This window comes from Paeniglutamicibacter sp. ORCA_105 (genome assembly GCF_045798545.1).
GTDB lineage: Bacteria > Actinomycetota > Actinomycetes > Actinomycetales > Micrococcaceae > Paeniglutamicibacter > Paeniglutamicibacter sulfureus.
This window is the reverse complement of record NZ_JBIXLM010000003.1, coordinates 57672-113923: the sequence shown is the minus strand read 5'-3', so window position 1 is coordinate 113923 and position 56252 is coordinate 57672. Positions and strand designations below refer to the sequence as shown.

Sequence of the window (56252 nt, the reverse complement as noted above, 5' to 3'; positions counted from 1 at the left end):
CAGCCCGTTGGAGAAGCCGGCCTCGGCAAGCAGTGCCTTGGCCTTGCCAATGTCCTGGGTGCGTTGGGGGAGCTGCTTCGCGTAGCCCGGATCGAAAGGCGCGTAGAGGTCGTTGCCTGGGGAGCCGTTACCGCTCAGGACCTGTTCGATCATCTGTTGCCGGTCCACCGCGAGGCGGAATGCCTGGCGGACCCGGACATCGTCGAACGGGGCCTTGTCGGTGCGCATCGTGAAGGGCAGCCAGGCGCCGGTTTCGGAGTTCAGGATACTGATGCGGGGATCTGCTGAGATGACTTCCAGCAGGGCCAGCGGGATCTGGCCGATGGCATCGACCTGGGTGGACAGCAAGGCGTTGAGCATCGCGTCGTCGTCCGAGAAGTTCAGGATGGTCAGCTCATCCAGGTACGGTTCGTGCTCCCGCCAGTACGCATCGTTGCGTACGAACACCGACCGGAGTCCGGGATCGAAGCTGGAAGCCTTGAATGGCCCGGTGCCAATCGGGTGCTGCACATCGAAGTCCTCCGGGACGATGCCCAGCGCATATTGCCCCAGTGAGTCGTCGAAGGTGGCGGTGGGCGTGTTGAGCCTGAATTCGACCGTCAGGTCGTCGATGACCTTGACCTCGTCGAGGATTGTCAGGGCCGCGGCCCCGCTCTTGGGGTCATCGGGGTCGGTGACCCGGGCAAAGGTAGCGGCGACATCCTTGGCGGTGACAGGGCGTCCATCGTGGAACTTCACCCCGGGCCGCAATGCGACGGTCCACACCAGGGCCGTGGCATCGGGGACGGCGCTGAGGGCCAGCAACGGCTTGAGCTCGAAGTTCTCGTCGCGGTAAAGCAGCGACTCGTACAGGTTTACCACGCGGGCGATATCCGTGGTGCTGACCGGGGAATGGGGGTCGAGGGTGTCTGCGGCCCCGCCGCCTGCCAGGCCCACCCGCAGAGAACCCCCGCGGACCGGGTCGCCGGTGGGCGCTTTTTGCAACGCGACGCCGGAGGAACCACAGGCGGTGAGCAGCAATCCCAGCCCCAGGGCCATGCCGCTGCCCAGGACTGCGCGGCGGCTGGGAGTGGTGCCCGGCGTTCGTTTGGATGGTGATTCGTGGGAATTCAAGACGTACTCGATTCTCGTGAAGGGCGCGAAGGATTCATGCAGTGATGGATCGGCCACTCCAATCGGGGGTCCTGTGCTCGTGGGCGGCGATGTGGGCCAGGACGTCGGCCGGGAAGGGCGTCGTGGCGCCGGTGCCCTGGTCCACGTGGAGTCCCAGTATTTCCTCCGTGGCGATGAGCTCCGATCCTCGGCGCATCTCGTGGGCAAGGTGCAGCTTCTTGGGTCCGGCGGCGACAATGCAGGTGGTGATTTCCAGTTCCTCGGCGAGGGAAGCCTCCCGCAGGTAGCGCACATGCGCCTCAACCGTGTACAGGGAGCATGCGCTGGAGCGGCGGTAGCCCTCGTCCAGGCCCAAGGCGTTCATCACCGAGGTGGTCGCATCACCGAATCCCAGTACGTAGAAGGCCTCGGACATGTGGCCGTTGTAGTCGATCCACTCGGCCGGCACCGTGCAACGATACGGATCGAGACTCACTTCGCCTGCACCCCCTGCGGACTCCGGATGGTCTCCACCACCTGGCGAACGGCAATGATCGCCGCATCGCGCTGGGCTATCAGTTCGCCGAAGGAACGCCCCGCGGCCTCGTCGTCACACCCGTCAATGACATCCTGGCGCAACGTGGCGGTTAGTTCGGGCGCGTCCAGGCGTGTCCAAGGGGACTTGAGCGACGGGCCGAAATGGTCAAGCATGTGTGCCATGCCTCCCTCGCCTCCGGCCAGGTGGAAGGTGAGCATGGGTCCTTGCAGCGGCCACCGCAGTCCGGGGCCGTCGGTGATTGCCAGGTCGATCTGCTCGACGGTGGCCTCGCCGTTGTCGACCATGTGCAAAGCCTCGCGCCACAGGGCCTCCTGCAGCCGGTTGGCGATGAATCCGGGAACCTCCCGATCCATGGTGATCACCGACTTCCCGATGAATTCATACCAGCCCGAGGCCCAGTTCGTGGCCTGTGGGTCCGTTTGCAGACCTCCCACAACCTCGACCAGGGGGATCAGGTAGGGGGGATTGAACGGGTGGCCAACGACAAGACGGGACGGGTCCTCCGCCTTCTGCGCCATCTCGGTCATCCCGTATCCGGACGTGGAGGAACCAATGACCACCTCGGGGGAGACGGCCTCGGCGATCCGTGCCAGCAGGTCCTGCTTCAGCTCCAGATTCTCCGGTGCACTCTCCTGGACGAACCCGACTCCGCGAACAGCCTCGTTCAAGTCGGCGTGGACGGTGAAGTTGTCCCTGGAAGCGTTCTCGGCAAGACCGAGCGCGGTCAACGCCGGCCAGGCCGCGTCGATGAGTCTGCGCAGCTTCGCTTCGGCATCAGGGGAGGGGTCCCACGCTCGGACGCTCAGGCCGCGGGACAGGAAGTAGGCGGCCCAGCCGCCGCCGATGGTGCCCACGCCAACGCAGGCAACACTCGAGATGTCTTCGAACTTGGGGTACGTGACCATGCTTAGGCCGCCTTATCGAGCTTGAGGATGTCACGGGCTTCGTCCGGGGTGGCCACCGAGTGGCCCATCGATTCAACGATCGTGATGGCGCGTTCGGTCAACTGAGCGTTGGTGGCCTTGACCCCTCTGGACAGGTACAGGTTGTCTTCCAGGCCCACGCGCACGTGGCCGCCGAGCAGTACCGATTGCGCGACCCACGGCATTTGGTTGCGGCCAATGGCAAACGAGGTCCACTGGGCGCCATCGGGCAGCATGTTCACCATGGCCTGCAGCAGGCCGGGATCGGTCGGTGCCCCGTAAGGGATGCCCATGCAGATCTGGTAAAGCGGCGGGGGAGCGATGAGGCCCTCCTCGACCATGACGTTGGCAAACCACAGGTTGCCGGTGTCAAAGATTTCCATCTCCGGCTTTACCCCGAGGTCCCGGATCCGTGCGGCGCCTTCGCGCAACATGTCGGGGGTGCTGACATAGAGCTGGGAGCCTTCGCCGAAGTTCAGCGAACCGCAGTCGATGGTGCAGATTTCGGGGCGCAGTTCCTCGACGTGGGCCAGGCGCTCCAGCCCGGAAACCAGGTCGGTGCCCGGCATGTGCACGGTGGGGTTGGCAGGATCGATGAAGAGGTCCCCGCCCATTCCTGCGGTGAGGTTGATTACCGGGTCCACGTCCGAGGCCTTCACCTGGCGCACGACCTCCCTGTACAGGGCCACGTCGCGGGAACCTTGGCCCGTTGCGATGTCCCGGACGTGGATGTGCACCACTGAGGCCCCGGCCCGGGCGGCGGCGATGGCGTCGGCAGCGATCTGGTCCGGGGAAACCGGAACGTGCTCGCTCCGTGATGTCGTGTCTCCGGCCCCCGTGAGGGCGCAGGTGACGATGACTTTACGACTCATGATGTCGCTCCTTGCTGTTGGATGATGGTGCGGTCGATAAAACCGCAAATATTTGCGAACATTTGACTTGGAGTCAGGTTTCCTGTCAAGACCTGGATTCCCATTCCGTCGAACATGGCGGTCAGCTCGGCGGTTAGGGTGCCGGCATCGACGGTCACAAAGTGTCCTGTTTTTTGTCCGGCGGAGATGATGTCATGCACAGTCGAGGTCCAGCGCCGGTAGCCGGGGGAATGGGTGTCGAGCCCTCCCTCTCTAACGGCGAGCTTGGTCCAGGTCTGCAGCCAGATGGACCACTCGGCGCGCCCTTCGGCCCCGAGGGGAAGCTGGAGCTCGACAAGGCGCTTGAGCTGTGCCACCGGATCGGTGATCGGCTGCAACCCGGCAACCTGTCGGTCGTAGGCGAGTTTTACCGAATAGTGCAGGGTTTCGGCAAACAGGGCCTGCTTTGATGGGAAGTAATAATGCACCGTTGGCGTGCTGACACCGACATCCTTGGCGATGTCTGCGATGCGCACCGCTGCATAGCCTTGTTCGGAAAACAGCCACCAGGCACGTTCAATGATGCTTCGACGGCGCTGGGCATGCTTTTCGTCTTCCCGGTGACGCTTCGGAAGGATGTCTGCCGGTGGTGCCGCGGAAGGTGTCTGCGCCGCATCCGAACCGGTGATAAGCCAATTGGCCGTCACGCCGGTCACGGTTGCCAACAGGACGATTTCCTCGCTGGTGAATTTCCTGGTGCCGCTGAGCGACTTGGACAGCTTGGACTCTTCGAATCCCGTCCGGCGTGCAATCTTGCGCTGCGGCAGGCCGGTGTTGCGGATGGCCTCGCGGATGCGCTCGGCTATCCCCGAGGGGATGTTCTCTGGTTCGGGCATGGTGCAACCCTAGACTCATGTTTGCGATTAACGCAAGAGTTCTGACTCAAGGTCAGTAAATGTTGCGATGGGACCCCTTCGATGCCGGAGCGGGAACCTATCGCGGATCGGCCTGGATGACGGCTCTGGCCGGAGTGGGTTCGCAAATGGGGCACCAGCAACTCGGTAGCCATCGGCCAAATCCGGACGGCGCCAATCTGGACGGCAAAAAGACATGCCTGCCATGGAGCGCGAATTGTTCTGGCCGTACACCGCGGTGGGAAGACGGCCGGCTTCGAACCGACCTAGGGGAATCGGCAAGCCTGCCCGGCCTTGGGGGCTGCGCCGATGTTCCGGCCCCATACATATTTCTAGAAGAGCTGGCGCCAGTTGGTGGCCGCGAGGTCCAGCAGCTCGTCGCCCTTTCCCGACATCACGGTGCGGACGGCGTAGAGCGCAAAGCCCTTTGCCTGCTCCGCGGTGACGGCCGGCGGCATCGAGAGTTCCTGCCGATCGGTCACCACGTCGATGAGGGAGGGTCCGTCGTGGGCCAGGGCCTCGCGCAGGACATCCGGCAGGTCCTTGGATTTTTCCACCCGGAACCCGCGGATGCCCATGGCCGTGGCGACGTCGGCAAAGTTGGGGTTGGACAGGTCGGTGGCGAAGGTGACGAACCCGGCGGCCTTCATCTCCAGTTCCACGAAGTTCAGTGACGAGTTGTTGAAGACCACGATCTTCACCGGCAGCTTCGACTGGACCAGCGTGAGCAAATCGCCCATGAGCATGGCAAGCCCGCCGTCGCCCGAAAGCGTCACCACCTGCCGGCCCGGGTTCGAGGCCTGGACTCCGATGGCCTGCGGGATTGAGTTCGCCATGGTGCCGTGGCTGAAGGATCCCAGCAGCCGGCGCTGTCCGTTCATGGTGAGGTAGCGGGCCGCCCAGACCACCGGGGATCCGACGTCGGCCAGGAAGACGGCGTCGTCGTCCGCCAGTTCGTCCAGGGTGCGGGCGACGTACTGCGGATGGATCTTCGCGCCCCGGCGCGAGGGGGTGGCCAGGTCGTCAAGCTTCTCGCGGGTCTTTCGATAGTGCTTCTGCGCGTCCTGGAGGTGCGTGGTGTCGGCCTTGCGCTCCAGCAGCGGTGCCAGCACCTCCAGGGTGTCGGCCACCGTGCCGACCAGCCCCGCGTCGATCGGGGTGCGCCGCCCCAGCTGTTCCCCGCGCACGTCGACCTGGATGATCTTCGCATCCTGCGGGTAGAACTGCTGGTAGGGGAAGTCGGTGCCCAGCAGCAGGATGGTGTCGGCGGCGTCCATGGCCCGGTACCCGGAGGCGAACCCGAGCAGGCCAGTCATCCCGACGTCGTAGGGATTGTCGTACTCGATGTGCTCCTTGCCGCGCAGCGCGTGCACCACCGGGGCGCCCAGCAGACCTGCGATCTCCATGACCTGCGCGTGGGCCCCCGCCACGCCGGCGCCGGCCAGGATGGTGACCCGCTTGGCTGCGTTCAGCAGCTCGGCCGCCCGGGCCAGGTCCTCGGCGTGGGGCAGGACGGCGGAGCGGCTGGCGTTGAGCACCGAGGCGCGCGTGCCCTTGGCCTCGGCCAGGGCGACGTCCCCGGGGATGACCAGCACCGCGACCCCGCGCCGTTCGATCGCGGTGCGCATGGCGATTTCCAGCAGCCGCGGCATCTGCTCCGGGGCCGAGACCGTCTCGCAGAACACGCTGGCCTCACGGAAGAGCTCTGCCGGGTGGGTCTCCTGGAAGTAGTTGCTGCCGATCTCGCCGGTGGGGATGTGCGCCGCGATGGCCAGCACCGGGACGCGGTTGCGGTTGGCGTCGTAGAGCCCGTTGATCAAATGCAGGTTTCCCGGGCCACAGCTTCCGGCGCACACCGTGAGGTTGCCGGTCATCTCCGCCTCGGCACCGGCGGCGAATGCGGCGGTCTCCTCGTGCCGCACCGGGAGCCAGGCGATGGACCCGTCCTTGCGCATGGCATCGGTGAGCCCGTTGAGTGAGTCTCCCGCCACCCCGTAGATCCTTTTGACTCCGTTGGCCTTGAGGGTTGCGATCATGGTTTCGGCGACAGTGGGCATCGGTATCTCTTCCTGGCGGGTCGGGACGTTCCTGGCGGGTCGGGACGATTGTTCCCCACCCTACGCCGGGGCCTCGCGGCCCGCCAAGGGTCTTTACTGGTCACCGGACGGTTCCGCGGCCGAATTGTGGCCCGGGTCGCATTGCTCGCTAAGCTGGGTCCCGGATACACGGTGGCAGGGTTGCCACGGGAACAAGGGACGAGAGACCATGACGCAAACGGCGGCCGAACAGAATCTTCCGGAACTCGCGGTGGGGGATTTCTACTACCTCCCCACCGGCGAGGGCACCTACCGTTCCACGGTGCATGCCCAGGGGGCCTGGAACCCGCACGAGCAACACATGGCCCCGGCCACCGGGGTGCTGGTGCACGCCCTGGAGCTTTTCGCCCCACGGCCAGACATGCGCATGGCCCGGGTGAGCCTGGACATCCACGGGATCATCCACGGCGGGGAATTCGAAATCACCACGAGGATGATCCGCCCGGGCCGCACCATCGAACTCATCGAGGCGGAAATGGTTTCGCAGGGGCGCACCTGCATCGTCGCCCGCGGCTGGCGCCTGAGGACCCTTGACAGCTCCGCGGTGGCGGCCAGCGAGGACGCCGGCGTCATCCACCCCGAGGAATTGGTGACCTTTGACGGCATGTCGCCATGGCCCGGCGGGTACATCCGCGGACTGGAATTCCGTGGTGCCGACGGCCATCGCCCGGGCAAAGGGATCGTGTGGATGCGCAACAACTTCGAAATGGTGGCCGGTACGCACACCTCGGACCTGGTCCGGTTGCTGGGCATGGTCGACACCGCCAACGGCGTGGCGCCGCGCGTGGAGCCGGGGCCCGAGTCCTGGATGTTCCCGAACGTGGACCTGCAGATCCACATGCACCGCAAGCCCGCGGGGCAGTGGCTGGGGATCCAGGCGCAGCAGACCTACGGAACCGACGGCATCGGGCTGACCAGCGCGGTGCTGCACGACGTGCACGGACCGTTCGGGCGCAGCGAGCAGATACTCACGGTGCGTCCGGCCCCGGCGGGATCCTAGCCCCCGGAACCACTCGGCTGGAGGAACCCGCGAGGGACTGCTCGGCCCTGGTGAATGCCGATTCGAGTTCGATCACTGCCCGCCGGTAGTCAACCCCAACTCCAACGGCCGCGCCGTTGGGTTGGCGGCCGCGCAGGCGTTCGGCCTGCGCCAGGGCCTTGGCCAATGCCGCAGTCTCCGGGACGTCGACATCGTTCATCCCCGGGCTTGCAATGGCCGCGGCCGGGTCCAGTTCGTAGCGGCTCCACTGCCTGAGAACCTGGTCATGCCGCGATTCGAAAGCCGAGTGCTCGGCAAGCAGCCGGAAACCGGTCTGCACGGCCGTCCGCTGCACGGCTTCGTGCACCAGGAAGCGGTGGGTGGCAAGGCAGGCGCCGCAGGCAGCAACCAACACCGCCACACCGGCCAAGGGGTTCACCAGCGCGGCACCCAGTGCCAACGGTGCCAGCACGCAGAAACCGCAGAAGCCGTACCAAAACCGGGCATCGGGATCCTGTTCCAGTGATGGGCCGGAAACCATGAGCCAAGCTGTGGCCATGCCCAAGAGCATGGCCAGCAAGCCAAGTATCGGGGACAACACGCTCCACCTCCGGATCCGGGGCCCGATGCCGCAAAAATCCGGACCTCATGCTCCATTCCAACCCGTTCCGAAACGGAGGTCAAGGGGTGGTCGAAGAACCTGCTCAGGATGTGATTGAGGCCAGTGTTTCCTTGAGCGCCTTTTTCTTCACGGGTTCAAAACCGGCGGCCAGGTGCCGGGCACGGATGTCCCGATCGGCACGGAAAAGCGCGTAGCCGCGCTTGAGCAGGAACGGCAGCGGCTTGCGCCGCTCCCGCACATCGCGCACGAGCCGTCGGATCGCGGTGCCCAGGGCCGAGACCTCGATGTAGTACGCCCGCACTGGAACCCCCAGGCGCTGCAGCGGGGCCAGGATCTCGGAAACGAATATTCCCTCGGCGACCAGCGGGCCGCCATTGAGCTCGATCCGGCGCATCGAGTCGTAGCTTGAGGTGCTGATCGAATAGTTCGGGACCTCTGTCGCGCCGCTTTCGAGCAAGTCCACCAGGGCGTCAACAGCCAGGGCGCAGTTCCACGTTCCGGCGTGGTCCCAGTCGATTTCGCCGTAGCCGGTCTGCGGCAGCGGGGTCTCGGGGGTGTGCTCGGAGATCTCGCGGTAGAAGTTGTCGAGTTCCACATGGGGTCGGCCGAAGCGGTGGGCCAGGTAGGACTTTCCGGATCCGGAGGCCCCTCCCAGCAAGATCAGGGGGGAAAGTTGTTTCGGCACGACATCCATTATTCACTGCCGCGCATCCGGACCTAGAATCGTGCCCATGAGTCTTTGGAATCCCGATGTCGATCACCGGCTGAACGTTCGCATCGAGGAGCCCTCCGGGGACCCGGAGGCGGACCTGATGGCAGGAATCGGGCTACTCGCCGCGGTGCGCGACGGGGAAGTGCCGGCGGCGCTGCGGATCTATCGGCCCGATCCGACCCTGGCTTTCGGGCAGCGCGATGTGCGCCTGGCCGGCTATCCGCTTGCGGTGGCGCGGTCGCTGGAACATGGCTTTGCCCCGGTGGTGCGCAAGGCCGGTGGTCGGGCGGCGGCCTACCACCGCGGCACGGTGATCGTGGACCATGTAGAACCGGCCGACGAGGCCATGATGGGGCACCAGCACCGCTTCAAGGTCCTGGGTGCCCTCTACGCAGAGGCCCTGCGCCGCGGCGGCATCGACGCGCGGGTGGGGGAAATCGCCGGGGAGTACTGTGCCGGGGAGTTCAGCGTCCACGGGGTGCCGGGGGCCGCCTCCCGAACGCCGAACGCCGTGAAGCTGGTGGGCACCGCGCAGCGCGTGGTGTCCGGGGCATGGCTGTTTTCCAGCGTCTTCGTGATCGAGGATTCGGCGCCCATCCGCGCGCTGCTGGACGACGTCTACCGGGCGATGGAAATCCCGATGGACGCGGCCACCGTCGGCGCCGCCGACGACCTGCTGCCCGGCTACTCGACCGAGACGTTCATCGCCGATCTGCTGGCCGAATACGCGCAGCACGCGGAGCTGGCCGGGGCGTAGTCCCGGGATTCAGCTCTTCCGCCTTCCTATGACCAGGCCCGCACAAAATGCGGCGGCGCAGGCGGCCAGGGCGACAAGCAGCCAGCCGGTGATTTGCTGCGGGCCGAGAAATACCATGCCGGGGGCGAAGGCGCCTTCGCTCAGGGGCGCGTAGGCGAACCAGCCGAATTCGGCCACCTGCCCGCTGCCCGCGACCAGTGTCGCGACGCCCGCAACCAATGCGAGCAGGGCAATGGTTCCGGCGAGCGCCGCCGGTCTGCGCCGAGGATGCTTCCGGGGGTGACTGGGATCGTCCATGGGACGAGTATGCCACGTGGTAAACCTGAAAGTGGTGGTAGGACGCCGGTTTACGCGGTGCCGGCCGTTGCGGGCCCCGTGGGACCTTCCCGTGGCACGCACACACCGTGTGCAGGGGTGTGCATTGCGCGGCGCGCCGGAGCGGGCAATACTCGTCCCTATTACACCGCGCTTTGCCCGATCCCCGGAGGTACCTGTCATGGCCCAAGAGCCGGCACCCGCCCATTGTCCGCCGCGGCCCGCCCCGGACACCCCCGCCCTTGAGAGCGGATGGAACGCCTGATGCGCGCGGCGATCCTGCGCGAGCTGCCGGGGGACGGCTCCGGGAACTATGCCGAAAGCCGGCCGCTGGCCATCGAGGAACTTGCCACACCCGGGCCGCGGGCCGCGGAGGTCGGCGTGGACATCATCTACTCCTCGCTGTGCCACTCGGACCTCTCGGTCATCAACGGGTCCCGGCCCCGCCCGCTGCCCATGGCCCTGGGCCACGAGGCGGTCGGACGCATCGCCTCCCTGGGCCCGGGAGTGGACCACCTCGAAGTCGGCACCAAGGTCGTGCTGGTCTTCGTCCCCGGCTGCGGCACCTGCCGTGCCTGTGCCGCCGGGCGCCCCGCCTTGTGCCACCGGGCAGCGGTGAGCAACACCGCCGGGGACCTGCTGCACGGAGAGGCGCTCCTGCGCGGGCTCGGCGGCGAGCGGATCAACCACCACCTGGGCGTCTCCGCCTTTGCAGACCACGCGGTGGTGGCCGTCGAATCCGTGGTGCCAGTGCCGGAGGATGTCCCCGATGAGGTGGCTGCCATGTTCGGCTGCGCGGTGCTCACTGGCATCGGGGCCATCAGGCACACCGCGCGGCTTGAAGCGGGCCAGTCGGTGATCGTCTACGGGCTGGGCGCCGTGGGGTTGGCGGCGATCATGGGCGCGGTGCTTGTCGGTGCGGGAAGCATCATTGCCATCGATCCGAACACGGCCAAGCATGACCTGGCGCTTGCCGCCGGGGCCACCGCCGTGGGGACGCCCGAACAAGCACGGGAGCTGGTTGCTGCGGCCACCGGCGACGGGGTCGACGTCGCGATCGAGGCATCGGGATCGGCCCGGGTGATCGGCGAGGCGCTTCAGGTGCTGACCCGCGGCGGGGCGGTCATCTGTGTCGGGCTTCCGCATCCGGAAGCCGAGCTCACGGTGCCGGCGCTGACGTTCGCCGGGGCGGGCAAGCGCCTGCTGGGTTCCTACATGGGCGATGCCAAGCCAGCCGAGGACATTGCCTACTTTGTCAAAGTGTGGCGCGAAGGCAGGCTCCCGGTGGAATTGCTACATAGTGACACCCGACCGTTGGAGGAAATCAACCAGGCCCTGGACGCACTGGCCGAGGGCCGGGTTATCCGCCGGCTGCTCAAGCCCTGAACGGGTCGTGCGCCGCCTTAGGCCCGGGGTCGGAGGCGGCTGCGCTGGCCAACCGGGAATCTGCGGTACCGGCCGGCGTCTTGTTCAGCGACACGCCATGGCGGGCTGGGTGACAGGCATGGTTCCGGTTTAGTTGCTGTCGCCCAACTCTCCACCTCGGCCTGAACGGCCGTGGATGACTTTCCCGAAGGACAAGTCGCGGAGCGGACGCGGCGGATGCCCAACAGCTGGTCGACCAAGGTGGTCAGCAGTCAAGCGCGGTAAGCATTAGAGGGTTCCAGCCGGTATCCTGGACCAGGTTGCGGGCCTTTGCCGTCAATGCTCAGAAATCACCACCCGGATACACTCCTTCAGGCAAGGTGAAGCATGCAGAGCCAGATGCAATACGAATTGCATTCGGGTCATCCCTGACGATGATGTAGGACGCTGCGGTGTGTGGAGAGCGTAGCTGCACCCGATAATTTCCAGTGATGCTGAGATCTGTTTCGATGGTGAAGCGGCTGTCCTGGTACTGCGCTTCAATCGCCTTGACGAGAGGCTCTGGTTCTGTCCCCTTGCTCAGAGTGACGGTTGTCGCCCCATTCCAATTATGTTGTGTCTCGCTGCAGCTGAATAAAGTACCGGTTTTCCCCTGGTCGATCTTCACCACTTTGTCTTCGGGAATCAGCCGGGCGATCTCCAGTTCCAGGTCTTGTGTCTGGGCCTTGGCCTCCTGCCACGTCAACCCGTTCCCCACAGGTGCGCCCTCTTTCGTTGTCGTCGATTTGGACGGTTCACCAAACTGATCACTGGGTGCGCACCCAGTAATACCAACCAGCACCAGCACCGCACCGACGGTCAGTCGCAACGGATTCATTTGTTCACCAGCTTTTCCATCTCCCTGAGTACTTTCTTATTGCCTTGGCGGTTAGAAGCGATGAGCGTGTGATTGTCCAACGAGTCGCCTTCGCCGAAAGGCCTCGTGTAGCAATGGTTCGCAGAAGCCTCATGGGGTACTTGGTGCTTTAGCGTGGGCGAGGCGTCGCTACGGCACCGGTTAAAGGTATGTGGGAGCCACGCACACGCGCGACTCCCACAGGAAACAACAGATCAAACCGGACTTAGTTACCGCGCTTGATCCATTCGTCCAGGTTTGGTGCCTCGGCGCCGATGGTGGTGGCATCCCCGTGCCCGGTGTTCACCACGGTGGTGGCCGGCAGGGCGAGCAGGCGTTCGCGGATCGAGTCGATGATCGTCTCGAAGCTCGAATAGCTGCGCCCGGTGGCGCCCGGTCCGCCGTTGAACAGCGTGTCGCCGGAGAACAGGGTTCCCAACGACTCGGCGTAGAAGCAGGTCGATCCGGGGGAGTGCCCGGGGGTGTGCAGCGCCACCAGGGTGGTCCCGGCAACCTCGAAGGTGTCCCCGTCATTGATCTCGTGATCCGCCGTGGTGCCGGGGAAAATCGCTTCCCAAAGCATCGTGTCGGCGGGGTTCAGGTGGATCGGTGCCTCGACCAGATCGGCGAACGCACGGGCATAGCGGATGTGGTCGTCGTGCCCGTGGGTCAGCAACACGGCCTTGACCGCGCGGTTGCCGACGGCCTGCTTGATCTTGGACGGCTCGTGGGCGGGGTCGATGACGAAGACCTCGTTCTCGTCCCCGATGATCCACACGTTGTTGTCCACGTCCCAGGTTCCCCCGTCCAGGGAGAAGGTACCGGAGGTGACCAGGTTTTCAATCTGCGCGCTCATTAGAGTTCCACCACCGAACGCAGGACCTTGCCTTCGTGCATCTTGGTGAAGGCTGCCTCGACGTCGTCCAGCTTGATGCGTTCGGTGACAAACGCGTCCAGGTCCAGGCGGCCGAGCTTGTACTGCTCGACCAGCATCGGGAAGTCGCGGGACGGCAGGCAGTCGCCGTACCAGGAGGACTTCAGCGATCCGCCGTGGCCAAAGACATCCAGCAGCGGCAGTTCCAGCTTCATCTCAGGGTTCGGCACACCCACCAGTACCACGCGTCCGGCGAGGTCGCGGGCGTAGAACGCCTGCTTGTAGGTTTCCGGGCGGCCCACCGCATCGATGACCACGTCGGCGCCGAAGCCGCCGGTGGCGGCCTTGATGCCCTCGACGGCGTCATTGGTCTTGGAGTTCACGGTGTGCGTGGCTCCCATGTTCTTGGCCATGGCCAGCTTGTCGTCATCCAGGTCCACCGCCACGATGGTGGTGGCGCCGGCCAGCTTGGCTCCGGCGATCGCGGCAATGCCGACGCCGCCGCAACCGATGACTGCCACGGATTCCCCGCGCTTGACCTCGCCGGTGTTCATGGCCGCCCCGATGCCGGCCATCACGCCGCAGCCCAGCAGGCCCACGGCGGCGGCGTCGACGTCCTCATCGACCTTGGTGCACTGGCCCGCGGCGACCAGGGTCTTCTGGGCGAAGGACCCGATGCCCAGGGCCGGCGAGAGCTCGGTGCCGTCCTCCAAGGTCATCTTCTGGGTGGCGTTGGCGGTGTTGAAGCAGTACTGAGGGGTGCCCTTGGCACACGCGCGGCACTGGCCGCAGACGGCCCGCCAGTTCAGGATGACGCGATCGCCCACCGCGACGTTGGTGACGTTCTCACCGATCTGGCTGACCACCGCGGTGGATTCGTGGCCCAGCAGGTACGGGTAGTCGTTGCCGATCCCGCCGAGCTTGTAGTGCAAGTCGGTGTGGCAAACACCGGCGGTCAGTACGTCGACGACGACCTCTCCGGGCCCCGGGTCGGGAACGATGATGGTCACCGTCTCAACGGGAGCATCCTTGGCGCGGACGATAACGGCCTGGACTTTTTGTGACATGTCACTCCAATTCTTGCGGACGGTCGCGCGCATGCGCGACAAAAGAATGCTTAACGCGGAAGGGGTGCCTCCTGCCTTTCGGCAAGTGGCACCCCTCCATCCAAGCACAGCCCGACTAGACGCGCTCGAGCACTTCCTCTATCCGCGGATTTGTTGCGGCGGTTCCGTCGGGGAAAATCAAGGTCGGCACGGTCTGGTTGCCGCCGTTGAAGGCCTCCACCAGCTCGGCGGTCCCCTCCACTTCCTCGATGTTTACCTCGGTGTAGCCGATCCCCTTGGCATCCATGAGGCGCTTGAGGTTCCGGCAGTAGCCGCACCACGAGGTGGTAAACATCGTGACGGCACCGGCTTCGGGAATGTACGGGGCAAGTTTTATATTTTCGCTCATACCCCACGTAACCGAGGACGTGAGAGTCTTATTCCATGTGCGGACGATTTGTGATGGCCAAGGCAATTGGCGACCTGGTGGCCGAAGCGGAGGCCGAGGCGGATGCGAACCTGGAACTGCGGCAATCCTGGAACGTTGCCCCGACCACCGACGTGCCGATCGTGCTCGAGCGGCTCGTCGAGGGGGCGGTGCGCCGGCAGGTGCATGTGGCCAAGTGGGGTCTGGTGCCGGGGTGGGCGAAGGACCCCTCCGTGGGAGTGCGCGCCTTCAATGCCCGCAGCGAGACCGTGGTCGAGAAACCGACCTTCCGGTCCGCGGTGGCCTCCAGGCGTTGCGCGGTGCCGGCCGAGGGCTATTACGAATGGCTGGCCGGGGACAGCCCCAAGGCCAAGAAGCGCCCGTTCTATGTGCATCCTGCCGACGACTCGCTGATCTTCTTTGCCGGGCTCTATGAATGGTGGAAGGACCCGTCCAAGGACGACGGGGACCCCGAGCGGTGGCTGCTCTCCACCACGATCCTCACCGCACCCTCCCCGGAAGCGGACTCGGAGTTGCCGGTCCTGCAGGAATTGCATGGTCTGCACGACAGGTTGCCCATCCCGCTGGCCAAGGATTCGCTGGCCGAATGGCTGGACCCGGAAAACAACAACGCCGTCGAGCTGGTGGAGATGGTGCGCGCCGGGGCCGCGACGGTGGCCTCGAGCTGGGAGCTGCGCGAGGTCGATCCGGCGGTGGGCAACGTGCGCAACGACGGGCCCGAACTCATCGAGACGCACTCGGGACTTTTCTAGACTTCAGCTTCCTTCGCGCTGAACGGCGGGTGACGCTGAAGTTTCCGCAGACGGTGGACGGTGCGGACCGTCTTGATCTCCGACATCCACTCCGACTCCGTAAGCGGGACGCGCAGGGGCTTTGCTGCAGGCCACTTGATCCTCTCTCGCGCGATATCGAGCCTCCAAGTGATGATCCAAGCCACCACGATTGCCGTACACCGGGTTATCAGGACAGCTGGAAACGTCGGTTCCACTCCAAAAAAGTCCAGAAGTCCGCTTGCCCCAAAGAAAACGGCAACAGCCAAGCCCACAGTGAGACCAGTGGCAAGCCGCGAATATCCCCGTACCCGTCGCCGCGCCATCTCCAGAAGATCATGTTTGTAACGGCCATCAAGCGTTGCGGCTTCGCTACGCAAGGTAAGGCACTTGTTGTTGGTTGAATCCAGTTCCGTTCGTGCGTCGGCAAGCTGCTTCGTGATTTCTTGAAGGTGGGCCAGGGAACTTGCTGCCTTTTGCTCAGCCTTGGCTTTCAATCTATTACTGAATTGCATATCGTGCGACTTGGATATTGCTGAAGCTGCCGCACTCGGTGCCACGAATGATGCCCGCGCCACCCGATCTGCCAGGAAGACATCGTCCTTGTGGCCAATGGCCGTAATAACGGGAACTTCGGAGGCGGCAATCAGTCCAGCGACAATTTCATCGTCAAACACCTGCAGCTCGGACCAATGTCCTCCTCCGCGCAGCAGAACGATCATTCCATAACGGTGTTCATGAGCTGAATGGATCAGCGAGCGCAAACGGTCCGGTGCCTTGTCCGTGCTCCACGTTATCGCTTGGTATGTGATTTTTGAGCGCTGGGAGTGGTGGCGCACCAGTTGGCGTTTGAAATCATTTGTCCCACGGGCGTTCTCGGGAGCAATGACCATTACCCGTTCAAGATTGGCATGCGGGACGGGAACTCCGGAGGTCGAATCGATATGGACCAGATCGTGCTCGAGGTGAAGACGAGGACGGCCGGGATAGCGGTCCCTGAATCGTGTAAGCAGTTCCATCTGGTCGCGATGGAACTGGCCGTTGCGTATGGAGGGTGAACTGATTTCGAGAGTTCGCAGTTGGAGTCGGTTGTTCCACATCCGGGTTTCGCCTCGTACTGTCAAGCTCATTCCGTCGGTCAACACCTTCTCGAGGGATGAACCGCCTTCGGTGAAGCCTTTGTCAATGCGTTTTTGTCCGTCAGGCCATATTCGACATGGAAGGAAGTGGACGCTCCCGGTGACTGCATCCTTGGTGACCAGATCGAAATTCCAGGAGGAGTCCGGCCACTGTCGTGCATCCTTGCATTCTCCGGTGATCGAGTAAACCCTCCCCTTAATCGAATCTTGAATGAACTTGCTGAGGTCTCCCGCGGATATTGTTTCGGGCGGAAAATCAAGTGGATTGTTCATGTCCGGGTCCTCTCGCCGGTGGCTGCTGACGGATGCTGCGAGTGTATGGCAGAGGCTACCGAAGAGGGTGGACAGATAGCAGATTCGGCACTGCCCGGGGCTTGGCGATATCACCTGTTGGACGGAGGTCAGCGACCGGCGGCCATGGTCACCAGGGCACCGCGGCTTTGCACCCCGCCGACCGGGGGTAACGCCCCGGCCGCCGGCGTGACGACGTCCGGGCCCTGCTACGCACCACTGCGTATGGCACACACCGGAACCGTGGTGAACACTGGGACGTGTCGGCGCGAAGGGAACGCGCCACCAAACTCGGAGGAATCGGGCATGGAAATCAAGACTTGGGGGATCCGTGCCGCTTCGGTCGTCGGAGCCGTTGCACTTCTGTCGGTGCTGGCGGCCCCGGCGGCGCCGGCCCACGAATGTTTCAAGAAGCAGTAGTCGGATTCGGCCAATGCGAAGCGGCTGCAACGGGGGGGGGCGGTGGATCGCGTTGGATGATCCGGCGAACCGGTTCATCATCCAGGGGGTCGCCCCGGACTGCGTGGGCAAGGTTGATCTCGTCCCCTCCCTAAAACCGTGGATGGAAGAGGAAGGCATTTGATCTACAACAACTCCAACATTTTCCCGGCGTGGTAGCCGGGAAAATCGTAGGAACCGTCGGGCCGCTGGGGGAGCAACCCGCATTCCTGGGCGCGGAGGACCGCCGACAGACGGTCCACCGCGCCCAGCTTTCTATATAGGTTCTCTTGGTGCTTGTGGATCGTGCGCGGTGATACACAGAGACGGGCAGCGATGCCATTTGCCGTGCACCCCTGGGCAACCAGGGCCAGAACCAGCTGTTCGCGCGCGGTCAGCGGGTGCTTTGGTGCGGACACCGGTGCGGTCAACAACGACTCGAGCATGCGGATGTGTGCATCCAGGCCGCGAACAATCGGCTGGATGGATCGGGCAGACTCTTGGTCGCGCTCAAGGTAGGCGCCGTCGCTGACAAATCCGTAGGTTGCGGATTCCGGCCCGATGGTGGCCAGCGGCAGTGAGAGTTGGTGGGTGCTGAGACCTAGCCGGTCGATCATGGATGCTGCGAACTCGGAGACCGGCCAGCCTCGCTCCGCTGCCTGGCGAAGCGTCACCGGCGTGGGGTCGCCGGTGGTGTTGTGGTAGGCGAACACCGGGTGGTCACTACCGGCCCGTTCCACCGCCAGCGGCCAGTCCGAGGTGTCAAGCGCCGCGTACTGGCCGAAGATGGATGGCCCGCCGATTCCGCCGTTCATGGCCAACGGCGCACGGACCGCCGCGAAGGCGCGGAACGAATCCAGCAGAGCCTCGTGCAATTGTTGACGGGCAATCCCCGGGTCGCTTTCCTGTAGGATCCCGGCGGCAGTATCGAGCCATCGGTCCCGCAACCGGTCGGAGCTCTCCATGCAGGCTTTCCTTTCCCCCAGTAAGCCGCGACGGAAGTACACGTTGGTGCTAGGTTACGCCCCCGTGCGCCCGGACGGGAGGGGGCCAGCGGGGATCAGACGAGATGGACCGGGGAAACGATGGGGCCATGAGAAGTGGACAGGGCTGGGACTTGAAGACACGCACTGCGCCGCAAGGCTCCGCCAGCGCGCTTCGCGGTTATGGTTCAAGAGTGCCTATGTATTGGTAAGCCAGCAGTTGAATTGGTGGGTGCAGATTTTGCCGGCACCCGAATGAAGGGACATCATGGAACTCAATGACCTCCTGAAGGAATTGGATGCGGGCCGCACCATCACGGGGGACTCGCCGTTGCATGTACTGATGCACCGGGTCAGCCAGGAAGCATTGCACATAACCGGTGAGCTCAACAGCGGCTACCGGGAGCCGGAGCGCGTTCGGGAGCTGCTTGCGCAGCTGACCGGAAGGCCGGTTGACGAATCCGTGACGCTCTTTCCGCCCTTCAACGCCGACTTCGGGAAAAACATCACCCTCGGAAAGCGGATCTTCATCAATGCCGGGTGCAAGTTCCAGGACCAGGGCGGGGTGAGGATCGGGGATGACACCCTCATCGGGCACAACGTGGTCATCGCGACGCTGAACCACGACCTTGCACCGAGCCGACGCGCGGACATGATCCCGGCACCTGTCGTGATCGGCAGGAATGTGTGGATCGGATCCAACGCGACCATCCTTCCGGGGGTGCACATCGGGGATGATGCCGTCGTGGCCGCAGCCTCGGTCGTCACCAAGGACGTGCCAGCAGGAGCCGTTGTGGTGGGATCGCCCGCAAGGGTGGTGCGCTCGGTGGCCGACTGAGGCCACCGTTCGAGCGCTACATGGCTCCGTCGACCGCAGCCGGCTCTTCCGCAGCCGGCTCGGGTTCTCGTCGGCTCCTCAGCATGGACCAGGCGCAGCCGGCTATCACCAGCCCGGCAATGAGCATCAGCCAGCGATAATCCACGACCGACACCAGCAACGCGCCCGCCGCGATGGAAGCCAGTTGCGGGACGTTGAGCACCAGGTTGGTTGCCGCGGCCGCCCTGCCCTGCAATCGGGCAGGGGTCAGCCGTTGGCGGGTGGTCACGAGTGCAACAAAGATCCACGGGATGCCCACCCCGGCCAGGAAGAGTGCGGGGATCACGACCGCCGTCAGCAGCTCGTGGCGGGCGACAAACGGCACCAGGTCCGCCGTGGCGCCAAAGGCGGCAAGCCCGATCAACGCCAACCCGAGGCCGACCGCCCGTCCGGGGCCCACCCTGCGCAGAAGGATTGCCGCCGTGAGGCCGCCCAGGATGCTTCCGGCTCCCTGCAGGCTCATGAGCACCCCGAAGAATCCCGGTTCCCGGCCCAGCCCCTTGTCGATGAGTTCGAAGAGCGCCGAGTCGAAGAGGCCGATGACGCCCAGGGCCACGGCCGTGACGAGAACCATGCGCCACAGGAGCGGCACGCCGTTCAGGTGGCGGAAGCCGGCGGAGTGCTCGTGCCAGAAGCCGCCGCGTTCGGAGGCCGGTTCCGGGGCTGATTCCTGCACCGACACCGTGAGTAGCAGCACCGCGGTAAGCGCCAGGGCGCCGGCGACACTCAGGGCCAGCGCGCTGCCGCCCCACAGCGTGTAGAGCGCGGCGCCCAGCAGTGGCGTGAAGATTCGCAACCCCTGGTCGATGGTGGACAGCAGCCCGTTGGCGCTGTCCAGGTGTTCGTCGCTGAGCATGTCGCGCACCAACCCTGATTGCGCGGCTCCATTGAGGATCCCCAACAACCCGTAGATGAAGGCCACCGCATAGATCAGCCAGAGATCGCCGGGGCCAGTGACCAGCAGGAGCAGCAACGCGCCGGCGCCGGAAACAGCGTTTCCAAGAATCAGCAGCCTGCGGCGGGGGAGCCTGTCGGCGAGCGCGCCGATCAGCGGGGAAAACACGATGGGTAGTCCCAACGCCAGGAAGACCAGGCCTGCGGCGCTGGATGAGCCGGAGATGTCCTTGACCCAGATGGACAGCGTCAGGAACAAGGCACTGTCGGCAAGGTTTCCGATGGTCCACGCGCCGGTGAACCTGCGGAACATCGGGATGGAGAGCAGGGCTTTCAAGAATCCGCTTCCTTGGCCATGAGGTCGTGGGCCAGGGTCGTGGCCATGAAGACTCGGACGGGGGCGGCGTCCGCCGGCCGCTGTGCCGGGTCGGTGATGCGCCCGAGGTAGGGGGCAATAAGTTGTCGGTAGCTTTCCGAGATGGCGTCGGCTTCTTCCGGGGTGAGGAACAGGGTTGAACCGGCCTCGAACAGGTGTCCCTTCCAGCCATCGGGCAGCGGGAGGCGCCTGCCGGCGCGTATGCGTTCGAATTCCCAGGTCTGCAGCATCTCACCCAGCGCGACGGCGGCCGTTTGCGCCTCTTGCCCGGTCTGGTCCCTTCCCAGATTTTGCGTGATGTCAGTGATCTGCCACGGCTTGTCGCGTCCGGTGGCCTCGGATGCCCGTTCGATGTAGCCGTGTTGGGCCAGGGTGCGCAGGTGGAATGAGCAGTTGGACGGGCTCTCATCGACGTACCCGCTGGCGCGGGCGGCGGTGATCGGGCCGTGGGCGGCAACCACCTCAAGAAGCCGGATGCGCAGGGGATGCGCCAGAGCCCGCATGGCCTTGGGATCGGTGATGTCCATGGGCCACACGCTACTGTCGAAAGAACTCTTTCGCAATAGTTCTTTCGATTCAAATCCCGTACGGATTCATTGACGGCCTCCGGCCAAACGGCTTGCCGCCGGTCCGTGGCGGGAAGGTCCCTGCTGCCGCATGGGAATGGCGCTGATAGCCTCGAACCCATGAAGCCGTACGAGCTCGAGGTGCTCACCGCGCTGCGCCGCGCCAAGGACATGATCGACCGCGACTACGCGAAGCCCCTTGACGTCCCCACCATGGCGGCCAAGGCCATGATGTCCCCGGCGCACTTCTCCCGGCAGTTCAAGGCCACCTACGGGCAGAGCCCCTACGCCTACCTGATGACCCGGCGCATCGAGCGTTCCATGGCGTTGCTCAGGTCCGGGATGAGCGTCACCGATGCCTGCATGGAGGTGGGGTGTACCTCTCTGGGATCCTTCAGCACCAGCTTCACCCAGATCACGGGCGAAAGTCCCAGCGGATACCGGAACCGGGAACATACCGCGGTGGAAGCCATGCCTGCCTGCATTGCCAAGTCCGTGACCCGCCCCAAGAGCACCAGGGTCCAGCGGTACGAGCAGCTTTCATCCCTTCCGGCGCCGGACGCTCGCGGATGGCCGAATGGACCGGCGCTCGCCGAGGGGCACCTTGACCGGCCGCGCCCGGTCGACAGTGCGGAGTCCTTGGCCGTTCTTCGATATCGAGCAGGATCCAAGAAGCGCACCCGGGGGCTTGGTGCCTATCGTGGAGCCATGGATATTTCACTGCAATACTCACACATCACCGTCAACGACGTCGACGAAGCGATCCCGTTCTACCGCGACGGGCTGGGCCTGAGGGTGGAGAACGACGTGGCCTCGGGCGAGCACCGCTGGGTCACCCTGGCCTCGGACACCCAGCCGGGGCTCGGAATCGTGCTCTCGGACCCGCACGCGGGGCGCTCGGAAGCCGACGGCAACGCCATGCAGGAGCTGCTCACCAAGGGTGTGCTGCCGATGACGGTCTTCAGCACCAGCGACCTTGACGGACTCTTCGAGCAGGTTCGCGCCACCGGGGCCGAGGTCCTCCAGGAACCCATTGACCAGCCGTGGGGCCCGAAGGACTGCGCGTTCAGGGATCCCTCCGGCAACATGATCCGCCTTTCCCAGCGCTAGGCACGCTCCGTCTGGGAACCGCAACGGGCAGGGGCATCGTCGTGCTGACGATGCCACTGCCCGTTGCCGTGGCCTGTGTGCCTACCGGATCGGCGGGTACGGCCCGATGGGTTCAGGTTCGGTCGGCGGGTAGGGGCGTTCAGGCGCTGGCGGATGTGGAACGGGGCCCGGGTCCGGCGGCGGCTCGTTCGGCGGAACCGGTGGAACGCCGTCGGGTTCGGGCGGTTTGACCGGGGGCTCGGGAGGCTGTGGGATTGTCATGGTCACTCACTTTCTTCCGATAGTGGAGTCAAGGCCAGTGTATGGCGAGCGCCGGTGCCGGCGTAACCCCCGGAACGGCATGGAGCATCACCGCGTCGCGGCCAATGCGCTGCGGCGATCGTGCAGCACCAGCACGAAGACCAGCCCCATCGGCACACCAAACTCGATGGCCGCTTCGCCGGCCAGCACGCGCCCGGCAGGTGCTCGGGAGGGTCGTGCGCCGGTGGGGGTGTCGGACAGGGCACCGAAGAGGTTTTGGGCGAAAAGTTCCCGGAGGCGAGTCACGTCGCCGCCATGGGCGGAAGGAACCTCAAGCGCGCCCTGACCCGTAGAAGGCTATGGGACGGCCCGGGCGGCCTCCATTGGCCGGGGCAGGTTGCCGCCGTGCGGAGTCGGGCCCGGCGCCGCGGCATGCGCAAGGTAGGTGCGTTCCCGGTACCGGGTGGGGCTCACCCCGAACCGTCGCTTGAAGGCCGTGCTCAGGGCGAAGGGGCTGCCGTAGCCGACCTTGGCGGCGATCTGCGCCGCGGTCAGCCGCGGGTCGGCGAGCAGCTCGCTGGCGAGCAGCATCCGCCAGTTCGTCAGGTAGGTCATCGGTGGTTCGCCGACGCCGGCGCGAAACCGGGCGGCAAGGGTCGCGCGGGACACGTTAAGGCGCTGAGCGAGGGACTCAAGGTTCCAGGCCTCGGCGGGGAATTCGTGGAAAAATTCCAGGGTCCGGGCGATCAGCGGATCCGTGCCGCCGGCGAGCCAGCCACGTGCGGTGTCGGGATGGAGCGCCGCCCACGCGCGGATCGAATGCACCAGAAGCACATCGAGCAGTCGGTCGATGGCGCTGCCTTGCCCCGGCGCGTCGCTGGTGATTTCACCTTCCAGGAACCCCAGCAGGGACGGACTGACGTGGCCGGCCGGAACGACGGCGATGCGGGGCAGTGCGGTGGTGACCGCCGCGCCGATTTCCGCTTCGGTTTCATAGGTGCCGATCAGCATCGTGGTCTGCCCGGCAGAGGCGTTGCCCCAGGTGCGTATCCCGTGGTTCATGCTCGTTTGGAGATCCCTTCCGGACGGGGAAGTGCACCGCTGGCCGGGATGGATGAGGACATCCGGGGTGCGGGACGGATCATCCGACACCGTGTAGGGGTCCGGGCCACGAACGATTGCCACATCACCCTGCCGCAATTCGAATCGTTCATTCCCGGCTTCCAACCACGCATTGCCCGACATCATGGCGATGACAGTCAAGGGCGCCCTGTCCTGCACGTTGATGGACCAGTTCGGGGCCATGACCACGCGGAGGGCAAAGGCGCGGCGCGCCCGGGGGCCGTCGAGCAGGTGGGTGAGTGGATCCATGCGCCCACTCTAGACGATCGCGTATGGATCTCCACCGTAGAACTATTCAAAGTGTGAACCGGGTGCCGTTGACTGGTGCCATGACCAATACAAATGTGCTTGTCCTCGGCGGTACCGGTCGCACTGGAAGCCGCATCGTTGGCCGCCTTCGCGACCGCGGCATCCCGACCCGTGTGGCCTCGCGGCGGGGTGGCAGTCCGTTCCTGTGGGACGACCGCTCAACCTGGGATGCCGCGCTGCGGGGGGCCTCGGCCGCCTATGTGTGCTATTCGCCGGACCTGGCCTTTCCCGGCGTGGCCGAAATGATCGGGGAATTCGCCGACCGGGCACGGGGCCTGGGGGTGAATCGCCTGGTGCTGCTCTCGGGCCGCGGGGAGGAGGGGGCCCGCGCCAGCGAGAAGGCGGTCCAGGAAACGGCGGCGGAGTGGACGATCATCCGCTCTTCGTGGTTCGCCCAGAACTTCAGTGAACACTTCCTCCTCGGCCCCACCCTGCGCGGACGGCTGGTGCTCCCCGCGGGGGATGTCCGCGAACCCTTCATCGACATCGATGACCTCGCCGAGATCGCGACCGCCGCGCTCATCGGGGACGGTCATGCCGGCGCCGTCCATGAGGTGACCGGTCCGCGCCTGTTGTCCATGCACGATGTTGCGGCCGAGATCTCCGCTGCCGCGGGACGAAACATCGAATATATGCCAAGCACGGCGGAAGAGTTCGTTGCCGACGTCGCCCGCGACGGAGTGCCGCACGATGATGCCCGGCCGCTGGCCGAACTCTTCGAGTCGATCCTCGACGGGCGCAATGCCTCCGTCACCGCAGATGCGGAATCTGCCCTGGGCCGGCCCGCGACGGACTTCGCCGACTATGCCCGCCGAACTGCTGCCAGCGGAATCTGGAACCCACGCATCGAGTCCCACGCGTGAGCGGCACACTCATCACCGCGGCTACCGCCACGTCGGCCGTCTGCGCCGGTGTGGCGGGCGGGGTGTATTTCGCCTTCTCCGCAATCGTCATGCCCGCACTGCGTGCCCTTCCCGCCGACCACGGCGTTGCAGCGATGCGGCGCATCAACACCAGCGCGGTCCGGCTGCCCTTCATGGTCGTCTTCTTTGGGGGCGCCGCCGCCTCGGCCGCGGTGGTAGTCGCGGAACTCGTCTCGGACGCGTCCGCCCCGGGAGCGGCACATCGAATGGCCGGTGCCGGACTGGCACTTGCCGCCTTCGGCATCACCATCGTGCGCAACGTCCCGCTCAACAATGAACTTGCCCGAAACGTGCCCGAGGGCGTGGACGCCGCGGCACGATGGAGCGCATTCGACCGGGGGTGGAGCCCGGCCAACCATGTACGGGCAGCGGCCTCGCTATCGGCAGTTGTCGTTTTCCTTGATTCCTTGGCAAGAACTGGATGACCAACACCCGTGTCGTTATCCGCCGAAGGCTCTTGGGTCATTCCGCACGGCCAATGCGGTGAAGCGCGGCGGCTGGCCCAGTCCCGGTTGGCGTTCCCTCAGGCCAAACCGGTGGACACCGGTAGCCCCGCACCCGCCAGGTAGTGGCCGATGACGCCGGTGAATATTTCGTCGGGGCTTTCGGGCTCGTGCTGCCCGCCAATAGCGCCGGCCAGCTGCGGGTATTTACCGGACTGGATTGCCTCGGTGAGATACCGCAGGCGTTCCTTCGCTCCGTCGTCGACCGCGCCGGAGCCGGCGGGCCGGGCCAGCTCATTTTGGACGAAGGCGGAGGTGATGGCTGTCATCATGGCCACTGTTTGCAGCTTGGCCGGGCCGGGCATGTTGGACGATTCCAGTGCGGACAAGGCGCGCTCCAGATATCCGAGGGCATTGGGGCCCACTGGCTGTCGCGTCAGAAGCAGAGGGGCCAGCCACGGGTGGCGGTGCATGATGGCCCGGCCCTGCCGCGCCAGGTTCAGCAACTGGGCTCGCGGCGGTTCATCGGAGGGTGCGAGGTCGTATTCGCCGCTAACGGTGTCAACCATGATGTCAACGAGCTCGTCGTGGGATCTTAGGTACCGGTACAGGGAGGCGGCGCCTGCCCCGATGTCGCCGGCCACGCGCCGAATGGAGACCGCCGACATGCCGTCTCGGTCGGCGATGGCGATTGCCGCCGTGACGATCTCTGCGCGTGAGTGCCTTGGTTTGGGCCCGACGCCGGAACGCTCCGGCCGCCGCCAGGCATCATGGGGGTCATGCGAGGTCATGGCTGCTCCGGCTTTCCTTCGGTCGCTTGCGTTAGGTCCTGTACCCATTTCACTATATTCTTGATTGCGAACAGTGATCGCAATCAATCGGAATGAGGAGCCCCATGCGAGTACTCATGATCACGCCCGGTACCCGGGGCGATGTAGCTCCCATGGCTGGACTTGGCAGCAGGCTTCAATCCTTGGGGTACGACGTGGCCATCGCGGCCAATGTCGCCTATGCTCCGTTGATCACCGCGGCGGGGTGCGAGCACCGCGAGCTGCCCGGGGACATGAGCCATCTGGTGAGTCCCGCAGCCCCGGGGAAGAGGCCCACCGGCGCGGATCTGCGCAGGTACATGGACGAACTCGGCGACTACATGGACCTGGCTGCGACCGGCACGCTGGCGGCGGCCGAAAGCGGTGCCGAGGTGATCCTGGCCAATGCGATTGCACCCTATGCCTACGATGTGGCCGAAGCCCTCGAGATCCCCGCCATCGGCGCCCATCTGCAACCGACCGAACCCAGCGCCGCCTACCCGCCCGTGGTCCTGGGGACAGCCCGCAGCCTCGGCCCGGTTGGCAACAAGCTACTCGGTTCGCTGGTATCCGCCGGAAAGGCGCCCTATGATGCCCCGAGCGCCCGCATCCGCAAAGCCCTCGGGTTGGGCAAGACGTCCAGGGCCGCCACCGATCGGCTGCGAAGAAAAGACAACAGCCCTGTTCTCCACGGCATCAGCCCGACCATATTTCCGCGCCCGGCGGACTGGCGATCCGGACTCTCCCTGGCCGGCTACTGGTGGCCGGAAGCGGAGCCGGGTTGGCAACCGCCCGCGGAGCTGCTCGAATTCCTTGCGGAAGGACCGCCCCCGGTCTTTATCGGCTTCGGCAGCAGCGCCGCACTGGACGCCGACTTCATGCTCGACACGGTTCGCCGCTCCGGCGTCCGCGCGGTGTTGCAAGGTGTCGAAGGTGTCTCCGGATCCGGTGTCATCGGCGTGGGCGCCGTCCCGCACCAATGGTTGTTCCCGCGCATGGCTGCGGTGGTCCACCACGCAGGTGCGGGTACCGCCGCGGCGGGTCTGCGCGCCGGTGCACCGACGGTCAGCGTGCCGATATACACGGACCAACCGTTCTGGGCCGCCAGGATCACGTCCCTCGGCGCGGGCCCGCAACCGGTTCCCTACAAGGAGCTCACCACCGAACGTCTGGCCGCTGCCATCACGCAGGCCACCGCGACGCCGGCGTATGCCGCACGCGCGCGCCACCTGGCGGCAGTGCTCGCATCGGAAGACGGAACCGCGCCAGTCGTGGCAGCACTACGGGCTGCCGGCAAACAGGGGTAGCTCCACAGGGCTCTTTTCCGTATGTGTGGACGTAAAATGGGAGGGCCAGAAGCCCACCAAGGATGGTTCCCATGTCACTTTCAAACAGCCCGTTGACCACCATGATTCCCGTCACCGATGCGGGGCGGGCACGGAAATTCTACGAAGACTCGCTGGGTCTGCCTTTCCGGGAACAGGGTCCGGACGGCAACTTTGTTTTCGCGCTTGACGGCTCCGGAGCGCTGGCCCTGTTCAGCGACCCCGAGGCGAAACCTTCCCCGCACACCGCGGCAAGTTTCGAGGTCAAGGACATCCCCAAGGTCATTGACGAACTCGAGGGCCGCGGCGTGGTCTTCGAGGACTACGACTTGCCGGACCTGAAGACCACGGGCCACATCTGCGACCTGGGCTCGGAGAAGGCGGCCTGGTTCAAGGACCCCGACGGAAACATCCTCTGCCTGCACGAGAACACCGCGTAGTCCTCACCTTGTCCTGGCTCTCCTGCCGCCGAGGATGGGTGGCAGGGGAGCCACGAGTTGCTACGTCGCGCACTGGAAGCGAAGTTCGTGCCCGTCGGGATCCTTCACGTGGGACAGCACCCAGCCGATGGTCCCGGGGTGGACGCCGGGATGCAGTTCTCCCAGGGAAGTCAGCCGGGCGGCGAGTTCTTCCAGTGCCTTGCGGTTTGGCGCGCCGAAGGCAAAGTAGTCGAAACCCGCCACCGTGGACGCCCGCTCCGGGTCGAGCCACAGCCCAAGCGCCGGACCTCCCCGTGGATGACTCATCAGCAGCCCGGTGACGTTGTCACCGTCGCGGAATTCCATGACTTGTTCGTACCCCAGACGGCTCTCGTACCAAGCGCGGCTGCGTTCCAGATCCGTCACCGGAAGCTTCACGTGGTGCACTCCGTCAAGTTCGGGAACCTCGGGATTCATGGGCTTGACCTTTCGTCGGCGGACAGTTCCACGATATGTCCGCAGGCGGCAAAAGCACAGGGTGCAGATGCGTATGCGGTTGCCCGCAAGGGTGGCAGGATGTGGTTATCACCGGAAAGCTTCTTGGGCGGCTTCGCATGAAAGAGGAAAGTCATCAAAAAAAACATTCAGGGTGCCGTCGACGCGACCGAACAGGCCTCGAATTCCCGGGCCTTTGTAGCGGTCGCGAGAGCCGGTTTCGTGGTCAGTGGCATCTTGCACCTGCTGATCGGTGTCATCGCCGTCCAGTTGGCCTTCGGGGAATCCGGGGAAGCCGACCAGGATGGGGCGCTTGCGCAGCTTGCCGCCCAGCCTGCAGGGTACGCCTTGCTCTGGATCGGCGCGTCCGCGTGCCTTGCATTGGGTTTGTGGGAAGCCAGCGGTGTGGTCTTTGGCTACCGGAACGCGCCGGCAAAAAAACGGCTGGGCAAGAAGCTGGCTGCCGGCGGCCGGGGAATCGTGTTCTTCGCCTTGGCCGCGAGCTTTGCCTCCTTTGCCTTGGGCAACCGCAAGGACAGTGGCGAATCCACCAGTGACGCCTCGGCCCAAGTCATGCAGATGCCCGGCGGTCCGCTGCTCTTGATGGCCGTGGGCGCCGGCATTGCCATCACCGGAATCGTGTTTGTCGTCCGGGGCCTCATGAAGTCCTTCACCAAGCAGGTGGATCTGCCCGCCTCAAGAACCTTGCGCAGGGTCACCAAGGTCGTGGGCGTTGCAGGCTACGTGGCGAAGGGCATTGCGCTTTTCCTGCTCGGGCTTCTGTTCATCGTGGCGACGTTGCAGGCGAATCCGGAGGAGTCCACGGGGTTGGATGGCGCGCTCAAGTCGGTGCGGGCCCAGCCCTTCGGGGTCTACGTGCTCGCCTTCATCGGGGTCGGGCTGGGATGCTATGGGATCTTCCTGATCTTCAAGTCGCGATTGGCGAAGATGGACTGAGGACTTGCCCCCGTTTGTCCGCAGGGACATGCCCTATCTGAAACCGATGCTGTGGAAACCCGGCGAAAGGCGATAGCGTGGGCCACATGAGTGCAGACACACCGAACGCTGAAAATGAAGAGTTTGAGAACAACCTGACACCCAACACCGACGAACGGATGGTGAGCGAGAAGCAGCTCTCCAAGTGGAAGAGTGAAGGCGGGGCGTTGCCGGCCGACTTCGACCCGGACCGGACCGAGGGCGATTCCGAGCAGTAGCCGCCGATTGCTTTTCCGGGGTGCAGGGCCAAGTGCCCTGCACCCCTTTTCTATAAGTGCCGCAGGTAGCGTCCCGGCATGTTCATGAAGGATCGCCAGTTGGCGACCAGATCGAGGCTTTCCCATTCGCCGGCACGCAATCCCCATGGGCCGACTTCATAAATGTCTGCTCCTGGCAGGGCCGCGAGCAGCGGCGAATGCGTGGATACGACGACCTGGGAATTTCCCTCGGCGATCAGGTCCTTCAGGATGCCCACCAAGGCCAGGGATCCGGAGAACGAGAGTGCCGACTCGGGCTCATCCATTACCCACAGGCCGCCCTCGCGAAACCTGTCCACCATGAGCTCGAGGAACGACTCGCCGTGGCTCATGGTGTGGAATTCCGGGTCCTTGCGCCGCATGGAGGGATTGTCTTCCAAATAGGTGTAAAGCCCGTGCATGGTTTCGGCGCGAAGGAAGTAGCCGCGCCGGCTCGCGCCGACGTTCCTGACCAGTTGCAGGTGCCGCTCCAGGCCCGATTCCGTGACCCGGGTACTGTGCTGTGCGCCGGTGGAGCCGCCCTCGGGCGAGAGTCCGTAGCCGAGGGCGATGGCCTCCACCAGGGTTGACTTTCCCGAGCCGTTTTCGCCCACGAATATGGTGGCCGGTCCGAAGTCCAGACCCTGGTCTAGAAGCTGGCGCACCGGCGGGAGGGTGTGGGGCCATTGGTCGCGGGGCGCGGGGGAAAGTCCGTCTTCGGCGATGCGGCGGATCGGCAGGTTGGAGAGTCTCACGGGCGGCCGGGATTTTCAGCGGTGAGGGGGGTGCATCGGTGCCGGCTAGACACCGGTGACGGTCCCGTCGTCGTCGATGGCGAAGGACGGGTTGTGCACAAAGTCCCAGCGGAACCCGTCGGGGTCGGCCACGCAGGCGCTGGTGCCGCCCCACTCCCGGAGGGTCGGTGCGCCGATCGAGGTCGCGCCGGCGGCAAGTGCCCTGGCGTAGAGCTCGTTGACCTCCTCGACGCTTGCGCTGTTGTGCCCCACGGATAGCGGCGGAGCCAGCGGGCCGTGGCCGACTTCCCCGTATTCGCCGGGCATGGATTCGACGTTCCACAGTGCGAGCATCAGCCCGTACCCCGCTTGGACGAACAGGATCTCGCCGGGGATGTAGTTGATTTCGCGGAAGCCCAGGCCTGTGACGTAGAAGTCGCGTGAGCGCTGGACGTCGCGCACGCCAAGGGTGAGCGCAGTGATGGCCGGAGGCGTGTTTGAGGTCATGCTCACCAGCATAGGCCCACGTGAGACCCGGGCAATAGGGCCCCGAAACAACAAATCGTCGTACATGCGTTCTAGTCTCCCCTTGTATAGAACAAAGTTTCTAATAAAATGGTTCAGTGCATGGGTGCGGCCCGCTGCCGCCGCCCACCTCTTCGGGGTGTGGCGGCAACGGGCACGTTTGTGCGAGGGGAAGGTGGCGAGCGAATGGGAATCTTTACCCAGTCGATCGAAGTTGACTGCACGCCGGCGGGGGTGCCGATTCGCCTGCGCTGGCAGGGTCGGGAATACAAGCTGGCGGCCGAGCCGGTGCGCTGGTTCGAGCGGCGCAAATGGTGGACCGAGGAATTGCGCGCCGAACGCGGACGCGGGCCGGGGCTCGTGGACTATGAGGTCTGGCAATTGCAGGTCAAGCTCGCCGGCGTGGGGCCGCTGCGCACCTTTGAGGTTTCCCGGCAGGTTGAGACCGGTCGTTGGCGCATCATTCGCATGCCCGAGGCCTACCGGGAGAGCGCCTAGTGCGAAGGATCGGACCACAAGACCCCGCGCCGGTCACCGGGTTCGCGGCCGTGGACTCTGGTTGTTGGAGGGGTGAGGTGCAAGGCTAGGGAGCAGGCGCCTGGATGGCGGCCGCGAGGAACCCAACCACGGGAGTGCTCAGATGGAAGAAGTATTCGATGCGGCAATCATCGGCATGGGCCCCGGAGGCGAGGTCGTTGCCGATCGCCTGCTGACCGCCGGCAAGAAGATCGTGGTCTTCGAATCCGAACTCATTGGCGGGGAATGCGCCTACTGGGCCTGCATTCCCTCCAAGACGATCCTGCGTGGACCTGAGGTGAACATCGAGGCCGACGGCGCCGCGGGTGCCTCGTCGAGCACCCTGGACTGGGAGAAGGCCAGGGACTACCGCGACTACATGGCTCGACACCTCGATGACAGCGCCCAGGCCGAGGGGTACGCCCGGCGCGGGGCAACGGTGGTGCGCGGGAAGGCCTCCATCTCGGGTCCCGGGCACGTGGTGGCCAACGGGGAACAATACCTGGCGCACCACATCATCATCGCCACCGGGACCTCGCCCTCGGTTCCCGACTTCCCCGGGATCGGTGACATCACCGCCTGGACCAACCGCGAGGTCTATACGCTCGACACGCTGCCCCAGTCGGTGGCCATCGTGGGCGGAAGCGCAGTGGCCCTGGAAACGGCGTTCTTCCTGTCCGGATTCGGGGTAGAGGTCACCGTGCTGAATCGCAGCGCACGGCTGCTGGGCCGCGAGGAGCCCGAGGTCTCCGCGCTCGCCGAAGGGTACCTGCGCGAGCGCGGGGTCAAGGTCATGGCCAACAGCTCCGTGGCCGTCGGGCGGCGCGGAGATGGCGGAAGCAGCATCCTGGCGTTGCGCGAAGGCGGAGAGGTCGTGGCCGACGCCGTCATCTTCGCCACCGGGCGCACCCCGCGCACCGAGGGCCTGGATGTGGCCAGGGCGGGGGCGACCCTCGATGGCCGCGGCAACGTTCGGGTGGACGAGCATTGCTGGGCGGCAGAGGGGCTCTGGGCCATCGGGGACGTCACCGGGATCATGCCCTTCACCCACGTGGCCAAGTACCAGGGGCGCATTGTCGCCGACTGCATCCTTGGCAGGGACCGAAACGCGAGCTATGACGGGATCCCGCGCGTGGTGTTCGCCGCCCCGGAAATCGCCGCCGTGGGCCTCACCCGCGAACAGGCCGAGGGGCGCGGGATTGACGCGGTGTCCATCCAGGTCAACCTGCCCGAGGCGATCGCCCGGCCGTGGACCTACGAACAAGACCCGCACGGGGACCTTGGCATCCTGGTGGATCGGCATCGGAGGGTCCTGGTCGGAGCCTGGGCCATTGCCCCGCAGGCCAGCGAATGGATCCACCAGGCGTCCATGGCCATCAGGGGCGAGACCCCGCTGCAGGTCCTGCGCGACGCGGTGCCGCAGTTCCCCAGCTATTCCGAAGCCTATCTGGTGGCCCTAGACAGGCTCGGGGCCGCCGAAGGGATCTAGCCCCCGGGACCGGGGTGGGCATTCTCACCGGAAGAATCCCGCCACAGGTCAGTGGCGGGATCCGGTTGCCTATCCACAATGATTGCGCAGTGGGGTCGTTCCGGGGCTTGAATCGAACACATGTTCTAATATGATGGTGTCATCCCTCCAACGGGCGCGGTGCCCACCCGGACCCCAAGCCCAAACACACCCAGGCCCCTATCGGGGCGCATGGAACAAAGGTGGAGGAGCGGGAATAGGCAAGGAGGGCGCACTGGCATGGGCTTCACCCACCTGCACGTCGCCTCGGCCTTCAGCGCACACTACGGGGTTTCCTGGCCCGAGAACCTTGTCGCCGCGGCGCTCGCCGACGGGGCGGATGCCCTGGCCATCACCGACCGCGACGGACTCTACGGAAGCGTCAAGCACCTCAAGGCCTGCATCGAGCACGGAATCGACCCCATCCTCGGGGTGGACCTTGCCATCCTTGAACCCGCACCGCCACGTGCCGCCCACGGCAAGCCCCTGCCCATGCGCACGGCCGGGCGCATCGTCGCCCTGGCCAGGGGGCATGACAGCGGCGCCGGGTACGCGGCACTCTGCCGCCTGGTCACCGCAGCACACCAAAAAGCCCCGGCCACGGCTGCGCCCAAGGGACACATCGGCATCACCCGCGAAGAACTGGCCACCCATGCACTGGGCCCGCAGGGGGAGGCGCTGCTGACCATCCTGCTGGGGCCGGGCTCCGACATCGGTCTGGCCACCGGACACCGCCACTACTCCCAGGCACGCACCGCCCTGCACACCTGGCGCACCCTGCTGGGACCCGAGGCACTGCGGGTGGAGATCACCACCCACCTGAACAACCCAGGGGACAGGCTCAGCACCGCACACGCCATCCGCATGCTGCGCTGCGCCGCCTCCGCTGACATCGCCCCCATCCTCACCAACGCCGTGCGTTACACGGACCCCGACGGGGCGGCCACCGCCGACGTCCTGGACTCCGCGCGGGCGCTGAGCTCCCTGGAAACCCTCAACGACATCCAACCCAACGGGCAGGGCTGGCTCAAGCCCGCCGGGCACATGCACCACCTCGCCACCGAGATCGCCCGCTACGCCTCCGACTCCACCCTGGCTGCCACCCTGCTGCGCAACACCGCCGCGCTCGCCGACTGGGCACGGATCGACCCGGTCCCGGACACCGGATGGGGAATCCCCGTGGTCCCCGAGGCACACATCATCGGCATCACCGCCGAGCCGGACGCCGAACTCGCCGCCCGCGCGGAAGCCGGAATCACCCGGCTGCTCCCCGCCGATGCCAACGACCCCGCGCTGCGCCACCGACTCCAGGCCGAACTGTCCACCATCTCCGACCTCGGCTTCGCCCCCTACTTCCTCACCGTCGCGGAAGTCAGCTCCATGATCACGCGGATGGGGATACGCTCCGCCGCCCGCGGGTCCGGCGCCTCCTCACTGGTCAACTACCTCATCGGCATCAGCCAGGTGAACCCCCTGGCCCACGACCTGCTCTTCGAACGCTTCCTCTCCCGCGACCGCGCCACCCTGCCCGACATCGACATCGACGTCGAATCCGCCCAACGCCACAACATCTACCAAAAGATCTTCGACCGCTTCGGGCATCGACGCGTCAGCCTCATGAGCATGCAAAACGGCTACCGCGCCAGGGGGGCTGTACGCGACGCCGGCCAGGCCCTTGGCATGGAGGAGGAAGACATCGACGTGATCGCCAAGCAGCTCTGGCGCTTCTCCGCCTCGTCCTTCCGCGACGCCCTGGAGGAAAAACCCGAACTCGCCCCCTTCGCCGACCGCCTCGGCACCGAAAAACAGCTCGACCTGCTCGTGGACCTCACCGAACGCCTGGACAGGCTGCCCCGCCACATCTCCATGCACCCCTGCGGCGTCATCCTCTCCGACGCGCACCTGCTCGAACGCACCCCCGTGGAACCCAGCGGGATCGGGCTGCCCATGAGCCAATTCGACAAGCACGACATGGACCCCATGGGCATGCTCAAGCTCGACGTGCTGGGGGTGCGCATGCAATCGGCCATCACCTACGCCCTGGAGGAAATCCAGCGCCTCCACCCCGACGCACAGGCAGTCGCCAAGGCGGGGGGACACCAGGGAGCCAAGCCCGGGGAAATCCCCGACTACATCCTGCCCAACGGCGCCATCGACCTCGCCCTGGTCCCACTGGACGATGAACCCACCTTCGAACTCATCCGTTCCACCCACACCCTGGGCTGCTTCCAGATCGAATCACCCGGACAGCGCGAACTCATCGGCAAGCTCGCGCCCAGGGAATTCAACGACCTCATCATCGACATCTCCCTCTTCCGCCCCGGACCCATGAAATCCAACATGGTCAAGCCCTACCTGGAAAACCGCCACGGATTCGCACCCGAAAAATACCCCCACCCGGATTTGGCACCCGCGCTCGCCGAGACCCACGGGGTCACCGTCTTCCACGAGCAGGTGCTGCGGATCTTCCATGTGATGACGGGCTGCGGGCTGGCCAAGGCCGATGTCTACCGCAGGCTGCTGGGCAACCCGAAGGCGGAGCCGGCGGTGGAGTCACTCTTCCGCTCCCGGGCCCTGGGGCGCGGCTATTCCCTGGAGGTCATCGACGAGGTCTGGCACACGCTGGCGGCCTTCGGGTCCTTCGGGTTCTGCAAGGCCCACGGGGCGGCCTTCGCCGTGCCCACCTACCACTCGGCCTGGCTCAAGGCCCACCACCCCGAGGCCTTCCTGGCCGGCATCTGGGAACACGACCCCGGCATGTACCCCAAGCGCCTGCTGGTGGCCGAGGCCCGGCGCATGGGCATCGAAATCCTGCCGCTGGACATCAACCGTTCCGCGCCCGGCTACAAGGTGGAAAGGCTCGACGGGCTGCTGCCTCCCGCGCAGCTGCCGGTGGTGCCGCGGGCCGTGGGGGCGGCGCCCCCGGGGCGGTACGGCATCAGGCTCTCGCTGCGCGGGATCCGCGGGGTCTCCGAACGCGAGGTTTCCCGGGTGGCGGCAGGGCAGCCGTACGACTCGATCGCCGATGTGCGGGCCCGCTCCGGGCTCACCCGCACCTCGCTGAACCACTTTGCCGCGCTGGGCGCCTTCGATTCGCTGCAGGCCGATGTTGGGCGCGGGAACCGTGCCGACCTGGTCGAGCACCTGCGTGCGCGCTCCGGCAAGGTCCTGGCCCAGCGCTACCGGCCGATTCCCGGGCAGCTGTCCCTGCCGCTGGGGGACGTGGAGCTTTCCAACATGGCGATAGGGGCGGCGCACACGCCCTTGGACGAGGTGGTGCGCACCGAGCTGGACCTGATGTCCATCGATGTCAGTGCGCACCTGATGGAATCCCACGCCCCGCTGCTGGACTCCCTGGGCGTCTCGCGCGCGCAGGACCTGCTGGGCATGCGCAACGGCACCGAGGTCCTGGTGGCCGGGGTGCGGGTGGCCACGCAGACCCCGCCGATGCGCGGCGGGCGACGGGTCGTGTTCATCTCGGTGGACGACGGCACCGGCTGCGTCGATGCAACGTTCTTCCACGAGGCCCAGCGGCGTTGCGGCCCGCTGCTCTTCTCCACCCGGCTGCTGCTGATCCACGGGCTCACCCGCCGCACCGGGCCCCGCGGCATCAGCCTGCAGGCGCTCGATGCCTGGGACCTGTCGGAAAAGGGCACGCTGCCGGCTCCGGGCTACCTGGCCGACCCCGCCAGGGCGCGCAACGAGGACTTTGGGTCCTCCGCCGCCGGGTTTGCCGTGAAGCAAACCGGGATGTCGTTGGCCCAACGCATGGCCGCCGAGGACCTGGACACCCGCGGCTATCTGGGTGCCTGATTGCGCCGGGGTTATTGGCTAGCCGAGACGTTCCCCGTTGCGCAGGTGTTCGCGCAATCCAGGAATCGAGTACCTGACTTCGCCGCGTCCGGCCGGTTCGATCAGCCCGGCCTCAATGAGGCGGGCGCGGTAGTTGGCGGCCAATTGCAGCGAGGCCTTCATGCGCTGGGCCACCGCGGCGGTGCTGGACGGGCCGTTGTCGCGGGACATCGCCCGGAGATAGTCCATGTCCCGGTCGGAGGCCTTGGAGATGGCCGGGCCGACAACCATGCGGATGTTTCGCTTCAGGGCCGCGGCAACTGCCTTGTCCGCTGATTCCCGGTCAACCGCGCCCCCACCCCGTTCGGCTTCCTTCCACAGGAAGTAGCCGATCAGCTGGATGAGGAACGGGTAGCCGAAGCTCGCCTCTGCCGCCTCTTCCAGGAACCCGTCGGGAAACCTGATCCCGGCCGCCGAGAATTGCCGCGCGTAGGAATCCCTGACATCCCGAACCTCGACGGAGTGCAGGTCGATCTTGTCGGCCCTGCGAAGGAAGGTCGCCACGCCTTCGTTGAGGATGTCGGAGATCGCAGCCGGCAGGCCGGCGCAAACGAAGCTGATGGGCAGCCCGTCCCGCACCCAGTGCTGGATGACGGCGGCCAACTGCAGCAATTCACTGCGGTCGGCGTCCTGGATTTCATCCAGCGTGATCAACAGGCCGGTGCCATTTTCGTCCAGGCGATGCAAGAGCTTCGCCCCGAGATTGCGGAACTCGACCTGGCGCTCCCTGGGAAGCTGCGTGGTGACCCCGAAGCCGGCGGCCGAGAACGCAAGAATCTTCCTGGGTGGCGGGCCGGCACCCAATTCCTCATCGATGAGGAGTGCGGAGTCTGCGATCCTTGCCAGGAAGCCTGCGGTGGAAGTCTCGGAGATGACGGCCCAGCCCTGCTCCTGCGCCAGCCCCTGCGCCTCGTTGAGCATGACGGTCTTCCCCACGCCGCGGGCCCCGGTGATGATGCTCAGCAAACCCAGGACGCCGGATCGGATGCGCAGACCGTATTCGAACTCTTCCAAGGTGTCGTTTCGGTCAATCAGCTCCGGGGGAGTCCTGCCGAAGGTCGGCCGGAACGGGTTTTGCAAGCCTGACATCGGATCTCCTGCCGGTGAAATGGTGTGAATACTATTTATTCACACTTTACACATCTATTCACAACGCAGCCAGACGTGCCTGGCTATACACGCGGGTAGCCTCCTATTCATGGGTACAGCCCGCGAGGATCTGAACCGACGGGCCCGGTTGCGCGACGCCGCCATCGAGCGCTTCGTCGAGCACGGGTTCGGTGAGTCCCACAACCCCTTTACACGGGTTTCGTGGCCGCGTTAGCGTGTGCAGCATGGATTGGAAACTGGAACTTGTGTTTGTCCCCGTGTCCGATGTGGACCGCGCCAAGGATTTTTACGTGAACAAGGTCGGGTTCAACGCCGACTACGACGAGCGGCCCACCGAGTCGATCCGCTTCGTCCAGCTGACCCCGCCGGGGTCGGCCTGCTCGATCACCATTGGCGAGGGACTGAACGATGCGGCGCCCGGGACCGCACCCAGCCTGCAGATGGTGGTCAGCGACATCCAGGTCGCCCACGACCAGCTCAAGGCCAACGGCGTGGATGTCAGCGACATCGACATCCAGCCGTGGGGGCATTTCGTTCACTTTGCCGATCCGGACGGGAACAAGTGGGCGGTGCAATACCTGCCGCAGCGGCCGAACGGATAGCCACTCAACCGGCAGCAAATTGCCGGTCAGGCGCCTTGTTGCGGGTTCCCCGCTTCGAGGGACGGAGCGGGAACTGAAGTTTCGCAGGAACGAGCCGCAGCAATAGGAAGGCCCCGATTCCTCACCAGGACGGTGAAGGCCGGGGCGATCCGTCAATTTCGCGTCCAACTTAGCGTCGGCCGGTAACCCGCTTGCTGGGCGGCAGGTCCCATTCGCCGTTGCCCATGCGCAGGACGGCCAGGCTCACCATGAAACTCGCCACGGTCGTCAAGCCCCAGCCTAGCGTCACGTCAAGCAGCCTGCTGGGAATCACCACTGCCGCAATGAAATGGAACGGTTGGGAGACCATCAGGGCAATGGCCGCCCACCATTTGATGATTCCGGCCCGCCCCAGCGCAATGCCAATCAGCACCATGCCCCCGATGTGTCCAATGAGCCAGATGATTCCTCCCACGGCCGCGAAAGTGCTGTCTTGGAGTGCGACACCGATCGCGGTAATGCTCGGTTGGCCGAAACCGCTGGCACCCAATTGCGAGACCAAGTAGTCCATGTTGACCGTGGTCGCACCCATGCTCCATCCAACGAACGTGAGCGCACCGCCAATGGTGGCCAAGGCAGGCGATCCCCGCCTGGCCACATATGCGATCGCCACAACGCCAAACAGCAATGCCGGGGCGAAGAAGAGTCCGGACCACACCATGAAGTCCAACGTCGACCCATGGGCCAGGGACTGGGCCACCACCGACGCCGGGGCATCGGTGGTCCAGTACGGCATGATGGCTCGGATCACGAGGATTCCCAGCGGGCCGAGCGTAATGACCAGCGCGGCGGCGATCCGCCAAAAGGTGCGCATGTCCCGCGCCGCAGCCAGCGACGAAGACTCGGCGCGCACCTCGTTCATCCGTGTCATGGTCTTGCCTTCCTTGTAGGGGGCGGCGATGGGTTCGTCAGCCACCACCCCAGCATGGGCGGATGCGGCGCAGCACGAATCGTGGAGGGCACCTGAAAAACCTCGGTGCTGGCACGGAGGGCCCAACCATGGATCCGGGCTTATGCTGTGCCCATGGCATGGGCCCGCGCGGTTTCGATTGCAGTGCTTCCGCTGGCGGCGGTGTCGTTGTCGTTGGCGGCATGGGCGCTGACTTCCGGCGTGGATGCGCCCGCCGCACGTTGGCTGGGGCTCTGCATCTTCATGTCCCTGCCCGCGCTCGTCTTGGGGCATCTCATCACCCGTCGCCTGCCGCGCCAGGGCGTGGGCGCGCTCCTGGGTTGCGCAGGGCTGGTGATCCTCGCCGTGGGCTGCACCGACACCTACCTCGCGGCCGCGAAAGCATCCAGTGTCCTCCCGGTGAACGGCCTGTGGATCTCCTTGGCCCAGGGTGCCTGGATGCTGCTCTACCTGCCCTGGGCGCTGATGCTCCTGGTGTTTCCCTCTGGAATCCTGGGTGATCGGTCCGCCCGGCGACTGGCTGCCGGGCTTGCGGCAGTCGCCGCGGCCTTCGGGGTCTTGGCGGCCTTGAGCCCCGCACCCTATGGAGATCCATTTCAGCAGCAGCACCGGGGGCTGGGTTCGGTGCCCGGTGCAGACATTGCCGCCGTCGCCCTGTTGCCGGGCTTTCTGGCTCTCCTGGTGCTCAGCGTCGTAGACCTAGGCAGGCGATTCAGACGGGCCGATCCCGCCGAAAGAAACCAGATCCGCTGGCTGGCGCTGGCCGGGACCGGCATTCCCGCAACCCTGCTGCTGTGCTGGGCCGGCTACCTGGTGAACCGCAACGAATCCATCGTGATGGTCGGGCTGGCGGCCATGTACCTGTTCATCCCCGCTGCCATCGGCCTGGCGATTCTGCACGAGGACCTCTTTGACGCCGGGCGCGTGCTGGTTTCGGCGATGGGCGTGGGTGCGGTGCTCGGTGCCGTCGTGGCCTTGGCCGTGCTGCTGATGTGGTGGCCCGGGACCGGGTCCCGGCCGGCCATGGCACTGGTCGTGGCCGGCACCGCCGCGGGGACAGTGGTCCTGATGGCGCTGCGGCCAAGCATCCAACGCCTGATCGGCCGCCTGGTCTACGCCGAACACGAGCGCCTCGTCGAGACCCTGAAGGCGTTTGAAAACCGGGTCTTCACCAATGCGGCACGGCCTGCGGACCTCGAGGGGATCCTGCGCGCCGCCACCGCCGACCCCCTGCTGCGGATCGGCTATGCCCTCTCGTCCGGCGACGGTTTTTGCGATGCGAGCGGTTCCCGGCTTGGGGCGGACTCCGGGATACCCGTGGCCCTGTCCGGCAAGGTCTCCGGGATCCTCATTCCGGGCCCCGGGCGGGGCCGGGTGTTCAACGCCGAGGCCACCAGGGCGCTGGCGCTGATGCTGGAGATGGGGCGGCAGCAGGTTGAACTTTCCTGGGCGCTGGCCGAAGTTGATGCCAGCCGCACGCGCCTGCTCTTGGCCTCGCTCGGCGAACGCAAGCGCCTCGAGCGAGACCTGCACGACGGTGCGCAGCAACGGCTGGTTGCCCTGGGCATGGGACTTCGGCTGATGCAGCGGCGGCTGCCGGCCAACGGCCAGGAACTTGCCGCCCAGCTTGACGCCGCGGTCGCCGAACTGGCCACCGCGGTGGCCGAATTGCGGCAAATTGCCCACGGCATCAGGCCCAGCGCCCTGGACGAGGGGCTCGAGGCCGCACTTCGCCAACTCAGCGGCAGGTCCCCGACCCCCGTGTCGCTGCACATTGACGGGCACCTGGCCGACGTGCCGGAGGTTGTTGGCGCGACGGCCTACTTCGTGGCCGCGGAGGCGGTGCACAATGCGAACAAGCATGCCGCGGCGCAGCGCATCACCGTGCGACTGGGGTCGGAGGGGCAGGCCATCAGGCTGTACGTCAGTGATGATGGCCGCGGCGGAGCCCGGAGCACCCCGGGTGGAGGACTTGCCGGGCTGGACGACAGGGTAAACGCGTTGGGCGGAAAATTGGTTGTCAGCAGCGAGAGCGGTTGCGGCACCACCATCGAGGCGGTGCTGCCATGCGGCTGGTGATTGCCGAGGACTCCGCGCTCTTTCGCCAGGGGCTTGCGAACCTGCTGGTGGATGCCGGGCACGAGGTGCTCGCGGCCGTCGGCGATGCCGAGGCGGCAGTGTTGCAAACAAGGGCCCTGGGACCCGATATCTTGATCTGCGATGTGCGCATGCCGCCGGATCTCAGCGACGACGGCGCGCGCGCCGCCGTGGTGCTGCGCGGCGAGTTTCCCCGGCTTGGCATTGTGCTGCTGTCCCAGCGCATCGAAACCAAACACACTGCACGGTTGGTCCCCGGTGGATATTTTGCCTACCTGCTCAAGGACCGGGTGCTGGACGTGAATGAATTCCTGGACACCCTGCGCCGGGTGCGGGAGGGTGGAAGCGCCCTGGATCCGGAACTGGTTCTCGAACTCATCGGCGCGGCACGCACGAACCGCACCGTGGAATCCCTGACCCTGCGCGAGCGCGAAGTGCTGGCGCTGATGGCCGAGGGGCGCACCAACCTGGGCATTGCCCAGCGCCTGTGGCTGACCGAACGCACCGTGGAGACACATGTGGGCAACATCCTGGCCAAGCTCGAGCTGCCCGTGGCCGCGCAGGACCACCGCAGGGTCCTGGCGGTCATCGCCTACCTGCAGGCGCAGGGACGGGACTAGGGCTTGACCGGGTAGCGGGAAGTGATCGCAACCCGGTTGAACATGTTGATCGCCGCGCTCAGCCAGGCGACCGCAGAGATCTGTTCGTCGGAAAGCACCGCCCGGGCCATGGTGTACACCCCATGCGGGACGTGGTCCACCGAGACCAAGGTGATGGACTCGCACAATGCCAAGGCCGCGCGTTCCACCGCCGTGAAGTATTCGGAGTCGGCCCACGCTGAGACCAAGGCCAGGCGGTCGGTGCTCTCGCCGAGTTTCAGGGCGTCGCGGGTATGCATGCGCAGGCAATAGGTGCAGCCATTGATTTGCGAGGCCCGCACCTTGAGCAGCTCGCGAAGCTTGGGATCGATTCCCGCGGCATCGGCGGAATCGCTGGCGGCCTTGTTCATGGCGAGCAGCGCCGCATACGCAGCAGGATCGGACTTGCTGAGATTAACCCTGGGTTCCATGACTAGATGCTAGCCCGGCTTGTCGACAAGTAGTAGAGGGGCTGAATGCCGGCCTCAGGAACCCGGCAGCCCGCGTTTGGACAGATGGGCCCGTACATTGGGCATCAACAGGTCCTCGCGATGTTCGCCGATGCGCTGCACGAGGCCCTCTGCCTCCGCGGTGACGCCGGCGGGGCTCCACGCTTGATCGCGTTTCCCGCGCCCACCGAATTTGAGGGCTCCCGCATCATCGAGCTTCTGGATCGCAGAGTTGGCGGCGGTTTCGCTGAGATTCAGGCGCCGCGCGGTCGTTTCGACCGCGAGCAAGTGCTGGCCAGGGTTCAGGCCCTAACCTTGGCTGACTCCATTCCTATCCACGGTTAGGTCCTTTACCTTGGATAGCGGCTGTGTTGACCCAGGTTGGCTCCCCAACCTTGTCCCGCCCGTGCATCGGGAGCGGGCCCGTGACTCGCACTGCCCTGCCAGGACACGATGACATGCACGGTTTTCGATTGGTTGGCACGCACGGGAGTCGGTTAAGCTGGGTGGTGGCTGGCTGTGGCCACCGTACGCCACAAGCCATGAAGCCGAACCACGAAACGAGGAGCCGTAGTGCTTGAGCAAATCACACTGACCGTCGATGGGGAACAACGCGAGGTGAATGCCGGCACTACCGGGGCCGAGCTGTACTTTGACGACCGCGAGGTCGTTGTCATGCATGTCGATGGCGTGCTGCGCGATTTGGCCCGCCCGCTGGAGGCCGGAACCGCCGTCGAACGCGTCACCATCGATTCCCCCGCCGGGCTCGAGGTCCTGCGCCACTCCACCGCGCACGTCATGGCCCAGGCCGTGCAGCAGTTGCGCCCGGACGCCAAGCTGGGCATCGGCCCGTACATCACCGACGGCTTCTACTTCGACTTCGACGTCGCAGAGCCGTTCACTCCCGAGGACCTGAAGACCCTCGAGAAGATGATGCTCAAGATCGTGAACCAGAACCAGAAGTTCGCCCGCCGCGTCGTCACCGAGGACGAGGCCCGCAAGGCCATGGCCAACGAGCCGTACAAGCTCGAGCTGCTGAACAAGGCCAACGAGGCCGACTCGGCCGGCGAGGGCGTCAACGTCGAGGTCGGTGCCGGCGAAATCACCATCTACGACAACGTCGACCGCAAGTCCGGCGACACCGTGTGGTGCGATTTGTGCCGCGGCCCGCACCTGCCCAACACCAAGCTGATCTCCAACGCCTTCGCGCTGACCCGCACCTCGGCCGCTTACTGGCTGGGCAACCAGGACAACCAGCAGCTGCAGCGCATCTACGGCACGGCCTGGCCGACCAAGGATGCCCTGAAGGCCTACCAGGAGCGCATCGCCGAGGCCGAGCGCCGCGACCACCGCAAGCTCGGCGTCGAGCTGGACCTCTTCTCCTTCCCGGACGAGCTGGGTTCGGGCCTGCCGGTGTTCCACCCGCGCGGCGGTATCATCCGCAAGGAAATGGAAGACTACTCGCGTGCACGCCACGTCGAGGCCGGTTACGAGTTCGTCTACACCCCGCACATCACCAAGGGCCACCTCTACGAGGTCTCCGGGCACCTGGACTGGTACCGCGACGGCATGTTCCCCCCGATGCACGTGGACGCCGAGCTCAATGAGGACGGCACGGTGCGCAAGCCCGGCCAGGACTACTACCTCAAGCCGATGAACTGCCCCATGCACAACCTGATCTTCCGCTCCCGCGGACGCTCCTACCGCGAACTGCCGCTGCGCCTGTTCGAATTCGGCTCGGTCTACCGCTACGAGAAGTCCGGCGTGGTCCACGGCCTGACGCGCGTGCGCGGCATGACCCAGGACGACGCCCACATCTACTGCACCAAGGAGCAGATGAAGGACGAGCTGACCGAAACGCTGAACTTCGTGCTGGGGCTGCTCAAGGACTACGGGCTGGATGACTTCTACCTGGAGCTCTCCACCAAGAACCCGGAGAAGTTCGTCGGCGACGACGCCATCTGGGAGGAAGCCACCCGCACCCTCGCCGAGGTCGCCGAGGCCTCCGGCTTGGAATTGGTCCCGGATCCGGGGGGAGCTGCGTTCTACGGGCCGAAGATCTCCGTGCAGGCCAAGGACGCGCTGGGCCGCACCTGGCAGATGTCCACCATCCAGCTGGACTTCAACCTGCCCGAGCGCTTCGAGCTCGAGTACCAGGCCGCCGATGGAACCCGCCAGCGCCCGGTGATGATCCACCGCGCCCTCTTCGGCTCCGTGGAGCGCTTCATGGGCGTGCTCACCGAGCACTACGCCGGCGCGTTCCCGGCGTGGCTCTCCCCGGTCCAGGTCGTGGGCATCCCCGTGGCCGAGGCCTTCAACGAGTACATGTTCGATGTGATCGACAAGCTCAAGGCCGCGGGCATCCGGGCCGAGGCCGACATCTCCTCGGACAGGTTCCCGAAGAAGATCCGCACCGCGTCCAAGGACAAGATCCCGTTCGTGCTCATCGCCGGCGGCGAGGACGCGGAGGCAGGTGCGGTGTCCTTCCGCTTCCGCGACGGCAGCACCGACAACGGCGTGCCCGTGGACGAAGCGGTGGCACGCATTGTCGCCGCGGTGAAGAACCGGGAAGCCTAGAGTCCATGGGGGAGTCCACACGCGAACACGCCATCGAAGCACCGCGCGGTATTTCGCAGGAGGAACAGGACGCGGCCATCACCGACGATTTCGAGATCGCCGGGGTGCCCGATTCCTTCCAGCGCCTGTGGACTCCCTACCGGATGGCCTACATCAAGGCCGGCCAAAACCGGGACAAAGGCGAGGAAGCCTGCCCGTTCTGTGTCGGGCCGACCCGCAGCGACGAGGATGCGCTGATCCTGCACCGCGGCAAGACCGCGTATGTGATCCTGAACCTCTTCCCCTACAACCCGGGGCACCTGCTCATCTGTCCGTACCGGCACGTTCCGGACTACACGGACATCACCGAGGAGGAAACCGCGGAGATGGCGGCCTTGGCGCAGAAGTCCATGCGGGTGCTGCGCCACGTCTCCCGTCCCACCGGATTCAACCTGGGCATGAACCAGGGAGTCACCGGGGGAGCCGGCATCGCCGCGCACCTGCACCAGCATGTCGTGCCGCGCTGGGCGGGGGACGGGAACTTCTTCCCGATCATCGCCCAGACCAAGGCGATCCCCGCCACCTTGAGCGACATCCGTGAGGATCTGGCGGTCGGCTGGCTTGAGATCGACTAAAGACGAATAGAAATCCATGAATGGACCGCCGTGCGTGTGCGCGGCGGTCCATTCAGTTAAGTCCCGCGGCGGAAAATGCCGCTCTGCCCGGACTGGGCTATTTACGGGTGCCGACGGAAATCTGTCCCGATTTCCCCCGGGGAACGTCCCGCGGGAAATCGGGGCCGCGCGCCCCGAAGTCGACTTGGTCTTGCGCTCGGCGGGATTCCTGTGCGCCGCCGACAAAACCCTATGATCCAGCGGAAAACGATGTTTTGCTGGTAGGCGGGTAGTCCGAAAAATATAGGGGACTTATCTACTGATATTCATTTGTGACGACATGACCGAGGTCTTTGTTACGTCCCCGTCCTACGATGATTCGCATACTGCTCACCTGATTGAAAGGAAACCAAGGTGTCTGAAAACGAAGGCGTCTCGACCCCCGCAACTACCGTAGGTAGCGACCGCGTCAAGCGCGGCATGGCGGAAATGCTCAAGGGCGGCGTCATCATGGATGTTGTCACCGCCGAACAGGCCCGCATCGCCGAAGACGCAGGCGCCGTCGCCGTCATGGCCCTCGAGCGCGTCCCGGCCGACATCCGCGCCCAGGGCGGCGTCTCGCGCATGAGCGACCCGGACATGATCGACAGCATCATCGATGCCGTGTCGATCCCCGTCATGGCCAAGGCTCGCATCGGCCACTTCGTCGAGGCACAGATCCTTCAGTCCCTGGGTGTCGACTACATCGACGAGTCCGAGGTCCTGTCCCCTGCCGACTACGAGCACCACATCGACAAGTGGCCGTTCAAGGTCCCCTTCGTCTGCGGCGCCACCAACCTCGGTGAGGCACTGCGCCGCATCAACGAGGGTGCTGCCATGATCCGCTCCAAGGGCGAGGCCGGCACCGGCGACGTCTCCAACGCCACCGGGCACATGCGCAAGATCCGCGCCGAGATCGCCAAGCTGGCGGCCCTGCCCAAGGACGAGCTCTACGTGGCCGCCAAGGAACTGCAGGCACCGTACGAGCTGGTCAAGGAAATCGCGGCCACCGGCAAGCTGCCGGTCGTGCTCTTCACCGCCGGCGGCATCGCCACCCCGGCCGACGCGGCCATGATGATGCAGCTGGGCGCCGACGGCGTCTTCGTGGGCTCGGGCATCTTCAAGTCCGGCAACCCTGCACAGCGTGCAGCCGCCGTGGTCAAGGCCACCACCTTCTACAACGACCCGGACGAGTTGGCGAAGATCTCCCGCGGCCTGGGCGAGGCCATGGTCGGCATCAACGTCGCCGACATCCCGGCACCGCACCGCCTGGCCGAGCGCGGCTGGTAACATCTGACACTCACCCGCTTCTTCCTCGTTCAGAAGCTCCAAAGGTGAGGCGCGACCGCCCTTCCGCCCACGCGGTGGGAGGTCGATTCATCCCGCCACGGCACCGGGGCCCAATGGACTATTCCATCGGGCCCCGGTGCCGTTCTCCTTGTTAATGCCTCGGATATCGCACCTGCACTGAGCGGAGCGCCGTTGATGCATGGTGCGCCCGCCCATTGCCCACGGAGCTGATGGTATCTCCTCACACACATCTCCTACACTGTGTAACTTGCCAAGCTCTCCGCACTCTACTTTTCCCATCTCCACTTGGCCGTGAACCCGTCCTCAATGATCTCCCCCGCCAGGACCCACTGCATCCAGACGAACAGCAGGATCATCGAGGTTCCCAAGATGTATAGCCCAATCCGTGAGCCCTTCCTCATGTGATGATCGGTGGGTTTCCTTCTTCGGCCATACCTCGGACCCATGAAGAGTATGCAAAGCAAGGGAATGGACAGCACGATCTGCATCGGGTAGTAACCTCCGTACTTACCGGGATCAGAGTGGAAGGTGTTCCAAGGAACACTGACGAACACGAAGACCGCGATGCTCGAACAAGCTACGAGTGCCGACGTGGAGAGAATGTCGATGTACTTGCAGGCCTTCTTTCCGAGCAGCAGGTCCTCCTCAGTGAAGCCGTCGGGCACGACGTGCTCATTCTGTTCGGTCATGCCACCGCTCCTTGCTGAGTGTGAGGACGTGCCCAAATAAAGCACTGGCTGTGTGGGTGGGGACGGGGGACCTGGCACCGTTCATGACGTTGTCCCTTTGATCATGAACCAGACTAGGAGAATGGCGCTGAGCAGCAGCTTCACCCCTACGTACCCAATCCTAACGACGTTCCAATGTCGTTAACAAACAGGTTTGATTCATCAAATTCAGTGTCGCGGACTTCTCTTCGAGGATGACTTTCAACCGGGCAGCGAGGATTTGTCGACGCAGTGTATCGAACACCTCGCGCCTATTCTCCGGTTCGTAAGTTCTGCGGTGGATCATCTCATGGGCCTGACGATCGGCGGCAGCTTCATCCCGGACCTACGCTTCACCGTCGGGGATAACTCGCGATTCAGCGGTCGTCTAGGGTGACCATCAGCCGGTCAGCGAGAACTTCGGGCGCGGCGGTTCGAGCGGTTTGGCAAAATAGTGGATAATCTAATATTTCTGGTTAGTTGTCTTGTTGGAGTTACACATTCTCGAACCGTGGAGCTTGTCATGAGTGGCGCACATGTGCTGTTTGCGGAGCGGGCGAGGAACTCGATCGCCCAGGTGCAGCGCAGCGTCCATGGTGGTCTGCCTGCCCTGTACTCGGCTGTAGACGGTCAGGGGGAGGGTTCTCTCGGCGTGGCCTGATCTTCTGGTTCTTCGAGTGATGACCGGACGCCGGTGCCTCCTTTTCGGAGCGGCGGTCACCCGGTCGTTGCATGAGGTGGGCGCTGTCGGTAAGCCATGTCCCGGCCGGTTTGGCAGTTGATTTTTGTTGATGATTCTTTTCGTCCCGTTGTGCGGGCATCGTTGTGGAGGTTGATCGGGTAGTGACCGAGTTCGTTGAGATGAAGTTGTTGCCGGACTCGGATGTTTCCGGCGGCGGCCGTTATACCTATCTGACCGCTTTGTCGACGTCTTTCGGATTCGACTACGCGGCGACCAGGATCGAAGGGCAGGCCGGATCGCGGGCGTCGTACGCGTCGTCGGCGGGGCAGGACTTCAGGGGGCGTTTTTCCCAAATCTTCGAGGCCAACGCGGCCACGGCTGCCGGCGATGCGCGGGTGTTGGCGCAGGGGTTGCGGCAGGTCGCCGGCTTTGTACGTCAGATGACCGATGCTGCGCATGAAGAAGATGCCCGGCGCAGGACGAACAACGAGTGGGTGCGCCAGCACAACAACAAGAACGACCTGACGAAGCTCTGGGAATCGTTCGTCGGTGAGAAGCCGCGCCCGGCGATGGCTGCGGGGGCGTCCCCGACATTCCCTCCGGCGGTGGCAGGCACGGGCCAGCGGCAGAATCCGGCGCCCGGATCCGGCGGCTCTTCCGGTGGGGTGTCGTCGGCCAGGCCTTCCGATTTGCGTTCCTTCGTCACGGGTTCGCGCGGCTTGAACGATTCGCTGGAGGGTGAACCGGGGAGGCTAGAGGGCGCGCTGGCCGACTTTGCGTCGCTATGTGATTGGGGAAGCATCGATGCGTCGGGCCTGATTCGCGGGTACCGCGAGTATCTGAGGGCCAACGAGGAGGACGCGAAGTGGGCTTCGGTTCTCGCTGACGCGTTCGAGGCCGCCGGCGGTGACGCCGCCGTATCAGGCGTCTCCGATGCCGCCTTGGCGCAGGCCCTTGCCGCAGCCGGGGTCGATGCCTCACGTGCCGTTCTCCAGGTTGATCCGCCGACGGCCGCCGGAGCGCTGCCCACGACCGGGTTCGCCAACGACCCGGTGAACACGGCGACGGGAAATTTCATCGAGCCGGAAACCGACCTGTCCTTCATGGGCATGGCCTCGCTGCTGGACTTCTCCCGGATGTACAACTCGCTGCCTTCGGCCTTGGAGGACCCTGGGGTGTTCGGCCCGGGCTGGGCCTCGGTGCTGGACCAGCAGCTGACGTTCAGCGATGAGGGTTGCCGTTGGGTGATGGCCGATGGCCGTGCCGTGGATTTCCCGCGCGAAGGGGCCGGGTATGGCCGCTGCGTGGGCGAGAACTACTGGCTGGCCCGCGAGTCCGCCGCGGCGGGCGGCCTGGTGGAGTTGGATTCCCTGCGCGAGGGCACCTCCGAGCTGTTGGTCATCCGGGACAACCAGGGTGCATGGTGGGCCTACACCCTGGCCGGCGTCTGGGTCGGGACCGGAGCCGGGCCGGGGCGCACCGTGTCCGTCCACCGGGACCGGCCCGCCGAGGGCGCCGGTGCCGGGCAGGTGACGCGGCTGACGCAGGTGCGGGGCAGGTTCCTCGAGGTCGACTATGCCAACGGGCTTGTCGCCGTGGTGAGGGCTTCGGACGGGCGGCGCGTCGAGTACGGGTACGACTCCGCCGGCCGGTTGACGTCCGTGGCCACGGAGCTGGGCGCACGTACGTATCGATGGAACGAGCAGGGCCTGATCGACGCGGTGGCTTCGGCCGCGGGCGTCCTCGAGGCAGAGAACACCTATGACGAGCACGGCAGGGTTGCCCTGCAGGTGACCCAGCACGGGCGCAGGACACGCTTCGCGTACCTGCCGGGCCGCGTCACGGCCGTCTCCGACGAGGACGGGTCGCGTTCGAACGCGTGGATCGCCGACGCCAGGGGCCGGTTGGTCGGCGTCCTGGACAGCGATGACCGGCGCCAGTCCATGGCGTATGACTCCCACGGGAACCTCGTCTCCTTCACCGAGCGCGACGGGTCTGTCACCGTCCACGCCTACGACGAGAGGGGCCGGCGGATCCGGACCGTGACTCCGGAGGGCGCCGACCTCACCTACGGGTGGGACGGACAGGACCGGATCACCACCCTCGTGACGGCATCCGGCGCCGTGGTGGCCTACGAATATGCCGACGACATCTGCCGCGATCCGTCGGCGATGATCGACGCGTTGGGCGGGCGCACCGAGCTGGACTGGCGCAACGGGCTGCTGACCCGGGTCATCGACCCGGTCGGGGTCGAGATCGGCTTCGAGTACGACGGGTTCGGCGACCTCGTCGCGACCCGCAACGCGGTCGGCGATCTCGCGCGGATCGTTCGCGACGGCGCGGGCCGTCCCGTCGCGGCGATCAGCCCCTCCGGCGCGCAAACCCGTTTCACCTACGACGCAACCGGTGCCCCGGTGCGGCGCGAGAACCCGGACGGCGGCGTCTGGGCCTTTGAACACGACCAATCGGGGCGGATCACCGTCTCAGTCGCCCCCGATGGCGGGCGGACCGAGCTTCAATATGCCGCCAACGGCGAGCTGGCCCGGACGGTGGACCCCCTGGGACGCAGTGTCGAGCGGATCTTTGATGAGCTGGGCAACGTGACCGGCACGGTGTTGCCGGACGGTGCCCGGTGGGGCTTTGTCCACGACGACCTTTCCCGGCTGGTCGGCATCAAGGATCCGGCCGGCCATGACTGGGCGCGGGAATACGACTCTCTCGGCAATTTGAGCGCCGTCGTTGACCCGACGGGCGTCCGCACGGATTCCAGCACGGACCGCAAGACCGGCACGGCGACGCTGTCGGAGGCGTTTGCCTCCTCGACCATTCGCTTTGACGAGTATGGCCGCCCCCTGCGCGTGGAGGCCGAGGACGGCTCAGCGGAGCTCATCGCCTATGACGCGGCGGGGAACCCGGTCGAGCTTGTCGACGGCGAGGGCGGGCTGACGGTGTTGGGCCGCGACGTGGCCGGGAAGATCACCTCGGTCACCTCCCCGACGGGCGCGGTGACCCGGTACGAGTATGACGCGTGTGGTCGGCCGTGGCGGACCACGGATCCGTTGGGTGCCCTCACCGAGTTGGCCTACGACGCCGACCAGCGCGTCGCCGCCCGCACGCTGCCCACCGGTGAGGTGGAGAGGTTCGAGTACGATCCGTGCGGACGACTCTTGCTGCACCGCAATCCCGGGCGGGGCGTGTCCGGGTACGCATACGACAAGGCCGGGCGGCTGACGTTTTCGCAGGATGCCTGGAACGGCACGCGCCGTTTCAAGTACAACGTGGCGGGGGAGCTGACCGAGACAGTCAATGGCGTGGGCGGGCGGACCCGCTTCGAATACGACGTTCGCGGGCGTTTGGTGCGGGTCACCGATCCGGTGGGCGGGGTGGTGACGCGCACCTATACGGACACGGACCAGGTGGAGTCGGTGACCGATCCGCTGGGGAGGGTCACCACCGCGACATATGATCCCGCGGGGCGGCAGCTGTCCCGGACGGACCCGGACGGGCAAACCACGTCCTGGGCCTACGATGCCGCCGGACGCGAGGTTTCCGTCTCGGTGGACGGGCAGCTGGTATCCGCACTCGAGCGGGACCTGGTCCGCCGCCGCTTGGTGGTCACCGACTATTCGGGCCCGGACGAGCTGGCGGTCGAGCATGAGTTGTCGTTCGACCGGCGTGGCCTGCTGACGGGCCGCACCCGTGGTGGGGCGGGCCTGTCGTGGGAGTATGACGCGGATGGAAACCGCGTCCGGTTCACCGACGCCCAGGGGACGGTGACGGCGTACACGCGTGATGCCGCCGGCCAGGTGGTTGCCGTGGAGAACTCCCTGTTGGGCCCGGCGGTGTTCGCCCACGATGCATCGGGGCGCATCACGTGCGCGACGGTGGGGGACCTGGTGCAGGAATGGGTCTATCGGCACGGATACCTGGCCGAGAACACGCGGTCCGACTGCAGCGGTGCTGGCGCAAAGGACGTGACGATGATCGGCCGGGATGCCGAGGGCCGGATCACGGGACTGACGCGTGCCGGGGCGGTGACCCGGTACGGGTACGACGGCGCCGGGCAGATGGTCACCGCTGCCACCACGCGGGCTGGTGGCGCCGGCACGCACTCGGGGTGGGAATACGACTCCGGCGGGCGTCTGGTGCGCGAGAGCACGCCGGATGGCGTGCGGGTGTATGAGTATGACGTTGCGGGGCAGTTGCTGGCGGTGACTGATCCCGACGGGACCCGGATCGAGTACGTGTATGACGGGTTGGGCCGGCGGAGTCGGTTGATCGCCCCGGATGGGTTGTGGACCGAGTATGCCTGGGGTGCCAACGGCTCCCTGGCGGGCACCACCGTGCGCACCCCCGATGGCGGTGAGGTTTCCCGGCACAGCTTGTGGGTCGATGCCCTGGGTGAGCTGGCAGGAGTCGACGGCGCCGAGCTTTGGTGGGATACGGCGAACCCGGTTCCGACGCTGGCCGGGATCGGCGGCGGGCAGGTTCTGTCCCTGCCCGGCGGTGTGACCGGTTTCGGTGATGGGTGGGCGAGCGCCGGCTGGCGTGCGGTGCGTCCCACGGATCAGCTTGATCCGTGGGCCGTCATCGGTGCTCCTTCCCTTTCGGGTGCGACGCCTGGTGGCACGGGGCCAGTCGGTGTGTTGCCGGTGGGTGTCGGCCTGACCGGTGGTGGCGGGCTGGAGGTTGCGGGCCTGGAGTGGCTGGGGGCGCGTGCGTATGACCCGTCAGTTCGCGGGTTCCTGTCGACCGATCCCTTGGCGCCGGTCCTGGGTGCGGGGTGGGATGGCAACCCGTATGCCTATGCGGGTAACAATCCGCTGAATGCGACCGATCCGACGGGGCTGCGTCCGCTGACCGACGCTGAGTTGAAGGCCTACGACGGATCGGTCGGCGGCAGTGTGGTTTCCGCGGTGGGGGATTGGTGGAAGGGCAACTGGGAGTATGTCGCCGGGGGCGCGATGGTGGTTGCCGGCGGCGCGCTCATGGCCACCGGTGTCGGGGGGCCGGTGGGGATGATGTTGATCGGTGCCGGTGCGGACACGATCATTCAGAAGGCCACGACCGGCGGCGTGAACTGGGGGCAGGTGGCCCTGACGGGAGCTGTCGGGCTGGTTGCCGGCCCTTTGGCCGGCCGGGTGGGTGGCCTTGTCGTTTCCGGAGTCGGACGTGCCGGAACCGCGGTGACCTCGCGGTTGCTGCCGGCTGCGGGCCGCATCGGCTCCGCAGCAGTTTCGGGGGCAAGCCGGGCGGGTGCGGCCGTCTCGGCGGTTTCCTCGCGGGCTGGTTCTGCGGTGGCTTCGGGGGTCTCGCGTGTCAGCACGAGTGTTGGGGGCTACGTCGCGAGGTTGCCGGGACGGCAGATGGTCAGGTCTGCGGTCTCCAACGGCATCGGCGGAGGCGCGGTCAACACGGGAATGTATTACGGGACCACGCCTCGAAAGGATTGGTCGACGAGGGGCGGTTTGGGAGCCGCTGCCGGCGGGTTCCTCGGCGGTGCGGTCGGTGGCCAAGGCGGGTATCTCTTCCCTCGCGCATCCGGTCGAATCCTGCAGGCTGCCCAATACGGTACGGGCGGAGGGGGAAGCTGGGCCGGCGGGCACCTCGAGCATGCCATTACGGGAGAAGACTACAGCAAGTTGGAACAGGGATATGACAGCATTGGAGGAGCGCTTCTTTCACGGTTCCCGGGCGCTTCCGATTTGGGCCCGAATTTGGGCTCGAACCCGAATTGGATGACGCACTCCTTTGCTGCGTACGGTGGAGCCCACGCGGGCGCTATTGTTGAAGGCGCGAAATTTGTCGGTGGAGAAGTTATTGAGAGATGGACAGGAGTAGAGCCGTGGTAGCAAAAAATGATGGTGCGGGTGCGGATAAGCGGGATCCGGATACTGAGTTCACTGAGCAGGATCTACTACTTGGAAGGAAGGCCTCGAAATTTGTAGACATTATTTGTATCATTTCTTTTGTCGTAAGCATATTAGTTGCAATTTTCGTTTTTATGAACGTTCCCTTGGACACCAGAATGCCTTACGATGGAAAATATGATCGCAGTGGAAGTGGAATTCCCATGCCGATTGCGTTAGTTATGTCTCCGATATTCATTGTTATTTTTTGGCGAACAGGCAAGAAACCTGACGCTCATCATATGCGTAAAGGATCAAGAATTGGCTTGTATATCCTTGGGCCGGCCTTGATGGCAGTAAGCGTCTATTTTCAATTCGTTTTTGCGGAGGGGATTCTCGTTGAAGGGGGATACCTTGCGGGGTGAAGTGATTCTGGGGTCCGGGCATCGGTGGTTTGAACCGAAGTAACTCGGCTCACCCCAAGACCCTTCCTTGATGGCGTGTCGCAGGATCAGGTCGATGCCCGGGTATCGGGTGTGGGTCACGGTGAGGCTCAGGCATGGTTCCTCGAAAGCAGGAGATTCACGCTTCGTCGTCATCGGATCCAGGGTGATCGTCAGTCGGCCCAGGGTCTGGACTTGGGTGGCGGGGTCGAAGTGATTCGTGTCGACGCACGGCCGTTCCCGGACGGTGTGGCGCAGGACCCGGCCGGTGCCGGCGTAGCGGGTCTGGGTCTCGGTCAGGTTTCGGCATGGCTCGGCGACCGCGCCATCTCGTGGCCCATGGGCGCCGCGGCCAGGGGGTCGTCAGGAAGCCCGGGGCAGTGGGATCGATGTCGCCGGTTGCTGTGAGGATCCGCCGAACCGACGAGAATCCCGCCCGCTAGCGCTCCCAAGGCGTCCCGCGTCGACCAGTCCTTGCGAGGGGTGGTGCCGTAGTGCATTCCCGTGTTGACAGTGTCTCCGCCGATTCCGTTGGAGACCGCAGACCTGCCCATCTGTCGTCCCGGCAACCTCGCGATGTAGCGCCCAGCACTCGTGCTGACACGCGATTCCTGACCGAGCAAGGGGCAGACCGAGTTGGAGGCATTGCTGTTGGTCGGGTGAATACCGAGTTGCATCCTGGTGTCCCGGGACGCGAGGATCTCTGGAACGGTGGAGTCCAGGGATTTGTCATGGGAGGCAGCGGGCCAGCGACTGGCCGTCATTCTAGCGGTTGGTGAAACGAGTAGTAGAGGGATATTGATGACTAGCGAGAGGCCGGCTCAAAAGGCGGGCGGGCAAAGATCCAAGTGGTTCTGGAAAATCGCTGCAATTTTCACGATTTTTGGCGCTGCCGGCGTTCTGTTAATCCCTCTGTGGAACTCAATTGGGGTCGAGGCAATTCAGTGCGAGGTGGTGTCTGCGGAGCCGCGGACGAGCTCGGGGGGCTCGAGGGGTTCGGTGTCGACGGCAGGGGTGTTGGTCAACACGTCGAATTGCGGGGATATCTACGTCGACCGCGGCGTCAGCTTCGATAACCAGGAGGAGGTTGCGGCTTCCTTCACGGCCGGTGATGAGTATGAGTTCGACATTGGATGGTTCTCCCGGGTCATCATGGAAGGAATCTTGGACCGAACTCCGTCGGTACAGGATTACCGGCTGCTGCCCTGAGCGCTGAGAGGCACCATGGTCGGCTAAGGAGTGGGCCCTTAATCGGCGGACGATTCCGCCGGTGGCCATCTGACTGAGACGGATCTGCCGTTTTGGCAGTCACTCCGCCGATCCGCATAGGCAAGAGCGGGGATGATGCCCTATCGACCCCCCGGCACGGTCCCGTTACTGATCCGCCGGGCGCACTTTGGAAGGAAAAAACCAAGCGGCCCGAAGCCATCCTGCACGGTGGATTCCCGATGTGTTAGCCGACGGTCGACGTTGCCGTATCAACGAGCTTCACGATCTGGGGAGTGGTAAGCCCGCCGCGGTACATCAGCACTCACTCTGCGTTCGGAGCCGCTTCCCGCCTCTTAGAAAGTGTTGGGGAAAGTTCGCGGTATTTCCCTGGGCGCTTATTCGTTCTTCCCCGCCTACTTTCGAGGCTTCATCTCACCGCAGCACCAGGTGCCGTCCGCGGCCCAACAGGCGCATGCCGTTGGCCTCGAAGAACGGTGCTGAACGCGGCGACGCGGCGGCAATGAGCTCGATGCTTGATTCCTCGTCCAGCCCCAGTGGGTTGACCATGCCGCGGGCCAGCCCGTTGAGCAGGGCCGACCCGATGCCAAGCCGGCGGTGCGCAGGCGACACCGCCAGCCCGTGGATGGCCAATTG

54 protein-coding genes and 1 pseudogene (2 of these 55 cut by a window edge) are annotated in these 56252 nt (G+C 65.3%); 26 read left to right on the top strand and 29 right to left on the bottom strand.

The annotated features are described in order from the left end of the window. From ACIPUB_RS02510 to poxB, 6 genes are all read right to left on the bottom strand, one after another. Nucleotides 1–1038, bottom strand: partial view of an ABC transporter substrate-binding protein gene (locus ACIPUB_RS02510; RefSeq protein WP_407605957.1) — the 5' portion only. It extends 483 nt beyond the left edge of the window; 1038 of the gene's 1521 nt are visible here — the first part of the coding sequence; its start codon is at nt 1036–1038; the stop codon falls past the left edge of the window. A gap of 109 nt (nt 1039–1147) precedes the next feature. Beyond that, the gene (locus tag ACIPUB_RS02505; RefSeq protein ID WP_407605924.1) at nt 1148–1588 is read right to left on the bottom strand and encodes a thioesterase family protein; all 441 of its coding nucleotides are present in this window, start codon (nt 1586–1588) and stop codon (nt 1148–1150) included. Next, entirely contained in the window at nt 1585–2556 is a 972-nt protein-coding gene (locus tag ACIPUB_RS02500) for a 3-hydroxyacyl-CoA dehydrogenase NAD-binding domain-containing protein (RefSeq protein WP_407605923.1), read from the bottom strand. The genes ACIPUB_RS02505 and ACIPUB_RS02500 overlap by 4 nt, the downstream gene beginning before the upstream one ends. A 2-nt stretch (nt 2557–2558) precedes the next feature. Further along, a complete protein-coding gene (locus tag ACIPUB_RS02495) occupies nt 2559–3446 on the bottom strand; it encodes a 3-keto-5-aminohexanoate cleavage protein (RefSeq protein ID WP_310287720.1) in 888 nt (295 codons plus the stop codon). Then, the gene (locus ACIPUB_RS02490) at nt 3443–4321 is read right to left on the bottom strand and encodes a TetR family transcriptional regulator C-terminal domain-containing protein (protein WP_310287716.1); all 879 of its coding nucleotides are present in this window, start codon (nt 4319–4321) and stop codon (nt 3443–3445) included. The genes ACIPUB_RS02495 and ACIPUB_RS02490 overlap by 4 nt, the downstream gene beginning before the upstream one ends. 350 nt (nt 4322–4671) lie before the next feature. After that, complete coding sequence (gene poxB, locus ACIPUB_RS02485; protein ID WP_407605922.1) at nt 4672–6396, bottom strand: ubiquinone-dependent pyruvate dehydrogenase; 1725 nt, start codon at nt 6394–6396, stop codon at nt 4672–4674. 208 nt (nt 6397–6604) lie between these two features. Here poxB and ACIPUB_RS02480 point away from each other — a divergent pair, with 208 nt between their 5' ends. After that, nucleotides 6605–7435: a thioesterase family protein gene (locus ACIPUB_RS02480; RefSeq protein ID WP_407605921.1), complete on the top strand. Its 831-nt coding sequence runs from the start codon at nt 6605–6607 to the stop codon at nt 7433–7435. On the opposite strand, the gene ACIPUB_RS02475 is transcribed toward ACIPUB_RS02480, so the two are convergent. Beyond that, nucleotides 7404–8015 (bottom strand): hypothetical protein, encoded by a 612-nt coding sequence (locus ACIPUB_RS02475; RefSeq protein ID WP_407605920.1) that lies wholly within the window; start codon nt 8013–8015, stop codon nt 7404–7406. The genes ACIPUB_RS02480 and ACIPUB_RS02475 overlap by 32 nt on opposite strands. Nucleotides 8016–8118: 103 nt before the next feature. Further along, nucleotides 8119–8730 carry a uridine kinase gene (locus ACIPUB_RS02470; protein WP_310287704.1) on the bottom strand — a complete coding sequence of 204 codons (612 nt, stop codon included), beginning with the start codon at nt 8728–8730 and terminating at the stop codon, nt 8119–8121. A gap of 37 nt (nt 8731–8767) precedes the next feature. On the opposite strand from ACIPUB_RS02470, the gene ACIPUB_RS02465 reads away from it, so the two are divergent. Then, nucleotides 8768–9505 carry a lipoyl protein ligase domain-containing protein gene (locus ACIPUB_RS02465; protein ID WP_310287701.1) on the top strand — a complete coding sequence of 246 codons (738 nt, stop codon included), beginning with the start codon at nt 8768–8770 and terminating at the stop codon, nt 9503–9505. 9 nt (nt 9506–9514) lie between these two features. Here the strand turns inward: ACIPUB_RS02465 and ACIPUB_RS02460 are convergent, their stop codons facing one another. Then, nucleotides 9515–9802: a hypothetical protein gene (locus tag ACIPUB_RS02460; protein ID WP_310287698.1), complete on the bottom strand. Its 288-nt coding sequence runs from the start codon at nt 9800–9802 to the stop codon at nt 9515–9517. A 282-nt stretch (nt 9803–10084) separates the two neighbouring features. On the opposite strand from ACIPUB_RS02460, the gene ACIPUB_RS02455 reads away from it, so the two are divergent. After that, nucleotides 10085–11206 carry a zinc-binding dehydrogenase gene (locus ACIPUB_RS02455; protein ID WP_310287695.1) on the top strand — a complete coding sequence of 374 codons (1122 nt, stop codon included), beginning with the start codon at nt 10085–10087 and terminating at the stop codon, nt 11204–11206. A 322-nt stretch (nt 11207–11528) separates the two neighbouring features. Here the strand turns inward: ACIPUB_RS02455 and ACIPUB_RS02450 are convergent, their stop codons facing one another. The 4 genes from ACIPUB_RS02450 to ACIPUB_RS02435 form a co-directional block, all read right to left on the bottom strand. Further along, nucleotides 11529–12062 carry a hypothetical protein gene (locus ACIPUB_RS02450; protein ID WP_264269026.1) on the bottom strand — a complete coding sequence of 178 codons (534 nt, stop codon included), beginning with the start codon at nt 12060–12062 and terminating at the stop codon, nt 11529–11531. 244 nt (nt 12063–12306) lie between these two features. Beyond that, nucleotides 12307–12936, bottom strand: coding sequence for an MBL fold metallo-hydrolase (locus tag ACIPUB_RS02445; RefSeq protein WP_302266361.1), 630 nt, complete (start codon nt 12934–12936; stop codon nt 12307–12309). Next, complete coding sequence (locus ACIPUB_RS02440) at nt 12936–14021, bottom strand: S-(hydroxymethyl)mycothiol dehydrogenase (protein WP_310287689.1); 1086 nt, start codon at nt 14019–14021, stop codon at nt 12936–12938. The genes ACIPUB_RS02445 and ACIPUB_RS02440 overlap by 1 nt, the downstream gene beginning before the upstream one ends. A 115-nt stretch (nt 14022–14136) precedes the next feature. Further along, nucleotides 14137–14409 (bottom strand): glutaredoxin domain-containing protein, encoded by a 273-nt coding sequence (locus ACIPUB_RS02435; protein ID WP_310287686.1) that lies wholly within the window; start codon nt 14407–14409, stop codon nt 14137–14139. Between the two features lie 35 nt (nt 14410–14444). Between ACIPUB_RS02435 and ACIPUB_RS02430 the strand changes: the two genes are divergently transcribed. Next, a complete protein-coding gene (locus ACIPUB_RS02430) occupies nt 14445–15200 on the top strand; it encodes an SOS response-associated peptidase (protein ID WP_310287683.1) in 756 nt (251 codons plus the stop codon). Here the strand turns inward: ACIPUB_RS02430 and ACIPUB_RS02425 are convergent. Both ACIPUB_RS02425 and ACIPUB_RS02420 read right to left on the bottom strand, forming a co-directional pair. Then, nucleotides 15197–16630: an exodeoxyribonuclease VII large subunit gene (locus tag ACIPUB_RS02425; protein WP_310287681.1), complete on the bottom strand. Its 1434-nt coding sequence runs from the start codon at nt 16628–16630 to the stop codon at nt 15197–15199. The two genes, ACIPUB_RS02430 and ACIPUB_RS02425, sit on opposite strands and share 4 nt — an antisense overlap. Nucleotides 16631–17232: 602 nt before the next feature. Then, a complete protein-coding gene (locus tag ACIPUB_RS02420; protein WP_310287678.1) occupies nt 17233–18051 on the bottom strand; it encodes a helix-turn-helix transcriptional regulator in 819 nt (272 codons plus the stop codon). Between the two features lie 286 nt (nt 18052–18337). On the opposite strand from ACIPUB_RS02420, the gene ACIPUB_RS02415 reads away from it, so the two are divergent. Beyond that, on the top strand, nt 18338–18907 hold the full coding sequence (locus ACIPUB_RS02415) for a DapH/DapD/GlmU-related protein (RefSeq protein WP_310287675.1): 570 nt from the start codon (nt 18338–18340) through the stop codon (nt 18905–18907). Nucleotides 18908–18923: 16 nt separating this feature from the next. Here ACIPUB_RS02415 and ACIPUB_RS02410 read toward each other — a convergent pair whose 3' ends face one another. Continuing rightward, the gene (locus tag ACIPUB_RS02410) at nt 18924–20177 is read right to left on the bottom strand and encodes an MFS transporter (protein ID WP_310287672.1); all 1254 of its coding nucleotides are present in this window, start codon (nt 20175–20177) and stop codon (nt 18924–18926) included. Then, nucleotides 20174–20743: a winged helix-turn-helix domain-containing protein gene (locus ACIPUB_RS02405; RefSeq protein ID WP_310287668.1), complete on the bottom strand. Its 570-nt coding sequence runs from the start codon at nt 20741–20743 to the stop codon at nt 20174–20176. Before ACIPUB_RS02405 ends, ACIPUB_RS02410 begins: the two co-directional genes overlap by 4 nt. Nucleotides 20744–20902: 159 nt before the next feature. Between ACIPUB_RS02405 and ACIPUB_RS02400 the strand changes: the two are divergent. Together ACIPUB_RS02400 and ACIPUB_RS02395 are read left to right on the top strand one after the other, a co-directional pair. After that, nucleotides 20903–21292, top strand: a pseudogene (locus ACIPUB_RS02400) (helix-turn-helix domain-containing protein); the annotation flags it as partial. A 198-nt stretch (nt 21293–21490) separates the two neighbouring features. Next, nucleotides 21491–21892 (top strand): VOC family protein, encoded by a 402-nt coding sequence (locus ACIPUB_RS02395; RefSeq protein ID WP_310287664.1) that lies wholly within the window; start codon nt 21491–21493, stop codon nt 21890–21892. A gap of 348 nt (nt 21893–22240) precedes the next feature. Here ACIPUB_RS02395 and ACIPUB_RS02390 read toward each other — a convergent pair whose 3' ends face one another. Next, a complete protein-coding gene (locus ACIPUB_RS02390; RefSeq protein ID WP_310287661.1) occupies nt 22241–22438 on the bottom strand; it encodes a hypothetical protein in 198 nt (65 codons plus the stop codon). A gap of 51 nt (nt 22439–22489) precedes the next feature. Next, nucleotides 22490–23503 (bottom strand): AraC family transcriptional regulator, encoded by a 1014-nt coding sequence (locus tag ACIPUB_RS02385; RefSeq protein WP_407605919.1) that lies wholly within the window; start codon nt 23501–23503, stop codon nt 22490–22492. An 80-nt stretch (nt 23504–23583) separates the two neighbouring features. On the opposite strand from ACIPUB_RS02385, the gene ACIPUB_RS02380 reads away from it, so the two are divergent. Continuing rightward, nucleotides 23584–24426 (top strand): NmrA family transcriptional regulator, encoded by an 843-nt coding sequence (locus ACIPUB_RS02380; RefSeq protein ID WP_407605918.1) that lies wholly within the window; start codon nt 23584–23586, stop codon nt 24424–24426. Next, nucleotides 24423–24911 (top strand): DUF1772 domain-containing protein, encoded by a 489-nt coding sequence (locus ACIPUB_RS02375; protein WP_407605917.1) that lies wholly within the window; start codon nt 24423–24425, stop codon nt 24909–24911. The genes ACIPUB_RS02380 and ACIPUB_RS02375 overlap by 4 nt, the downstream gene beginning before the upstream one ends. Before the next feature lie 98 nt (nt 24912–25009). Here ACIPUB_RS02375 and ACIPUB_RS02370 read toward each other — a convergent pair whose 3' ends face one another. Continuing rightward, the gene (locus tag ACIPUB_RS02370) at nt 25010–25720 is read right to left on the bottom strand and encodes a TetR/AcrR family transcriptional regulator (RefSeq protein ID WP_407605916.1); all 711 of its coding nucleotides are present in this window, start codon (nt 25718–25720) and stop codon (nt 25010–25012) included. A gap of 104 nt (nt 25721–25824) precedes the next feature. Here ACIPUB_RS02370 and ACIPUB_RS02365 point away from each other — a divergent pair, with 104 nt between their 5' ends. Both ACIPUB_RS02365 and ACIPUB_RS02360 read left to right on the top strand, forming a co-directional pair. After that, the gene (locus ACIPUB_RS02365; protein ID WP_407605915.1) at nt 25825–27045 is read left to right on the top strand and encodes a glycosyltransferase; all 1221 of its coding nucleotides are present in this window, start codon (nt 25825–25827) and stop codon (nt 27043–27045) included. Between the two features lie 71 nt (nt 27046–27116). Next, a complete protein-coding gene (locus ACIPUB_RS02360) occupies nt 27117–27503 on the top strand; it encodes a VOC family protein (RefSeq protein ID WP_407605914.1) in 387 nt (128 codons plus the stop codon). Nucleotides 27504–27563: 60 nt separating this feature from the next. Here the strand turns inward: ACIPUB_RS02360 and ACIPUB_RS02355 are convergent, their stop codons facing one another. Beyond that, complete coding sequence (locus tag ACIPUB_RS02355; protein WP_310287640.1) at nt 27564–27959, bottom strand: VOC family protein; 396 nt, start codon at nt 27957–27959, stop codon at nt 27564–27566. A 240-nt stretch (nt 27960–28199) separates the two neighbouring features. Between ACIPUB_RS02355 and ACIPUB_RS02350 the strand changes: the two genes are divergently transcribed. Continuing rightward, nucleotides 28200–28934 carry a DUF1206 domain-containing protein gene (locus tag ACIPUB_RS02350; protein ID WP_407605913.1) on the top strand — a complete coding sequence of 245 codons (735 nt, stop codon included), beginning with the start codon at nt 28200–28202 and terminating at the stop codon, nt 28932–28934. A gap of 86 nt (nt 28935–29020) precedes the next feature. After that, the gene (locus ACIPUB_RS02345; RefSeq protein WP_310287637.1) at nt 29021–29191 is read left to right on the top strand and encodes a hypothetical protein; all 171 of its coding nucleotides are present in this window, start codon (nt 29021–29023) and stop codon (nt 29189–29191) included. Between the two features lie 50 nt (nt 29192–29241). Here ACIPUB_RS02345 and ACIPUB_RS02340 read toward each other — a convergent pair whose 3' ends face one another. After that, nucleotides 29242–29964, bottom strand: coding sequence for an AAA family ATPase (locus ACIPUB_RS02340; protein ID WP_407605912.1), 723 nt, complete (start codon nt 29962–29964; stop codon nt 29242–29244). Between the two features lie 45 nt (nt 29965–30009). Further along, nucleotides 30010–30450 carry a VOC family protein gene (locus tag ACIPUB_RS02335; RefSeq protein ID WP_264269008.1) on the bottom strand — a complete coding sequence of 147 codons (441 nt, stop codon included), beginning with the start codon at nt 30448–30450 and terminating at the stop codon, nt 30010–30012. 204 nt (nt 30451–30654) lie between these two features. On the opposite strand from ACIPUB_RS02335, the gene ACIPUB_RS02330 reads away from it, so the two are divergent. From ACIPUB_RS02330 to ACIPUB_RS02320, 3 genes are all read left to right on the top strand, one after another. Beyond that, the gene (locus ACIPUB_RS02330; protein WP_217387869.1) at nt 30655–30966 is read left to right on the top strand and encodes a hypothetical protein; all 312 of its coding nucleotides are present in this window, start codon (nt 30655–30657) and stop codon (nt 30964–30966) included. A 142-nt stretch (nt 30967–31108) separates the two neighbouring features. Beyond that, complete coding sequence (locus ACIPUB_RS02325; RefSeq protein ID WP_407605911.1) at nt 31109–32473, top strand: dihydrolipoyl dehydrogenase family protein; 1365 nt, start codon at nt 31109–31111, stop codon at nt 32471–32473. Nucleotides 32474–32731: 258 nt separating this feature from the next. Beyond that, nucleotides 32732–36304: a DNA polymerase III subunit alpha gene (locus ACIPUB_RS02320; protein WP_407605910.1), complete on the top strand. Its 3573-nt coding sequence runs from the start codon at nt 32732–32734 to the stop codon at nt 36302–36304. A gap of 18 nt (nt 36305–36322) precedes the next feature. Here the strand turns inward: ACIPUB_RS02320 and ACIPUB_RS02315 are convergent, their stop codons facing one another. Then, nucleotides 36323–37432, bottom strand: a complete 1110-nt coding sequence (locus ACIPUB_RS02315; RefSeq protein WP_407605909.1) for an ATP-binding protein — start codon at nt 37430–37432, stop codon at nt 36323–36325. 109 nt (nt 37433–37541) lie between these two features. Between ACIPUB_RS02315 and ACIPUB_RS02310 the strand changes: the two genes are divergently transcribed. Both ACIPUB_RS02310 and ACIPUB_RS02305 read left to right on the top strand, forming a co-directional pair. Further along, nucleotides 37542–37667 (top strand): hypothetical protein, encoded by a 126-nt coding sequence (locus tag ACIPUB_RS02310; RefSeq protein ID WP_407605908.1) that lies wholly within the window; start codon nt 37542–37544, stop codon nt 37665–37667. 10 nt (nt 37668–37677) lie between these two features. After that, nucleotides 37678–38055, top strand: coding sequence for a glyoxalase superfamily protein (locus ACIPUB_RS02305; RefSeq protein ID WP_264269004.1), 378 nt, complete (start codon nt 37678–37680; stop codon nt 38053–38055). Nucleotides 38056–38224: 169 nt separating this feature from the next. On the opposite strand, the gene ACIPUB_RS02300 is transcribed toward ACIPUB_RS02305, so the two are convergent. Then, nucleotides 38225–39010, bottom strand: coding sequence for a hypothetical protein (locus ACIPUB_RS02300; RefSeq protein ID WP_407605907.1), 786 nt, complete (start codon nt 39008–39010; stop codon nt 38225–38227). Nucleotides 39011–39118: 108 nt separating this feature from the next. Between ACIPUB_RS02300 and ACIPUB_RS02295 the strand changes: the two genes are divergently transcribed. Beyond that, on the top strand, nt 39119–41083 hold the full coding sequence (locus ACIPUB_RS02295) for a sensor histidine kinase (protein ID WP_407605906.1): 1965 nt from the start codon (nt 39119–39121) through the stop codon (nt 41081–41083). After that, on the top strand, nt 41071–41721 hold the full coding sequence (locus ACIPUB_RS02290; protein WP_407605905.1) for a LuxR C-terminal-related transcriptional regulator: 651 nt from the start codon (nt 41071–41073) through the stop codon (nt 41719–41721). Before ACIPUB_RS02295 ends, ACIPUB_RS02290 begins: the two co-directional genes overlap by 13 nt. Here the strand turns inward: ACIPUB_RS02290 and ACIPUB_RS02285 are convergent. Together ACIPUB_RS02285 and ACIPUB_RS02280 are read right to left on the bottom strand one after the other, a co-directional pair. Beyond that, nucleotides 41718–42170, bottom strand: a complete 453-nt coding sequence (locus tag ACIPUB_RS02285) for a carboxymuconolactone decarboxylase family protein (RefSeq protein WP_264269000.1) — start codon at nt 42168–42170, stop codon at nt 41718–41720. The genes ACIPUB_RS02290 and ACIPUB_RS02285 overlap by 4 nt on opposite strands. 54 nt (nt 42171–42224) lie before the next feature. Beyond that, nucleotides 42225–42476 carry a hypothetical protein gene (locus ACIPUB_RS02280; RefSeq protein ID WP_407605904.1) on the bottom strand — a complete coding sequence of 84 codons (252 nt, stop codon included), beginning with the start codon at nt 42474–42476 and terminating at the stop codon, nt 42225–42227. A 285-nt stretch (nt 42477–42761) separates the two neighbouring features. Here ACIPUB_RS02280 and thrS point away from each other — a divergent pair, with 285 nt between their 5' ends. From thrS to pdxS, 3 genes are all read left to right on the top strand, one after another. After that, a complete protein-coding gene (thrS, locus tag ACIPUB_RS02275; protein WP_407605903.1) occupies nt 42762–44765 on the top strand; it encodes a threonine--tRNA ligase in 2004 nt (667 codons plus the stop codon). A 5-nt stretch (nt 44766–44770) separates the two neighbouring features. After that, on the top strand, nt 44771–45379 hold the full coding sequence (locus ACIPUB_RS02270; RefSeq protein WP_407605902.1) for an HIT family protein: 609 nt from the start codon (nt 44771–44773) through the stop codon (nt 45377–45379). A 393-nt stretch (nt 45380–45772) separates the two neighbouring features. Next, entirely contained in the window at nt 45773–46687 is a 915-nt protein-coding gene (gene pdxS, locus ACIPUB_RS02265) for a pyridoxal 5'-phosphate synthase lyase subunit PdxS (RefSeq protein WP_217387879.1), read from the top strand. Between the two features lie 287 nt (nt 46688–46974). On the opposite strand, the gene ACIPUB_RS02260 is transcribed toward pdxS, so the two are convergent. Beyond that, nucleotides 46975–47397 (bottom strand): hypothetical protein, encoded by a 423-nt coding sequence (locus ACIPUB_RS02260; protein ID WP_407605901.1) that lies wholly within the window; start codon nt 47395–47397, stop codon nt 46975–46977. 861 nt (nt 47398–48258) lie between these two features. Between ACIPUB_RS02260 and ACIPUB_RS02255 the strand changes: the two genes are divergently transcribed. The 3 genes from ACIPUB_RS02255 (at nt 48259) to ACIPUB_RS02245 (ending at nt 55598) form a co-directional block, all read left to right on the top strand. Next, entirely contained in the window at nt 48259–53949 is a 5691-nt protein-coding gene (locus tag ACIPUB_RS02255; RefSeq protein ID WP_407605900.1) for a DUF6531 domain-containing protein, read from the top strand. After that, a complete protein-coding gene (locus ACIPUB_RS02250; RefSeq protein WP_407605899.1) occupies nt 53943–54371 on the top strand; it encodes a hypothetical protein in 429 nt (142 codons plus the stop codon). Before ACIPUB_RS02255 ends, ACIPUB_RS02250 begins: the two co-directional genes overlap by 7 nt. Before the next feature lie 819 nt (nt 54372–55190). Then, nucleotides 55191–55598, top strand: coding sequence for a hypothetical protein (locus ACIPUB_RS02245; RefSeq protein WP_407605898.1), 408 nt, complete (start codon nt 55191–55193; stop codon nt 55596–55598). Nucleotides 55599–56030: 432 nt separating this feature from the next. Here ACIPUB_RS02245 and ACIPUB_RS02240 read toward each other — a convergent pair whose 3' ends face one another. Further along, a protein-coding gene (locus ACIPUB_RS02240) for a GNAT family N-acetyltransferase (RefSeq protein WP_264268994.1) crosses the window boundary here: on the bottom strand, nt 56031–56252 show its 3' end. It continues 534 nt past the right edge of the window; the window shows 222 of its 756 coding nt (coding positions 535–756); its start codon lies beyond the right edge, outside the window; its stop codon occupies nt 56031–56033.

Excerpts from the sequence above, each read along its gene's own strand:
- ACIPUB_RS02285 (WP_264269000.1), bottom strand. The coding sequence starts at position 42,170 with ATGGAACCCAGGGTTAATCTCAGCAAGTCCGATCCTGCTGCGTATGCG.
- ACIPUB_RS02385 (WP_407605919.1), bottom strand. The coding sequence starts at position 23,503 with ATGGATCCACTCACCCACCTGCTCGACGGCCCCCGGGCGCGCCGCGCC.
- ACIPUB_RS02425 (WP_310287681.1), bottom strand. The coding sequence starts at position 16,630 with ATGAACAATCCACTTGATTTTCCGCCCGAAACAATATCCGCGGGAGAC.
- ACIPUB_RS02345 (WP_310287637.1), top strand. The coding sequence starts at position 29,021 with ATGAGTGCAGACACACCGAACGCTGAAAATGAAGAGTTTGAGAACAAC.
- ACIPUB_RS02295 (WP_407605906.1), top strand. The coding sequence starts at position 39,119 with ATGGCATGGGCCCGCGCGGTTTCGATTGCAGTGCTTCCGCTGGCGGCG.
- ACIPUB_RS02420 (WP_310287678.1), bottom strand. The coding sequence starts at position 18,051 with ATGGAGAGCTCCGACCGGTTGCGGGACCGATGGCTCGATACTGCCGCC.
- ACIPUB_RS02305 (WP_264269004.1), top strand. The coding sequence starts at position 37,678 with ATGGATTGGAAACTGGAACTTGTGTTTGTCCCCGTGTCCGATGTGGAC.
- poxB (WP_407605922.1), bottom strand. The coding sequence starts at position 6,396 with ATGCCCACTGTCGCCGAAACCATGATCGCAACCCTCAAGGCCAACGGA.
- ACIPUB_RS02405 (WP_310287668.1), bottom strand. The coding sequence starts at position 20,743 with ATGGACATCACCGATCCCAAGGCCATGCGGGCTCTGGCGCATCCCCTG.
- ACIPUB_RS02365 (WP_407605915.1), top strand. The coding sequence starts at position 25,825 with ATGCGAGTACTCATGATCACGCCCGGTACCCGGGGCGATGTAGCTCCC.
- ACIPUB_RS02290 (WP_407605905.1), top strand. The coding sequence starts at position 41,071 with ATGCGGCTGGTGATTGCCGAGGACTCCGCGCTCTTTCGCCAGGGGCTT.
- ACIPUB_RS02465 (WP_310287701.1), top strand. The coding sequence starts at position 8,768 with ATGAGTCTTTGGAATCCCGATGTCGATCACCGGCTGAACGTTCGCATC.
- ACIPUB_RS02460 (WP_310287698.1), bottom strand. The coding sequence starts at position 9,802 with ATGGACGATCCCAGTCACCCCCGGAAGCATCCTCGGCGCAGACCGGCG.
- ACIPUB_RS02395 (WP_310287664.1), top strand. The coding sequence starts at position 21,491 with ATGGATATTTCACTGCAATACTCACACATCACCGTCAACGACGTCGAC.
- ACIPUB_RS02415 (WP_310287675.1), top strand. The coding sequence starts at position 18,338 with ATGGAACTCAATGACCTCCTGAAGGAATTGGATGCGGGCCGCACCATC.
- ACIPUB_RS02335 (WP_264269008.1), bottom strand. The coding sequence starts at position 30,450 with ATGACCTCAAACACGCCTCCGGCCATCACTGCGCTCACCCTTGGCGTG.
- ACIPUB_RS02440 (WP_310287689.1), bottom strand. The coding sequence starts at position 14,021 with ATGTCACAAAAAGTCCAGGCCGTTATCGTCCGCGCCAAGGATGCTCCC.
- ACIPUB_RS02330 (WP_217387869.1), top strand. The coding sequence starts at position 30,655 with ATGGGAATCTTTACCCAGTCGATCGAAGTTGACTGCACGCCGGCGGGG.
- ACIPUB_RS02380 (WP_407605918.1), top strand. The coding sequence starts at position 23,584 with ATGACCAATACAAATGTGCTTGTCCTCGGCGGTACCGGTCGCACTGGA.
- ACIPUB_RS02445 (WP_302266361.1), bottom strand. The coding sequence starts at position 12,936 with ATGAGCGCGCAGATTGAAAACCTGGTCACCTCCGGTACCTTCTCCCTG.
- ACIPUB_RS02360 (WP_407605914.1), top strand. The coding sequence starts at position 27,117 with ATGTCACTTTCAAACAGCCCGTTGACCACCATGATTCCCGTCACCGAT.
- ACIPUB_RS02355 (WP_310287640.1), bottom strand. The coding sequence starts at position 27,959 with ATGAATCCCGAGGTTCCCGAACTTGACGGAGTGCACCACGTGAAGCTT.
- ACIPUB_RS02325 (WP_407605911.1), top strand. The coding sequence starts at position 31,109 with ATGGAAGAAGTATTCGATGCGGCAATCATCGGCATGGGCCCCGGAGGC.
- ACIPUB_RS02435 (WP_310287686.1), bottom strand. The coding sequence starts at position 14,409 with ATGAGCGAAAATATAAAACTTGCCCCGTACATTCCCGAAGCCGGTGCC.
- ACIPUB_RS02470 (WP_310287704.1), bottom strand. The coding sequence starts at position 8,730 with ATGGATGTCGTGCCGAAACAACTTTCCCCCCTGATCTTGCTGGGAGGG.
- ACIPUB_RS02450 (WP_264269026.1), bottom strand. The coding sequence starts at position 12,062 with ATGAATCCGTTGCGACTGACCGTCGGTGCGGTGCTGGTGCTGGTTGGT.
- ACIPUB_RS02270 (WP_407605902.1), top strand. The coding sequence starts at position 44,771 with ATGGGGGAGTCCACACGCGAACACGCCATCGAAGCACCGCGCGGTATT.
- ACIPUB_RS02455 (WP_310287695.1), top strand. The coding sequence starts at position 10,085 with ATGCGCGCGGCGATCCTGCGCGAGCTGCCGGGGGACGGCTCCGGGAAC.
- ACIPUB_RS02260 (WP_407605901.1), bottom strand. The coding sequence starts at position 47,397 with ATGACCGAACAGAATGAGCACGTCGTGCCCGACGGCTTCACTGAGGAG.
- ACIPUB_RS02310 (WP_407605908.1), top strand. The coding sequence starts at position 37,542 with ATGGGTACAGCCCGCGAGGATCTGAACCGACGGGCCCGGTTGCGCGAC.
- ACIPUB_RS02500 (WP_407605923.1), bottom strand. The coding sequence starts at position 2,556 with ATGGTCACGTACCCCAAGTTCGAAGACATCTCGAGTGTTGCCTGCGTT.
- ACIPUB_RS02245 (WP_407605898.1), top strand. The coding sequence starts at position 55,191 with ATGACTAGCGAGAGGCCGGCTCAAAAGGCGGGCGGGCAAAGATCCAAG.
- ACIPUB_RS02370 (WP_407605916.1), bottom strand. The coding sequence starts at position 25,720 with ATGACCTCGCATGACCCCCATGATGCCTGGCGGCGGCCGGAGCGTTCC.
- ACIPUB_RS02490 (WP_310287716.1), bottom strand. The coding sequence starts at position 4,321 with ATGCCCGAACCAGAGAACATCCCCTCGGGGATAGCCGAGCGCATCCGC.
- ACIPUB_RS02320 (WP_407605910.1), top strand. The coding sequence starts at position 32,732 with ATGGGCTTCACCCACCTGCACGTCGCCTCGGCCTTCAGCGCACACTAC.
- ACIPUB_RS02430 (WP_310287683.1), top strand. The coding sequence starts at position 14,445 with ATGTGCGGACGATTTGTGATGGCCAAGGCAATTGGCGACCTGGTGGCC.
- ACIPUB_RS02495 (WP_310287720.1), bottom strand. The coding sequence starts at position 3,446 with ATGAGTCGTAAAGTCATCGTCACCTGCGCCCTCACGGGGGCCGGAGAC.
- ACIPUB_RS02480 (WP_407605921.1), top strand. The coding sequence starts at position 6,605 with ATGACGCAAACGGCGGCCGAACAGAATCTTCCGGAACTCGCGGTGGGG.
- ACIPUB_RS02315 (WP_407605909.1), bottom strand. The coding sequence starts at position 37,432 with ATGTCAGGCTTGCAAAACCCGTTCCGGCCGACCTTCGGCAGGACTCCC.